This window comes from Microvirga sp. (genome assembly GCF_014699075.1).
Taxonomy (GTDB): Bacteria; Pseudomonadota; Alphaproteobacteria; order Rhizobiales; family Beijerinckiaceae; genus Microvirga.
In genome coordinates this window covers 1-57,671 of sequence record NZ_JACXAB010000025.1, presented here as the reverse complement: position 1 = coordinate 57,671, position 57,671 = coordinate 1, and the positions used below count along the sequence as shown (strand labels likewise).

Below are 57,671 nucleotides of genomic sequence, written 5' to 3'. Positions count from 1 at the left end.
CAGCGGCCGCCGTCGATGAAGATGTTCTACCCGAACCCCTTCTTTAGGTCAACACCTTTTTCGATTAAATTTTCGAAATCGGCATCAGCCCGCGCCATCAAGCAATATACAGACAAGCTTCATCGTTCGCAGAGATTATATTAACCTCTGCGTTTACTTGCTCCGGATCAATGACAGCGATCCGAAAGCTATTCTTTTCCGTCAGAGGAGCCATCGAGACTCGCCATATATTGGCGCTCATGGCTCTTGTCGCAGATCAGGGTCTTCTAAGAACTCTGATCGAGACCCGAACAAGCGTCGTGATCCAGAGATCGCGGCAGCGTCGGGGCTATTAAGATTGAAGCTCGTCGGAACTGAATTCCGGCGGGGCTGCGGATATGTCGATTCCCGGTTGGTTTGTCAACACCGGCAACGACACATCAGAGATACTTTCCGCACTCTCTCGACGATCAAGGTAAACGGAAGCGCTCGCCCGCAGGCTCCTGTCGTGATGGGAGGGGAATTGGAGCGGGCGATGGGAATCGAACCCACGACATTCAGCTTGGGAAGCTGACGTTCTACCTCTGAACTACGCCCGCGTGTCTCTATTCATACCCGGCCTTGCGGCGATCCCGCAAGGGGGCGGCTTGAGGGATCACCGGAAGTGCTTCGACAGCTTCAGCCCTTGGGCCTGGTAGTTCGAGCCGGCACCCGCGCCGTAGAGCACCTTCGGGCGCTCGGCCATACGCTCGTACACGAGGCGTCCGACGATCTGCCCGTCTTCCAGGATGAACGGCACGTCACGGGAGCGAACCTCGAGCACCGCACGAGCCCCCTCCCCTCCTGCCCCCGCATGACCGAAACCCGGATCGAAGAATCCGGCATAATGGACCCGGAACTCGCCCACGAGAGGATCGAACGGCACCATCTCGGCGGCGTAATCCGGCGGTACATGCACCGCTTCCTTGGAGGCGAGTATGTAGAACTGGCCCGGGTCCAGGATCAGGGTCCGGGAGGCATCCGCATAGAGCGGCTCCCAGAAATCGGTGACGCGGCAGGAGCCCGGTTTGTCGACGTCGACGAGGCCGGTATGGCGCTTGGCACGATAACCGATCAGGTTGTCAGGACCGAAACCGGCGAGATCCACACTGACGGCGACGCCATCCTGGATCGACGGTTCGGCGGAGGTCACCACCCGCTCACGCTCGTGAAGCGCCAGGAGTTCCGCATCGCTCAGGCGCACATCGCCCTTGCGCAGGCGCAACTGGGACAGGCGCGTGCCCGTCCGGACCAGCACCGGGAAGGTGCGCGGCGAGATCTCGGCATAAAGGCGGCCACGATAGCCCGCACCGATCGTGTCGAATTCCTGGCTCTGGTCGGTGATGACGCGGGTGAACACGTCGATGCGGCCCGTGGAGCTCTTGGGGTTCGCCGCCGCTGAGAGATCCTGCGGCAAAGCGAGTTCCTCCTGCAGCTCCGCGATATAGACGCTGCCGGTCTCCAGGATGGCGCCCCGGCTCAGGTCGATTTCGTGGAAGCTCAGCTGGTCGAGGCGATCCTGGACCGTATGGTTCCTCCCCGGCAGGAAGCTGGCCCGCACCCGGTAGGCTCGACGGCCCAGCCGGAGGTCCAGGCTCGCCGGCTGCACCTGATCGGACGCGAAGGGCGTCTCCGGCTTGATGGCTCCCGCTTCCGCAAGGCGCATGATGGCATCAGCCGATTGGATTCCGTCCTTCAACGCTACCATGTCCGTCATCCGAGAGCCCCGCCCCCATAAAAGTGTTGAGCCTGTCAGTATCCTCTAAGCCTTGTTACGGAATTCTCAATCGCTTTCGTTAAGCCTCGTCGCGGAACGCGTGCCAGGCTAGCGTGATGCGGGCCAGCGCGCTCATCATGGTCAACCCGGCGAACGCGTAGGCCAGGACCGCAAAATGTCCGGGGAGCAGGATCATGGCGACGAAAAACAGGATCGTTTCCGTGCCCTCCATGAAGCCGGCCGTGAAATAGATCGACTTGATGCCCCTGACGTCGCTGCTCATCCCCCGCTTGGCGGCGACGGCCGCGAAGGCAAGGAAGCTTGCTCCATTGACATAGAAGGCGAACAGGAGAACCGCTGCCGGCAAGGCGAAGGCGCCGGGATCACGCAGGGCGAAAGCCAACGGAATGGCCCCGTAGATGGTAAAATCAAGAACGATATCCAGAAAACCACCCCGATCCGTCCGTCGGGTCGAGCGGGCGATCGCACCGTCAAGCCCGTCGAGAAGCCTGTTGAGGCCGAACAGGACGAGCGCCACAATATCAAGCTCGAAGATGATCATGAGGGCTGCGGCCAATCCCAGCCCCAGCCCTGCCAGCGTCACGGCATCGGCGGAGATGCCTGCCCCTGCGAGGCCCTGCCCCAGCCGGTCAATCGACGGATCAATCCTGCGCCGCACCCATCCGTCGAGCATAGCCGGTTCTCCTCTGCGTCGATTGACGACGTATGAGGACGGCCTTACCACGGGCGGGTCCAACTCCTCTACTGGGTGAAGGCAGACGCATGTACAAGGCTGTGACCCGCGGCATCTCTGTGACGGTGATGCCCCGCTACATGCCCGAAGAATCCTCCCCCGATGACGGCCGCTACTTTTTTGCCTATACGGTGGAGATCATCAACACGAGTCTGGAGCGGGTTCAGCTGCGGGCCCGCCACTGGCGGATCACAGACGAGCACGGCCATGTGCAGGAGGTGCGTGGCGCGGGCGTGGTCGGCGAGGAGCCTGTGCTCGGGCCGGGCGAGAGCTTCAGCTACACGAGCGGCTGCCCCTTGACGACCCCAGGCGGAACCATGCAGGGCACCTACCTGATGGAGACCGCGAGCGGCGAAACTTTTGATGCTGAAATCCCCGCCTTCTCACTCGATATCCCGCGCGCGAAACGCGTGCTGCACTGAGGTTCCCGATGTCACCTAAAGGCCAGCGGCTCACGCCGCTCGAAATGCTGGCGAAACTCGTGTCCTTCGACACGGTGAGCTCGAAGTCGAACCTGCCGCTCGTCGACTTCGTGGAAAGCTACCTCCAGAGCTGGAACGTGCCGTATGTGCGCGTGCCGAACGAGACCGGCGACAAGGCAGCCCTCTATGCGACGGTCGGACCTCAGGATCGCGGCGGGATCGTGCTCTCCGGCCACACGGACGTGGTGCCGGTGACTGGGCAGGCCTGGACGTCGGATCCCTTCACCCTTCGGGTGGAGAACGGGCGGGCCTATGGGCGTGGAGCCGTGGACATGAAGGCCTTCGATGCGCTCGCCCTGGCGCTGATCCCGGAGTTCAAGGCCGCGAACCTCACGACGCCTATTCACATCTTGCTCTCCTATGATGAGGAGACGACCTGCCTCGGCGTGGTCGACGTGATCCGACGCCTCGGCCACGATCTGCCGATGCCGAAAGCTGCAATCGTGGGCGAGCCGACGATGATGGAGGTGGTGGACGCGCACAAAAGCGTCGTGACCTTCAGCACCACGGTGCATGGTTTCGAAGCCCATTCATCCAAACCTTATCTTGGCGCGAGTGCCGTGATGACGGCGGCAGAACTGATCGCGGAATTGAACCGGATCGGCGACGAGATGATGGAACGCGGCGACACGAGCGGACGCTTTGATCCGCCTTACACGACCGTGCATGTGGGCACGATTTCGGGCGGCACGGCACGCAACATCCTCTCTAAGTCGTGCAGTTTCCATTGGGAGTTCCGCGGCCTGCCGAACCTCGATCCGCAGGAGATCCCAACCCGCTTGGAGGCGTTTGTGCAGGAGGTCGCGCTCAAGCGCCTCAACCGCTTTGGTGATTTCGGACGGATCGAAACGAAGCTTGAGGTGGCTGTGCCAGGCCTTGCGCCGGAGCCGGGATCATTTGCGGAAACTTTCACTCTGCGGCTTGCTGGCAAGAACCAGACGCAGACCGTGCCCTTCGGCACGGAGGCGGGCCATTATCAGGCGGCCGGCATCCCGACCGTGGTCTGCGGACCGGGCTCCATCGATCAGGCGCATCAGCCGGATGAATACATCACCTTGGACCAGCTCGAGGCAGGGGCGGCCTTCATGCGCCGACTCGCTGCGACATGTGCGAGTTCTTAAGACCGTTCACAACACTTTGCCCTCATCCTGAGGAGCGGCCGTGAGGCCGCGTCTCGAAGGATCATCCAGTGCTCTCTGGAGCCTCCTTCGAGACGGTCACTATGTGACCTCCTCAGGATGAGGTGAGTGTGTGTTGAGAAGAGGTTATTGGGATGCCTCTGCCTTCGCGATCTCGGCCTCGACCTCCACCGGATCCAGATCATAGAAGCGCGAGCAGAACTCGCAGGTGATGCCGATGCGGCCGTTCTCGCCCACCATGTCGCGGCGGTCTTCCGGCGGGAAGCGGCGCATCATGCCCATGATGCGCTCATGCGAGCACGTGCATTCCTCATGCACGTGCTGGCCCTCGAAGACACGCACGCCACGCTCATGGAACAGGCGGTAGAGAAGCGTCTCGCTGGACACGGTGGGATCGACCAATTCGTGATCCTCGACGGTGCCGACCAGCGACTTGGCCTCGAGCCAGGCATCGTCCTCGGACGGCCCAGTGAGATCGTTCGACGGGTGGCCCTCAGGGATATCACCCGGGTTGAGATCCGCCTGCCGCAGGCGCTCGGGAGACGAGGGCAGGAACTGAATCATCAGACCGCCGGCACGGTAGGTGTGGCGACCGTTCTCGAATTGCTCGGCCACGGCGAGGCGCACCTGCGTCGGGATTTGCTCCGACTGGCGGAAATACTGGTGCGCCGCTTCCTCGAAGCCCTGACCGTCCAGCGCGACGACACCCTGGTAGCGGCTGCGCTCGGAACCCTGGTCGATGGTCATGGCAAGATAGCCGGAGCCGAGAAGCTCGCCTGTTCCCACTGAGGCGGAGTCGAGAGCCTCAAGCTTGTCCTTGTCGAAGCGGGCCGTGGCGCGTAGGCGGTCCGGCGCGTTGAAGTCCACCACCACCATGTCGATGATGCCGTCGGTTTTCGTCTGCAGCTGGAAGCGTCCCTCGAGCTTGAGGGATGCGCCGAGCATGACGGTCAGTGCCGCTGCCTCGCCGATGACGCGGGCAACCCGGTCGGGATAGCCGTGGCGGGCCAGGATGGTGTCGATGGAAGAACCGAGGCGCACCACGCGTCCGCGCACGTCGAGGGGCTCGACCGCGAAGGGGAGGACAATGTCGTCGGTTCCTTCAAACGAGGCTGAACTCATGCGCTTGCTGCTCCGAGGCACCAGGCCAGGATGCCCTTTTGTGCGTGAAGCCGGTTCTCGGCCTCGTCGAAAACCACGGATTGCGGACCGTCCATCACCTCGTCCGTCACCTCCTCGCCGCGATGGGCGGGAAGGCAGTGCATGAAGATGGCCTCCTTGTCGGCCACGCCCATGAGCCTGCCGTTGACCTGATAAGGCTTGAGCAGGTTCTGGCGGCGGAACTCGTCGTCGTCGCCCATGGACACCCAGCAATCGGTGATGACCGCGTGGGCGCCCTCGGCGGCCTCGAAGGCATCGGTGGTCACGCTGATCTTGGCCCCTTCCTGTTTCGCCCAGGACAAAAGCTCCGGGCGAGGGGCAAGTTCCGGCGGGGACGCGATCTTCAGTGTGAAATCGAGACGCGCGGCCGCGTGGACCCAGGAGGCGAGAACGTTGTTGGCGTCGCCCGTCCAAGCGACCGTCTTGCCGTCGATGGAGCCGCGATGCTCCTCGAAGGTCATGATGTCGGCCATGATCTGGCACGGATGGGTCACCTTGGTGAGACCATTGATGACCGGGATCGAGGCGTACTGGGCGAGCTCCGTCACCATGGCATGATCGAGGGTGCGGATCATGATGGCGTCCACATAGCGGGACAGGACCCGCGCCGTGTCGGCGATGCTCTCGCCGCGGCCCAGCTGCATTTCCTTGCCGGTGAGCATCAGCGTCTCGCCGCCGAGCTCGCGCATGCCCACGTCGAAAGAGACGCGGGTGCGGGTGGAGGGCTTGTCGAAAACCATGGCCAGGACCTTGCCCTCGAGCGGGCGGTCCTTGGCCTTCTCGCCACGGCGGCGCTTGGACTTGATGTCCGAGCCGATCTTCAACAGGCTCCGGATCTCCGTTCCGGAGAAATCACTCAGATCGAGGAAATGGCGGGTTGTCATTGGGCGACTCCCGGCTGAGAGGCGGCTTGCTGCGCAGTTTCAATGGCCGTGCAGGTGGCATCCAGGCGATCGATGGCCTCTCCGAGATCGGCCTCCGAAATGATCAGCGGCGGCAGAAGGCGGACAACGTTGTCGCCGGCGCCGATGACGATCAGCTTCTGATCGCGGGCGGCGCTCACGAAGGCGGTGTTGGGAACAACGGTCCGCAGACCCATGATGAGCCCCTGCCCTCTCACCTCGGCGATCACGCCCGGATGGCGGTCCTTCAGTTCCGCGAGGCGCTGTTTGAGCAGCAGGCCTTTGCGTTCGACGCTCTCCAGAAAGCCGGGCTCCAGGATCACGTCGAGCACCGCATTGCCGACCGCCATGGCAAGCGGATTGCCGCCGAAGGTGGTGCCGTGGGTGCCCAGCGTCATGCCCTTGGCGGCTTCTGCCGTGGCAAGGCAGGCGCCGAGAGGGAAGCCGCCGCCGATGCCCTTGGCCACCGACATGATGTCGGGCATCACGCCGCTCCACTCATAGGCGAAGAGCTTGCCCGTGCGGCCGACCCCGGTCTGGATCTCGTCGAAGATCAGGAGCAGCCCATGGCTGTCGCACAGGGCCCGCAGCTCGCGAAGGAAAGCGTTCGAAACGGACCGGACACCGCCCTCGCCTTGGATCGGCTCGATCATCAGGGCCGCAGTCTGCGGACCGATCACAGCCTTCAAGGCTTCGATATCCTCAGGCGGAACCTGATCGAAACCCTGGACCTTGGGGCCAAAGCCTTCCAGGTACTTTTCCTGCCCGCCGGCCGCGATGGTGCCCAGCGTCCGGCCGTGGAAGGCGCCCTCGAAGGTGACGATATGGAAGCGCTCGGGGTTGCCGTTCGCATAATGATAGCGGCGCGCCATCTTGATGGCGGCTTCGTTCGCCTCGGCGCCGGAATTGGCGAAGAACACGAAATCCGCGAAGGTGTTGTCGACCAAGCGCTTGGCCAGTCGCTCCCCTTCGGGAATCTGGAACAGGTTCGAGGTATGCCAGACTTTGGAGGCCTGCTCGGTCAGGGCCTGGACGAGGTGCGGGTGGGCATGGCCCAGGGCATTGACTGCGATGCCGGCACCCAGGTCGAGATATCGCTCGCCATCTCGGCCGTAGAGCCAGGGGCCCTCTCCCTTCTCGAACGAAAGCTCGGCACGGGCAAAAGTCGGCAGCAATGGCGATATCACAGGTTGTCTCCGCCTCCAAGGACCCAAGGTCGCACCCGGGTCCGAAAAAGAAAGCGCCGCCCCAGCAGGGGCGGCACGGCTGGGGATTCTAACGAGGTGCGAGACCCTGTCAATTCAAGAGAAATGAACTGACTCATCACAAGGAACTTTTCCCAAAGGTGAGTTCCTTGGGGAAAACGGCAGGGGTTGTTCGGGGACTCTTGCGCCCGAGTCCACCCATCCTGTAACTTCGGGTCAGTCGAGTACGGCATTCGTGCGGCGGCATTCACCCTCAGGAGCGACCCTCGCAACGCGGTCGGACATAAAAACCCTGTCCGCGAAGCATCCGGGATTCTGAGTGTTTGAAGGCCGCCTCCGGTGGAGGCAGATTGAAAATGATAGATGCGGGCGCAACTTGGACGGACGAGCGGGTCGAGCTTCTCAAGAAGCTCTGGACCGATGGTTTGAGCGCGAGCCAGATCGCCGCCGAGCTTGGCAACGTGACCCGTAACGCGGTTATCGGCAAGGTTCACCGCCTCGGCCTGTCCGGCCGGGCCAAGGATGCCAAGCCGGCCGGCTCCGCCGCCGCGGCCCGCCCCCGCAAGGCGACCCGCGCGCCGAGCGCCCCGGCTCCCCTGCCGCCTCAGCCGCACACCAACAATGTGGTCATCGCCCCGATCGCCCTCCAGCCCGTGACCCAGGAGCCGAGCGTCTACGTCGAAGACGACCTTGCCGTTCCGGTCTCCGAGCGCGTGACCATCATGGACCTGCGCGAGTCCATGTGCCGCTGGCCCATGGGCGACCCGACCAAGCCCGAGTTCCGCTTCTGCGGCGCCCGCTCCATCACAGGCCTGCCCTATTGCACCCACCACGCCCGCGTCGCCTACCAGCCGGTGGCCGACCGCAAGCGCGACCGGAAGTTCGCCCGGGCTTGAGCCTCATCGTCTTTAAAAGAAAAGGCCGCGCTGATCGTTTCAGCGCGGCCTTTTCTTTCATCGGATCTCCTCAGGCCTCCAGCGCCTGCTCCTCGCGAGCAAAGGTCTCGTCGAAGGAATAGCCGGCGCCCCGCACCGTACGGATGGGGTCAGGCTTGCGCGGCAGGTTGATCGCCTTGCGCAGGCGGCCCACGTGCACATCCACGGTGCGCTCGTCGATATAGACGTCGTGGCCCCAGACGGCATTGAGCAGGTGCTCGCGGGAAAAGACGCGACCAGGGCTCTGCATCAGGAATTCGAGCAGGCGGAACTCCGTAGGCCCCAGGTGCAGTTCCTGGCCGGCGCGGCGAACCCGGTGGGTTTCGCGGTCGAGCTCGATGTCGCCGGCTCGCAGAAGCGTTGCGATATAGGCGGGCTTCGTCCGGCGCAGGAGCGCACGCACCCGCGCCAGCAGCTCAGGCACGGAGAAGGGCTTGACGATGTAATCGTCAGCGCCGGTGGACAGGCCGCGAATCCGATCGCCCTCCTCGCCCCGAGCCGTGAGCATGATCACCGGCAGGCGCTCGGTTTCCGACCGCGCGCGAATGCGACGGCAGAGCTCGATGCCGGACAGGCCGGGCAGCATCCAGTCGAGCAGCACGATGTCAGGTATCTGCTCGCGCAGGCGGATCTCCGCCTCGTCGCCGCGGGACACGCTGTCCACGTCATAGCCCTCGGCCTCGAGGTTGTAACGCAGGAGGAGCATCAAAGGCTCCTCATCCTCCACGATCAGAACGCGAGGCCCCATGATCAGGCTCCCGCCTCGACCGTAGTGTCGATGGAGCGGTCGTTCTTCGGCCGGTCGATGGCCAGCGTCTCGGCCGTGACGAGGTAGTGAACCGTCTCGGCGATGTTGGTGGTGTGGTCGCCGATCCGCTCGATGTTCTTGGCGCAGAAGAGAAGGTGCGTGCAGAACGAGATGTTGCGCGGATCTTCCATCATGTAGGTGAGGAGTTCCCGGAACAGGGAGGTGTAGAGCGCATCGATGGCGCCATCGCGTTTCCACACATCGAGTGCCTTCGCCGTGTCCTTCTGCGCATAGGCGTCGAGCACGTCCTTGAGCTGCCCCATCACCAGATCGTTCATATGCCGGAGACCCACCACGATCTTGTGCGGCTGGAAGTCGTCGCCGATCGCAAGCGCCCGCTTGGCGATGTTCTTGGCGAGATCGCCGATGCGCTCCACGTCGCCGGCGATGCGGATGGCCGAGATGGTCTCGCGCAGGTCGACCGCCAGGGGTTGACGGCGGGCGATGGTGAGAATGGCGTTCTCCTCGACCTCACGATGGAGAACATCGAGGCGCGGGTCGGACGCAATCACCGTCTGGGCCAGAGGCTTGTCATGGCGGGCCAGGGCGGAAACGGAGTCGACCAGCATCTTCTCTGCGATGCCGCCCATCTCGGCGATGCGCTGCCGGAGCCCCTGGAGATCGGCGTCGTAGGAGCGGACGATATGCTCTGACATGGAGGTTCTCCTTGAGCCGCTTCGATCAGCCGAAGCGGCCCGTGATGTAGTCCTGAGTCTGTTTCTTGGCCGGGTTCATGAACATCTTGGTGGTCGGGCCGAACTCCACGAGTTCTCCCAGATACATGAAGGCCGTGAACTGCGAGATGCGGGCCGCCTGCTGCATGTTGTGCGTGACGATCACGATGGTGAACTCGGAGCGGAGCTGCTCGATGAGCTCCTCGATCTTGCCCGTGGAGATCGGATCGAGTGCCGAGGTCGGCTCGTCAAGGAGGATCACCTCGGGCTTCTGCGCGATGGTGCGCGCGATGCACAGGCGCTGCTGCTGGCCGCCCGACAGGCTCATGCCCGACTGACGGAGCTTGTCCTTTGCCTCGTCCCATAGAGCCGCCTTGCGCAGGGCCTCCTCAACGCGGCCGTCAAGTTCGGATTTCGGCAGCCTCTCGTAGAGTTTGATGCCGAACGCGATATTGTCGTAGATCGACATCGGGAACGGTGTCGGCTTCTGGAACACCATGCCAACGCGGGCCCGGAGCTCGTTCACGTCGATGGAGGGCGACAGGATGTTCTGGCCGTCGAGCAGGATCTCGCCATCGGCGCGCTGCTCAGGATACAGGCTGTAAATGCGGTTGAAAGTGCGCAGCAGGGTCGACTTCCCGCAGCCGGACGGACCGATGAGTGCCGTTACCTGCCTGTCGTAGAAATCGAGGTTGATGTCCTTGAGGCCGCGGAAATCACCGTAGTAGAAATTCAAATCTCGCACGGCGATGCGCACAGGCGCTTCGGCATTTCCGGCGGCGGCTTTTCCGACCGCGCTGCTCGTGTTGAGGGCAATCGTGCTCATCGGACTTTATCCTTCCTCAGGAGCAGGCGCGCCACAACCGACAGCGCCAGGATCGACATGGTGATGATAAGGGCGCCGGCCCATGCCAGTTCGCGCCAGTTCTCGTAAGGCGAGAGGGCGAACTGGTAGATCATGACCGGCAGGTTGGCGACGCCACCCATCAGGTTGGGGTTGAACCAGAAATTGTTGTTGAGGGCCGTGAACAGCAACGGGGCGGTTTCGCCGGCGATGCGGGCAGTGGCCAGCAGCACGCCGGTCACCATGCCGGCGCGCGCCGCCTTCCAGCTGATCTTGATGATCACGGTGGACATGGGGGCACCGAGCGCAGCACCCGCCTCACGCAGCGAACCCGGCACGAGGCGCAGCATGTCCTCTGTGGTGCGCACGATCACGGGCACCGCGATGATCGCGAGCGCAACGCCACCAGCCCAACCGGAATAGCCCCCCATGGGCTGCACCATGAGCATGTAGACGAAGAGGCCGATCAGAATGCTGGGCGCGGCGAGCAGGATGTCGTTCACGAAGCGAATGACCTCAGCCAGCTTCGAGCTTTTGCCGTACTCGGCAAGATAGGTGCCAGCCAGCACACCGACGGGCGTTGCTACGACGATGCCGAGAACGGTCATGATCAGGCTGCCCACGATGGCATTGGCGATACCGCCACCCTGGGTGCCGGGTCCCGGCGTCGTTTCGGTGAAGACCGCGGGCGACAGGCCGCCGATGCCCTCGACAAGCAGCATCAGAAGGATCCAGCCGAGGACGAAAGCGCCCAGGACCGTAAACAACGTGCAGATGATCTTGAGGGCGCGGTCGGCCACATGGCGGCTGCGGCGCACCCGTCCCCAGGGGGCAGGAGCAATCGTCGTCCCAACCGAGGTCTGGTGCTGCAGAGCGGTGTCCATCATCGTCTCCTCAACCCACCTTCACCCGTGACACGAGAATCCGGGCGAGCACGAGCACGGTGAACGTGACCAGGAACAGGATGCAGCCCAGCCCCATGAGCGCGTTGAGCTGCAGGCCGATGGCCTCGTTGAATTCGTTGGCAATGCGGGATGCGATGGTGGAGCCCGGATCGAAGAGCGAGCCCGACAGGCGGTTCGCGTTGCCGACCACGAAGGTCACGGCCATGGTCTCGCCGAGTGCGCGGCCCAGGCCGAGCATAACCGCGCCGATGATGCTGACCCCCGCCTGCGGCAGAAGCACGTTGCGCACGACCTCCCAGGTGGTGCAGCCGATGCCGTAGGCACTCTCACGCAGCACGGACGGGATCTGATCGAGAATGTCGCGTGCGATGGAGGCGATGAACGGAATGATCATGATCGCCAGGATGATGCCGGCCGTCAGGATGCCGACGCCGGAGGGCGTGCGGGCATACAGGATGGTGCCGATCATGGGCATTCCCTCGACGATGTTGGAGACGGGGATCTGCACGTAGTTCGCGAACAGAGGCGCGAAAACGAAGAGGCCCCACATGCCGTAGATGATGCTGGGAACGGCTGCCAGAAGCTCGATGGTGGTCGCCACGGGCCGCTTGAGCCAAGGCGGGCAGAGCTGCGTCAGGAAGATCGCGATGCCCAGCGAAAGAGGCACGCCGATCACGAGGGCGATCAGCGCCGTCGTCAGGGTGCCGACAATGGCAACCCATGCGCCGTACTGGTCTTCGTTGACGTTCCAGACGGTTGACGTGATGAAGCCGAAGCCGAACTCACGGAAGGCAGGCATCCCGCCGTAGATCATCGATCCGATGATGCCCAGCAGCACGATCAGCACCAGAAGGGCCGATGCGAGGCTGGCGAGGCGGAAGAGCCGGTCGAAACTTGGTGGAGGGGATCGACGAGCGGGAGCATCCGCGCTCGTAACGAGACGTTCTTGCGAGAGAGCTACCATTCGCCGATCCGCTGTGTTGTTTGATCGAGGTCAGATTACTGCGTGAAGACAGGCTGACCCGAAGCGTTCTTGATCTCGCTCTTCCACGTCGCGCGCACCTGATCCTTCAGCTGGGCGGGAAGCGGCACATAATCGAGCTCAACAGCCATCTTGTCGCCGTTCTTGAACGACCAGTCGAAGAACTTCAAGGCCTCGGCCACCTGCTCGGGCTTTTCCGGATTCTTAGGCACGAGGATGAAGGTCGGAGCCGTGATCGGCCAAGCCTCGTCGCCGGCTTGGTTCGTCAGCGAGATGCCGTAACCGGGAGCCGACTTCCAATCGGCATTGGCAGCGGCAGCCTGGAACGTCTTGGCTTCCGGCGAGACGAACTTGCCGTTCTTGTTTTGAAGTTGAGCGAACGGGATGCTGTTCTGCTTGGCGTAAGCGTATTCCACATAGCCGATCGAATTCGGCACCTGCTTCACGAGAGCGGCGACGCCCTCATTGCCCTTGCCGCCCTGACCCACAGGCCACTGCACCGACGCACCAACGCCCGGTCCGCTCTTCCAGGTCTCGGAGACTTGGGACAGGTAGGTGGTGAACACGCTGGTGGTGCCGGATCCGTCGGAGCGGTAGACCGGGGTGATCGCGGCGTTCGGCAGCGTCACGCCCTGGTTCGCCTGCGCGATCTTGGCATCGTTCCACTTGGAGATCTTGCCGTTGAAGATGTCGGCGAGAACCTCGCCCGTCAGCTTCAGCTGGCCGGCGGCAACGCCCTGAACGTTATAGACGGCGACCACGCCGCCCATGACGGCCGGAAACTGGACGAAGCCGTCCTTCTGGAGTTCTTCGCCCTTCAGGGGAGCATCGGTCGCGCCGAAATCGACTGTCTTGGCCCGGATCTGGCGAATGCCCCCGCTGGAGCCGATCGACTGATAGTTCAGCCGGTTGCTCGTCTCCTTGTTATAGGCCTCGGCCCATTTGGCGTAGATCGGGAACGGGAACGTCGCGCCTGCGCCGGTGATGTCAGCGGCAGAGGCCGTGGTCGTAAAGCCGGCGACGGCAAGGCCAGCCGCAATGGCGAAGGACATGATCTTCAAGGGTCAATCTCCTGTTCATGCAGTGTGACAGGCGGCTTGAAAGCTCTGGACCGTGTCACGCGATGGGACAGCTAGGCCCGACGGATGTCTCCTCTACGACAGTTGGATGACAATTACATGACAGCCCGTCAGGATCCCCTGGGGCGTCTCATTTTCTGGCCTGGGGACAATTGCCCCGTCAGGAGCGGGCCTCGGGCAGCGTCACCGTGAACCGGGCGCCCTGCCCTGGCTCGCTCGCGATGTCGAAATGCCCCCTGTGGCGGTTGACGATGTGCTTGACGATGGCAAGCCCCAGGCCCGTTCCGCCCTTATCGCGGCTCTGGACCACATCGGCCCGATAGAACCGCTCGGTCAGGCGTGGCAGGTGCTCCGGCGCAATGCCAGGGCCGTAATCCTGGACGGTGAAGGTGACATGCGGACCCTGCTCGCCATGGGAGGGGCCAATACTGGCGACCTCCACATCCACCTTGCCGCCGCTCTCGCCATATTTCACCCCATTCTCGATCAGGTTCTCGGCCACGCGCAGAAGCTCGTCGCGGTCGCCGCGCACGAGGATCGGCTGGCTGGGCAGCGCGGCCTGGATGACGACGCCTCTCTCCCGGGCCATGGGCGACAGGGTTTCGACCATCTGGGCTACGATGGCGGCGAGATCGACATTCTGGGTCGGCGAGAGATGGGCCCGCATCTCGATCCGCGACAGGGACAGGAGATCGTCGATCAGGCGCTTCATGCGCTCGGCCTGCCCCTTCATGATGTCGAGGAAGCGCTCCCGGGCCTTCACGTCGTCGCGGGCCGGGCCCTGCAGGGTTTCGATGAAGCCGAGCACCGAGGCCAGCGGAGTGCGCAGCTCATGGCTCGCATTAGCTACGAAATCGGCCCGCATGGCCTCCAGGCGGCGGGCCGAGGTGAGGTCGCGAAAGAACAGGACGACCCCGGACTGGATCCCGGCGCCGGGTGCATCGGCCTGAAGCGGACCGATATGGACCTCGAAAGTGCGCTCGGTGGGAACCCGTTCCGAATATTCCACCTTGAGGGGCTCGCCTCTCTCCAGAACCCTCTGTATGCCGTCCAGCACATCGGGGCTGCGGAGCGCGAAGGACAAAGGGTGCCCGGTCTTCAATCCGCTCAGGAGCCCATAAGCGGCCTTGTTGCCCTCGATGACGACGGCGCGCTGATCCACCAGGATGACCGGATCGGGGATCTGGGCTAGAACCGCCTCGGCGACACTTGATTGCTGGGGCTTGCTGGGCTGCGACCGAACCCCGACCCCGAGACTGCGCTTCGGGCTGGCAACCAGAAATCCGGCGATGATGGCAATGGCAGCCCAGAGCAGAAGCCAGGCATCTCCGCTGCCCCGCACCAGCGCGACGACCACCATGACGAAGCACGTGACAACCGCGGCCCGCAGGGCCGCATCACGCAGGAGCGCAGCGCCCTGGAGCTTAGGTTCCGGCGTCGGATCGTCGGGATCGCTCATCGAACGGAGGGTCTCGGAGGGGTTACACGCCTTCTTTAAGGCAGGTGCCAGCAGGTGTCATCTCCCGCCAAGCTCGGCTCCTGCGGCGACATCATCGTCGTCGGGCTTGAACGAGAGCCGCGCCGCCCGGATCCGGTTGCGGATCTCGTAGCCGCCGAGAAGCGCGAGAGCGATCACGAAGGGAATGAGGTAATAGCACAGGCGGTAGAGGAGCAGCGCTCCGAGAACCGGCTCCCTCGGGTAGCTCGAGAGGGCGAGAAGAATGGTCGCTTCGAAAACGCCGAGACCACCCGGTGCATGGCTCGCCACTCCCAGCATCACGGCGACGATGTAGACTGCCACGAAGGTCTCGAAATTGAGCCCATGCCCGTCCGGCAGGAGGACGAACAGAACGCCCGCGCCGGCGCAGACATCGCCGGCGCCGATCAGGATCTGCGCTAGGGACAGGCGAAAGCCCGGCAGCTCCAGCTTCCAGCCCTGGATCTTCACGGAGCGGCGCTTGAGCGAGACCCAGACCATGTAGACGACGACGAAGACGGCAGCGCCCAATCCTACGAGCTGGTTCATCCAGATATGGGTGTAGACGAGGCTTGCCAGTTCATCGGCCTTGCTGATCAGGCTCCAGGCGAGAACAAGGGCCATGCCGAGCCAGAAGGTCACCCCGGCGATCACGGTGAGGCTTGCCACCCGTCCCGGCTTCACGCCCTTGGGCGAGTAGATCCAGTAGCGGACCGTTCCGGCCGTGAGCAGCGGGAACCCCAGGGTGAAGCTCACCGCGTAACTCGTGAAGGAGGCCAAGGCCGTGGTGCGGTAGGGAATCTGCAGCTTGAGCTGGCGTAACGCGATGGCGTCGTAGCAGGTCAGCAGGCCATAGCTGATGGCGGTGAAGAGCACCGCGAGCCCGATCTGACGCAGGCTGGCCGTCGTGAACGCGGATTTCAGCTCGTTGATGTCGATGTCGGATACGATATGCCAGAGAACGATAAGCGAAGCACCGAACAGGAGAATGCTCGCAGCCATCCCGATCCACGCAAACCGGCGGGAGCGGCGCTCCTTCGGCTGAAGGGCCTCGGCAGATGACATCTCCGGTGGAGACACCGGCTTGGGGCTCATATCATTCATGAAAAACTGTCAATCAGCCTCAGCGTAGGAAGGGTCGCATCGGGTGCGTGGGCTGTCCTGCATCTAGGCGCTGACGGAGGGAACCGCCAGACACGAGGCGGCTTTTTAATGGTTTCACACAATTGGCGCTACTCTTTGTGCCGAGAAAATGCACATGGGATCGGATGTGGGTTGTCAGCCTCGAAAAAGGCCTACAACAATGCTTGCTTAAGCGAAGCCGGTTTGTGAGTGACTTTGGCCAAAAGGGTGGCCCGGGAGTTCTGCGTGGATTTCAAGGATACAGAAACCCAATATGCCATTCTGGCGGAGTCTCTGCCCCAACTCGTCTGGTCATCCCGGCCGGATGGATATGTGGACTATGTCAATCGGCGCTGGCGTGAATATACGGGCCGATCGGGCGAGCTGATCATAGGCGACGGCTGGCAGGAATCCATCCATCCGGATGATCTGGTCCAAACCCAGGACCATTGGAAACGCTCCCTCGAATCCGGACAAGCCTATGAGTGGGAGCACCGGATCAGGAACGCCGCAGGAGACCACGAATGGTTCTTGAGCCGGGCGATTCCGATCCAGGACCTCACCGGCCAGATTACCCGCTGGTTCGGCACAAGCACCAATATCCATGAGCAGAAGAAGAACGAGGAAGCCATCCGGATGCTCGAGAGCCAGTATCGCCTGGCTCTCGAAGCGGCCCATCTCGGAACCTGGCAGATCGATCTCGACAATCGCCAGATCACCTGGGACGAGGAAAGCTGCACCCTCTACCACATCCCTCACAACGGATTGTATAGCCTTTCTCTCGATGAAGCCTTGAACATGATCCATCCTGAGGATCGGGAGGACGCGAAGGCGCGGATTGCCGCCGCCGCCGCTCCGGATTCGGATGGCAAGTACGACAACCACTATCGGGCGCAGCTTCCCGACGGGAGCCTGCGCTGGTTCCGTTCCCATGGCCAGGCCCTTCACGTGCATGACGGCGGCACCCGTCGCGCCGTCAGCCTTTACGGTGTGATCAGCGACATCACGGAGCGCCAAGCCCTCGAAGAGGCCCAGAAGCTTCTAACCAGGGAACTCAATCACCGCGTGAAGAACCTGTTCGCCATCGCAAACGGCATGGTCTCGATGACGGCCCGCACGGCCAAAGACCCCAAGGATATGGCAACCGCTCTGAGAGGTCGGCTCAGCGCCCTGTCGCGGGCCCACGAGCTGGTCCAGCCAGCCTCTATAGCGGAGCCGGGCTCCGGCACCGATGTCGAGCTCTCCCGCTTGATCGAGGCTGTCCTCGAACCCTACAGGCAGTCTGGCCAGAACAAGATCGTGATCGAGGGTCCCGGTGTTGCCGTGGGCTCGAATACGACGACGAGCCTTGCCCTGGTCCTGCATGAGCTTGCCACCAACGCGGCCAAATATGGATGTCTCTCCTGTGCGGAGGGCGACCTCACCATCCGCTGGACGCTCGAGGGCGAGGACGTGGACCTTCTCTGGACCGAATACGGCGGACCATCCATCGAGTCCGCGCCAAGTTTTGAAGGGTTCGGCACGCAGCTGTCCCAGCGAAGCATCGCCGGACAGCTCGGGGGGACCCTTGAGCGGGAGTGGCGGCCGGAGGGCTTGCGTGTTCACATGGTCATCCCCCTCAACCGGCTGAGCGCCTGACCGATCATGCCTTTCTACCGTCGCGTCCTGGTCCTGGGCGGAGCGCGCTCCGGCAAGAGCCGCACCGCCCTGCAGCTTGCCGAACAAGCCTCATCACAGCGGATCTATGTCGCGACCGCGCAAGCCTTCGACGATGAGATGCGCGAACGCATCGCCCTGCACCGTCTGGAGCGCGACCATTCCTGGCAGACGGTGGATGCCCCCTTGGAGCTGTCGCAGGCTATCCAGGCTCAGACAGGCCCTGACAAGGCCGTGCTCGTCGATTGCCTGACCCTCTGGCTTTCCAACATCATGCTCGCCGAGCGCGACCCGTCTCATGAGGCTGATCGGCTGAGCGGCGTGGTCCGGGAGGCCCAAGGCCCTCTCATCCTGGTATCGAACGAAGTGGGTCAGGGCATCGTGCCATCGACCCCTCTCGGGCGCTCCTTCCGCGACGAGCAGGGGCGCCTGAACCAGCGGATTGCGGAAGCATGCGATGCGGTCGTCTTCGTGGCCGCGGGCTGCCCGATCGTCCTGAAGCCGGCCCCGCCTTTGGATCTGCGACTGGCTTGAACAGGGCAGCTTGGACTTCGCCTCACCCCTGAGGGCCTCGATCATGGCCGGCATCGAGGTACCTCCGCAGATCGTAAGACAGCCCGGAAGGGTCGGGCGCCGCTATCCCTGCGAGCGCCTGTTTGCTGAACGCTGCACTCACGCGACCAAAGCTGACTGCCCTGTCCCATGACAACCTGAGCAATTTCCTAGGTGCGGCGGAATGACCCGCAAATCATAGTTAATCTTTGCCTTAAGCGCGTCTTCACGCCGTTATTCTTGAGAAATCAGGAGTTCTTTGAAGATTATCCCCTTTGTCCGGATAGTTGCAAACAGTCAGGTCTGGGAACAAAGTCCAATTCCACCGTTAAGCTGACCCATTCTGGACATATCTGGCACGCACATACTCATCTCACTTGAACGAAGAACAACCGCAAACCTGTCACAACAGTGAAGCGGCGCATTTTTTAGGGGGCTTCTTCATATGCAGATTGCTCTGACGGCGTCTCGCGACGCATGCCAGCAGAAGGCTATTTGCCTCGATTTCGAGCAGCACAGCGGCTTCCGGGGTGCTTGGACGGCTCAGAAGCGGCCTACCCTTCAGGGAGGTCAGACCCTGCTCAACCTGACCAAGATGCTCGGCCTCGGGGCCTGCATGACACTGGCTCTCGGCACCGCCGCCATGCCCCAATCCGCCTCGGCCGCGGAGCAGAAGTCAGCTCTTCCGGCGGCTTTCGATGCCGGCGAGAATGCCATCAAGATTCCGGCTCAGCGCGGGGAGACGTTTGTCATATCGGCAGATAATCCCGCTCAGGCGGACCCATTGGAAGCTATCGTCACGGTGCCGCCCGCTGATGCCAACCAGGCCGACCTGCAGAGGCAGATCATCCTGACCATCCCGTTGACCAATCCGACAACCCGGGCCGGCAGCGAGGATGACAAGCCCGTCTCGCGGGAACTCACGGATTACATGGAATTCGAGGACATGCGCGTGCCGGTGTGGATCGTGGACACGATCCTGCGCGCGTCCCGGATGACCGGTGCCGACCCCGTCTACATGATGGCTCTTGCGGACAAGGAATCGAGCTTCCTGCCCGGCAACAAAGCCTCGACCTCCTCGGCCGTAGGCCTGTTCCAGTTCATCACGAGCACATGGCTCGAAGTCGTGCGCTCCTTCGGGCCTGCTCATGGCCTGGATGCGGAAGCGCAGGCGATCGAGCGGATCGACGGCAAGCTCGCCGTAGCGGACGACACCATGCGCGAGCACATTCTCGGGCTGCGCCGCAATCCTTACATCTCGTCCCTCATGGCGGCCGAGATGATGAAGCGCGACAAGGCGAAGATCGAAACAAGGCTTGGCCGCAAGCTCAACCGTTCCGAATTCTACATGTCCCACTTCTTCGGCGTGGACAGTGCCAGCAAGTTCATCGCCCTGGTGGACGACACGCCCAAGAAGAGCGCGCCCGCCGCCTTCCCGGCCGCGGCGAAGTCGAACAAGTCGCTGTTCTTCACCAAGGACGGCAAGAAGACCCGCCAGCTCAGCGTGGCCGAAGTCTATGGCAAGATCGACGACATGATCGACAAGCGTCTCAACCGCTACGGCGACGTCTCGACCCGCGTGGCCGGAGACCTTCCCTTCTGATCAGGCGCCTCGGCCTCTCCCTCCGGATCGGAGGGGTGAGGCTGAGATTCTGCCGTTCCCGGGTCTGCCCGAGGCGTCAGGCCGGCCGAAGCGGAGCTGGTGGGCGCGATGTCGACAAAGCCGCCTTTGGCAGGCGGTCGCTGCACCCGAATGATCCGCATCACGATGAAGGCGGCAAGGCCCAGTGAAGCCAAGGCCGCGTAGATGAAAAGCCCCTGAGGTCCAAGGACCTCCATGGCCAATGCCCCGAGTAGTGGACCGACGGTGACCCCGGTCGCCCAGGAGAACAGCAGTGTGCCGATGGTGGATACGATCTGCCCCGGATCGACGATATCGCAGGCATGAGCGACGCAGACCGAATAAATGCACAGGGCCAATCCGCCCCAGGCCGCAAACGACCACAGGATCAGCAGATTCGCATTCTGCGTGCTGGCCCAGAGGATCAGGAGCGAGACCAAGCTCGTCCCTAAGGCCAGGCCCGCGATCACGTAGCGTCGATCAGCCTGGTCGGACAACCATCCGAGCGGCCATTGCATCGCGAGACTTCCCGCCTGCAAGGCGAAGAGAAGCGCCGCAGCCTGATCCTGGCCCAACCCGATGCTGACGCCGAACACCGGTGTGATCGCGATGACCGGCCCATTGACGAGGCCGACCACGAAAGCTCCGACCACCGCTGACGGAGCCGTGGCAAACAATTTCCTGACCTCGATGCGCACGCCCTGCGGTGCGCTGGGCTCACTCGTGGTGGTGGCCGCAATGGGGAGCAGCGAGAGCGTGATCAGCGCGCTCACCGCCATGAACAACCCATCCGTGCGGATGTCGCCGAAACTGATCCCGAGAGGGGACAGCATCAGGGCGACCTTGGTGCAGATCATGTAGATGGATAAGATCCGCCCGCGATGGCTCGACGTCGCCCGGGCGCTGATCCACCCGTCAGTGACGGTGAAGATGCAGGCGAGCGTAACGCCCGTCAGTCCGCGCAGCAGCATCCAAGCCAGGGTCGAATGAGCCTGCGTCATCGCCAGGATCAGCACGGACACCACCGCCGCCAGGCTGGCGAAGGCCCTGATGTAGCCGACATGGCGGATGAAGCTCGGCGCAAGGAAGCAGCCCGTCGAGAAGCCCACGCCATAGGCTGCGGCCACGACACCGATGGAAGCCACGGAAATGCCCTCCGCCTGCATGCGCAGCGGCATCAGGGCCTGCAGAAGACCGTTCCCGGCCTGCAAGAGGGTCGTGGCGGCCGTGATGGTCCAGATCAGAGCAAGGGAGGAGTTCACAATCGAATCGACAATGGGAGGCGGCAGGCGCGAAGGTCACCAAGATAGAGAGCAGGTGACGCCCAAGATCAAGAGTCGATCCGGTTCTTGATTGATGGTCTCTGGTCAGCCAGCCGGTCCGGCCAAGGGACCGGACAAGCTTGCTGTTGCGTGCGCGAGCCTACCGGCTCGCGCGGTCCTTCTGGAAGCTGGCGAATAGATAAAATCCGTTGAAACGCACGCCTTCCATGGCGGCCTTCCGATCGAAGCCCAAGGGGGCATCCTGACTTTGCACCCGCCCTTCGAACCGCCAGTTGGGCTCCACGACAAAGGGAGGAACGGTACGCTCCTCCGGGACAGCACAGACGAGGCCGTCCAGTTTCGTACTCTGGAACAGATTATATGCGTACATGTTCTGCTCCTTTTCTTCTCACGACGAATCACATCCTGCCCGCCAACAGTGACAGGAGTGTGATATTGCAGCGCAGCATCAGCAGAATTTCTTCTTTTTCGGTGCCGAATGGAAGTGGCGCAAAGGGATGATCCTTTGTTAGGCTCACCCAACTGACGGAATGAGCCTCACAAACAGGGAGCGTGCCGCATGACCAATCAGAGCAGCCTTCGCCGAAGCTTCATAGGTCTCAGTCTCCTGGCCAGCCTGCCCTTCGCGCCGCTGGCATTGGCTCAAGCGGTCGCGCCTTCTCCTGAGGCTCCCACCGGTCGCACGGCCAAGTCGGTCAGCACTGCGACGAAGGATATGGTCGCCGCGGCCAATCCCCTGGCAGCGCAGGCCGGCCGCGAGATCCTGGCAGCGGGCGGCAGCGCGGTCGATGCCGCCATCGCGGTTCAGCTGGTTCTCAATCTCGTCGAACCGCAGAGTTCCGGCATCGGCGGCGGCGCCTTCATGGTGTTCTGGGACGGCCGCACCATGGCAACTCTTGATGGTCGCGAAACGGCGCCCGTGGCGGCCAAGCCCGAGCGCTTTCTCGGCCCCGACGGCAAGCCGATGAAGTTCTACGATGCCGTGGTGGGTGGCCGCTCCGTCGGCGTGCCGGGAACGCTGCGCCTGCTCGAAATGGCTCATAAGAACTGGGGCAAGCTGAGCTGGCAGCAGGTGATCGAGCCGGCGGCGCGCTTGGCCGAGGAAGGGTTTGCCATCTCGCCGCGTCTCAACGGCCTGCTGACCCAGGAAAAATACCTCCAGAACGATCCGGTGGCACGCGCCTATTTCTATGAACCCGACGGCAAGCCCAAGGCGGTCGGAACCGTGCTGAAGAACCCGGCCTTTGCCAAGACTCTGCGCACCGTCGCCGAGAAGGGAGCGGAGGCCTTCTACACCGGCGAGATCGCCCAGGACATCGTGGCGACCGTGACGGGACATCCGACCAATCCCGGCGATATGACCCTCGACGACCTCAAGGGCTACAAGGTGCAGGAGCGTGAAGCCCTGTGCGGCAGCTATCGCGTCTACAGGATCTGCGGCATGGGCCCGCCGAGTTCCGGCCAAGTCGCCGTGCAGCAGATCATGGGCGTCCTTGAAACCCAGGACATGGCTGCCGTGAAGCCAGGGCCTGATGCGGTGCATTGGTTTGCGGAAGCCGGCCGCTTGGCTTATGCGGACCGCGCTCTCTTCCTGGCCGATCCGGCCTTCGTGAACGTTCCCGTCAAGGGATTGACCGATGCCGGCTACATCAAAAGCCGTGCCGCCCTCGTTGACCCAAACAAGTCCATGAGCAAGGCCAAGCCCGGCGACCCGCCGTTCCAGAAGACCTTCCTCTGGGGACCGTCTGAGGGTATCGAATACGGCACGAGCCACATCTCCATCGTCGACCGCAACGGCAATGCCGTGTCCATGACCACCACCATCGAGGATGGGTTCGGGGCACGGATCATGACGAAGAGCGGGTTCCTGCTCAACAACGAGCTGACGGACTTCTCGTTTGCCACAACGGAGGAGGGCAAGCCGATCGCCAACCGCGTCGAGGCCGGCAAGCGCCCGCGCTCGTCCATGGCGCCGACCATGGTGCTCGACGGAAGCGGCAAGCTCTATGCGGTGGTGGGCTCGCCGGGCGGAAGCCTCATTCCCAACTACGTGGCCAAGACGCTTGTCGGCATCCTGGATTGGAAGCTCGATCCCCAGGTCGCCGCCGATCTGCCCAACATGGGCAGCCGCAACGGACCGACGGAGCTCGAGGCCGGCACCGAGGCGGAAGCCTGGAAGGCGGCGCTCGAGGCCAAGGGCCACGAGGTCAAGCTGATCGACCAGAACTCCGGCATCCATGCCATCGTTGTCACCCCGGCGGGGCTCGTCGGCGGTGCGGACAGTCGCCGCGAAGGTGTTGCCATCGGCAACTGACATGTGCTTGGCAGCGTGTGTCATCACGCTGCTTCCACATCGAAGAGGGTTCGAGTTTCATGCGTATCATCGTCATCGGCAAGGAAGGTCAGGTCGCCCGCTCTCTGGCGGAGCGGGCGCGGGCTCACGGGGCGCAGGCGGTGCTCGTGGGTCGTCCCAAGCTCGACCTTGCCGATCCATCGGGCATCGAGGATGCGCTGGTTGAGACCGGGGGCGACGTCATCGTGAATGCGGCGGCCTACACCGCCGTCGACCAGGCCGAGTCCGCCCCGGAACTGGCCGAGGCCATCAACGGGATCGGCGCCGGTGTCGTGGCCGGCGCAGCGGCGGCGATGAACGTGCCCCTGATCCACATCTCCACGGATTACGTGTTCGACGGCACCGCCGATCATCCGTATCGCGAGGATGACCCTGTCTCTCCTCTAGGCGTCTATGGCGCCTCGAAGCTTTTGGGCGAGGAGGCTGTGGCGGCCGAGGCCGAGAACTACGCGATCCTGCGCACCGCCTGGGTCTACAGCCCCTTCGGCAAGAACTTCGTGAAGACGATGCTGCGCCTCGCCGGCGACCGCGACGAAGTCGGTGTGGTGGCCGACCAGCACGGGTCGCCCACCAGTGCCCTAGACATCGCCGACGGCATCATCGCGGTCGCCCGCAACCTGCTGGAGAAGCCTGAGGACAAGAACCTGCGCGGTGTGTTTCACATGGCAGGCGCAGGCTTCGCCAGCTGGGCGGAGTTTGCCACGGAAATCTTCACCCTGTCGGCTCATCTCGAAGGGCCTTCAGCGAAGGTCAGGCCGATTGCGACATCGGACTATCCTACTCCTGCCAAACGGCCGGCCAACTCCCGGCTCGACTGCACCAGGCTCAAAGAGGTGCATGGCGTGGTGCTGCCGCATTGGCGCTCGTCGCTTGAGCCTTGCGTGAAGCGCCTCATCGAGGAGACCCGCAAAGAATTTCTCCGCGGCAATGTCAGCTGATCGAGCGGCGTCAGACACTTTCCGTCAAAAGAAGACGGTTGTTCTTTATAAAGAACAACAGTAGGATCGCTTGATGACCACGCCCAAAGAGCCCTCCTATCGCCTGGAAACCCGCCTCGTCCACGAAGGCAATCAGCGTACGCCGTTCGGAGAGACATCGGAGGCGTTGTTCCTCACGCAGGGCTTCGTCTACCAGAGCGCAGAGAGCGCCGAGCGGCGCTTCCTCAACGAGGAGCCCGGCTACAGCTACAGCCGCTACTCGAACCCGACCATCGACGCCTTCGAGCAGCGCATTGCCGGTCTCGAAGGCGCCGAAGCGGCCCGCGCGACGGCAAGCGGCATGGCGGCTGTCACGGCCGCCATGGTCGGGCAGGTGCAGGCCGGCGACCATGTGGTGGCGGCGCGCGCGCTGTTCGGTTCGTGCCGCTGGGTGGTGGAGGATTTCCTGCCCCGGTTCGGCGTCGGCTGCACTCTGGTCGATGGTGCGAGCTTAAGCCAGTGGCGGGACGCCGTAAGGCCCGAGACCAAGGCTTTCCTGCTGGAGACGCCGACCAATCCGAGCCTGGAGATCATCGACATCGCGGCCGTTGCCGAGATCGCCCATGCGGCCGGCGCGACGCTCACCGTCGACAATGTGTTCGCGACGCCGCTTTTCCAGAAGCCGCTCGCGCTCGGCGCCGACTGTGTCGTGTACTCGGCCACCAAGCACATCGATGGCCAGGGCCGATGTCTGGGTGGGGTGATCCTCGGCTCCACCGCGTTCATCGAGACCAAGGTGCAGCAGTTCCTGCGCATGACGGGACCGTCGATCTCGCCCTTCAACGCCTGGGTTCTTCTGAAAGGCCTCGAGACGCTTCCCCTGCGCGTCGAAAGGCAGACGGCCACCGCCGGCTCTCTTGCGGATGCGCTCCACGATCATCCGAAGCTGCGGCGCCTCACCTACCCAGGCCGCCCGGACCATCCTCAGGCTGACCTGATCCGGCGCCAGATGAGCGGCGCTTCGACCATGATTGCGCTCGACGTCAAAGGCGGCAAGGACGGCGCGTTCCGGTTCCTGAATGCCCTCAGGCTGATCAGGATCTCCAACAACCTGGGCGACGCCAAGAGCCTCGTCACCCATCCGGCCACCACAACCCATCAGCGCTTCACGCTCGAGCAGCGTGCCGAGATGGGCATCACGGATGGACTGGTTCGCCTGTCGGTGGGACTGGAGCACAAGGACGACCTGCTTGAGGATCTCGCCCGCGCCCTCGACCACGCCTGACCATCACAAGCGCGTGATGCCGATCCGAAGCCTTCTCGGGACAACCGGCTCACGTGAGCGTTGCCCGCTCGGCATCGAGCCGATCCAGCGATGGAGCGGCGGCTCTCCTAAGGTCTTTGTAGAAGAAGATGAGTGCTGAACATCGGCTGGTGAAGTCAAACTCATCTAGGCCAGAGGTCTATACCGCATGCCCGCCCGGACCCCTTGAAGTCATAGGGGAAATGACACACCATCCTCTGCGGAAGAACGCGTTCCAGCATAAGAAAACGCGGTCCCTCACAATGATAACGTTGAAGGGAGGAAGCAGTGAAAAAAGACAAAACACCAGCGTCTCAGACTCCGAGTGCATCCAAGCAGTCTCGCCGTCGGTTCCTGCAAGTCGCCGGCCTGGGAGCTGCAGCAACGGTCGCAGCCCCTCAGGTCTCCAGAGCCCAGACGGCTACCTGGAAATTCCAATCCACCTGGCCGAACCGTGACATCTTCCACGAGTTCTGCAACGACTACGCCAAGCGCATCAACGATATGTCCGGCGGGCGTCTGAAGATCGACGTTCTCGCCTCCGGCGCGGTGGTTCCGGCCTTCCAGCTGCAGGATGCAGTGCACGCCGGCATTCTCGACGGCGGTCATGGCGTGGCAGCCTATTGGTACGGCAAGAACAAAGCCTTCGCCCTGTTCGGCACCGGCCCGTCCTTCGGCTGGAACGCCAATTCCTTCCTGGGCTGGATGAATTATGGCGGCGGCTACGACCTCTACAACGAGCTGCAGCAGCAGATCCTCAAGCTCAACATAGTCGGGTTCCTGTCAGGCCCCATGCCGGCCCAGCCGCTGGGCTGGTTCAAGAGCGAGGTCACCTCGGCCGATGCGTTCAAGGGCCTGAAGTACCGCACCGTGGGATTGGCCGCGGACCTCAACCGCCAGCTCGGCGCAGCCGTCACCATCCTGGCCGGCGGCGAGATCGTGCCGGCGCTGGAGCGCGGCGTCATTGACGGCGCCGAGTTCAACAACCCGTCCTCCGACCTCGTGCTCGGTTTCCCGGACGTGTCGAAGAACCTGATGCTCCAGAGCTACCACCAGTCCGGTGAGACCTTCGAGCTCATCTTCAACAAGGCCAAGTACGATGCGCTCCCGGCGGAGCTGAAAGCCGTCCTCAAATATGCGGCGGAATCCGCCTCGGCCGACATGTCGTGGAAGGCTCTCGACCGCTATTCCAAGGATCTGGAGGCCATTCGCGGCCGCGGCGTCCAGGTGAAGAAGACCCCTGACTCGGTGCTGAAGGTTCAGCTCGAAGCCTGGAACAAGGTCATCGAGGAATTCTCGAAGGATCCGTTCTTCAAGAAGGTGATCGACAGCCAGAAGGCCTGGGTGCAGCGCACTTATGCCTATGAGCGCCTGAACGAGCCCTCACGCGACATGGCCTACGACCACTTCTTCAAGACCACCTGAGGAACGGCCGACTGGCCCATTTTGAACTTAGACGTTTTTGAACGACGAGGGCGGCACGCATGATGCCGCCCTCGTAATGTCCCGCAGGCTTCTGGAAAGGCCTTGCCCATGCGCTTCGTCTATTTCATCGACCGCATCAACACCTTCATCGGCAAGGCCGTCGCCTGGGCGATTCTCGCCCTCACCTTCGCGGTCTGCTACGAGGTGTTCGCGCGCTACGTGCTGCGGGCCCCGACGGAATGGGCCTTTGATGCGAGCTACATGCTCTATGGCCTGCTCTTCATGATCGCGGGCCCCTACACCCTTGCGCGCAACAACCATGTGAGAGGCGACTTCCTCTACCGCAACTGGCATCCGCGCCGTCAGGCCGGCATGGATCTCGCGCTCTATTTCCTGTTCTTCTTCCCCGGCATCCTCGCCCTCGTTTATGCCGGCATTCCGTTCTCCCAGATGTCATGGATGATGAACGAGCATTCCATGAACTCACCGAACGGGCCGCCGATCTATCCCTTCAAGGCGCTCATCCCTCTCGCGGGCATTCTCATGGCCTTCCAGGGCATCGTCGAGGTGATCCGCTGCATTCAATGCCTGCGTGATGGCGAGTGGCCGCAGCGCCTGCATGACGTCGAAGAAACCGAGAAGCTCATTCTCGAACAGGCCGAACAACAAGGCCTTACAAAGGGTAACATCTGATGCTCGCATCCTGGGGGCTGGGAAATCCCGAACTGGGCGTGGTGATGCTCGGCCTGTTCGTGGTCTTCATCATGTTCGGGTTTCCCATCGCATTCACGCTGATGGCGCTCGGTTTCGGCTTCGGCTACTTCGCCATGGGCGACATCGTGTTCGCGCTCGTGGTGCAACGCGCCTACTCGGTGATGACGAACGACACGCTCGTCGCCATCCCGCTCTTCGTCTTCATGGGCTACATCATCGAGCGGGCGAATATCCTCGACCGGCTGTTCCACTCGATCCAGATCGCGGTCGGGGGCCTTCCCGGCTCGCTTGCCATCGCAACGCTGGTCACCTGCGCGTTGTTCGCCACGGCGACCGGCATTGTGGGCGCTGTCGTCACGCTGATGGGTCTTCTCGCCTTCCCGGCCATGCTGCGGGCCGGATACGACGTACGGCTTGCCTCGGGAGTGGTCTGCGCCGGCGGATGTCTCGGCATTCTGATTCCGCCCAGCGTGATGCTGATCCTCTATGGCGCCACCGCCGGCGTGTCCGTGCCGAAGCTCTATGCGGGCGCCCTCTTCCCGGGCCTGATGCTCGCTGGATTGTACATACTCTATGTGCTGATCCGCTGCATGATCAATCCGAGCCTCGCGCCCAAGCTTCCCATTGAAGAGCGCAGGGTTCCTCTTGCGAAAGTCATCTGGTCCCTGGCCACGTCGTTCTTCCCGCTCGCGCTGCTCATCCTGTCCGTGCTCGGCGCGATCTTCTTCGGCATCGCGACGCCAACGGAAGCTGCAGCCGTCGGGGCGCTGGGCAGCCTGCTCTTGGCGGCCGCTTATCGCTCCTTGTCGTTCGGCAAGCTGAAGGAATCGGTGATCCTCACGGCCCGCACCTCGGCCATGGTGTGCTGGCTCTTCGTCGGCTCCTTCATCTTCTCGTCGATCTTCGCCTTCCTTGGCGGGCACCAGCCGATCGAGAACTTCGTCACAGGCCTGAACCTCTCCCCGTTCTGGTTCCTGATCCTCACCCAGGTGATCATCTTCGTGCTGGGATGGCCGCTGGAATGGACCGAGATCGTTGTGATCTTCGTGCCGATCTTCCTGCCGCTCCTCGACAATTTCGGCATCGACCCGATCTTCTTCGGCATTCTGATCGCTCTCAACATTCAGACATCGTTCCTATCGCCTCCGGTTGCCATGGCGCCGTTCTATCTGAAGGGCATCGCGCCGCCGCATGTGAGCATCAACGACATCTTCGCAGGCGTCATGCCGTTCCTGTTTCTGGTCGTCGTCGCTATGGCAATGTTCTACATCTTCCCGGAGCTAGGCCTGTGGCTGCCGCGCTATCTTTACGGCTGAGGTTTGGGACTGCTGGATAGAAAGTTTCCAAACAAGCCCGGAACCCTGAAAGCGCCCTCACGTTGGCCTCCTGTTCGTGCCTGAAGGAGGCCATCATGAAGTGCCAGTTCTGCCAGCAAGATGTGACCGACCCCTGCCACAACACGCAGGAAATGCAGCAGCGCGCCGCAAGCCATGTGGACCGCTGCGAGCATGCCCTCCAGGATCAGCAGGGCACAGGCTCCGGCGCCCATCGTCGCGATATCCAGAGCGGCGGCTGATCTGATGCCCGGCAAGGGCGAGGATCGCGAAGGCTTGGCCGAGCAGAGCGTGAACACCAGCATCGTGCATTCGGACCAGAGCAGCCCGGATCACGCCGCGCAGGATGATCGCTCCGCCGGCAGCCGGCGCCTGACCGAGAACGATCAGCGGAAAGGTCTTGAGAGAACTGAGCCCGATACACCGCAGAACACGTGACCGCACCAAGCCATAGGAGAATGCCTCGGCCCGCAAAGCGCGCATGAGATAATCCTGGAAGAAGGCCATCAAGCGCAAGAAGGCCTCGGCCTTACACAAGGACCACATGACCCAGCGAAGCTGAGGCTGCATCACTTTCCGGCGGCCCGCCTAGCGGGCCATTTTCATTGATAGGGAGGGCAGCACGGGCATGCCATGCTCCCGACGAAGCAATATGACCATGCTTGAAGCATTATGGGGAGCGTTGGCTCCCCATAATGCTTTCCATCTCAATGAAGCGGTTGGATCCCTGCCAGTTACAGCACGAACCAGCTCTTCTGCATGTCCAGGGCGCCCTTCACCTTGATCACGCCTTCCGCCGTCTTGTCGCTGTCGGTGTTGATGTAGACGTAGGTGTCCTTGCCGGCCTTCTCGTAGCGCACCTGGCCGGCCTTGGTGAAGGCGTCCTTGCCGATGAAGGAGAAGGCTTGATCGCCCTTCTTCTTCATGTCGGAATCGATCAGCTTCAGGTCGATCTTGTCCCCGCCCCGGCCGGAGAAGTCCGTGATGGTGTCGGCCGTGGCCTTGCTCGCTCCCGTATCCTTGTTGGCGAATGCGAACACGTCCTTGCCGGAGCCGCCGCTCAGCAGATCCTTGCCGGCACCGCCGAGAATCCGGTCATTGCCGATGCCACCATCGACCTTATCGTTGCCGGCCCCGGCATTGAGGACGTTGTTACCGCCGCCACCGGCGAGAGTATCGGTGCTGGCACCACCTGAGAGCGTATCGCCTGCCGTAGAGCCGACGGTGTTTTCGTTCAGGACGTCGTTGAGAACCACGGTGAGGTCGAAGGTGAGGCTCTTTTGCAATCTCTCATCGATGGCCTGAACCTTGATCACGTGGGTTCTGGCCGTTTCGTAATCGAGGAGAATGCCGTTCTTGACCTCCACAGTCCTGCCATCCGCCCCCAGTTGGAAGCGCCCGCCGGCATCGTTGAGCAGCACGTACTTGGTATAGGCGCTGGTGGCATCCGGGTTGGCCACGGACAGAACGCCGACATCGTCGCCCGTCTTGCTGTTCTCGGCCACTATGCCGTTGCTCAAGTCAATTCCGGAGCCGTAGTTGAGCACCTGGGCAAGGTTCAGGGTGGTGCCGCCGAAGTTGAAGGACTCGGCCTCAAGCACAGTGTCGATGCCATCGCCGCTGGCCCGCTGATCCACAATGGTGACTTCACCGGTTTCATTATCAAAATCGACATGGTAGTCCGAGCGCCTGCCACCATAAACGACGGTGTCGTTACCAAGGCCACCTTCTATGCGATCATTTCCGGCCCGACCCATGATGATGTCGTTGCCGCCATCGCCTCTGAGGCGATTGTCCAGTGAATTGCCGGAGATGATATCGGCGTGGTCGGAGCCGCGGATACGCTTGATGTTGATGAGCGTGTCGACGCCACCGGTGGCATCCAGCACGGCAGCTTCGGATCCGGTGCCGAGATCGATGGTCAGACCCGTCGTTCGCCCGGCGGCTCTCGCCTCTGAGCGGTAATCGACTTCGGTGTTGCCGGAGCCGCCCTCAAACGTATCGTTGCCGCCATGGCCGATGAAGCGATGGTTGCCGATTCCGCCTTTGAAGGTGTCGCCGAACCGGGAGCCGTGAACAGCATTGATGTTCGTGAAGGTGTCTTGGCCTCCGTTGCCGTCATCCGTCACCACACCGGCCAGCGCCTGATCGTCGGAGAAATCGACCACAATGCGCGCGGAGGTCGTGTTGCGATAGTTGATTTCGTTGAAGGCGTCTGGGTTGTTGTTCTCGGCTCCTCCGTCGATGGTGTCGTTACCGCCGCCACCTTCGATGACGTCATCTCCAACGCCTCCATTGATCGAGTCGTTACCGGCACCGTCCTGAATGATATCGTTCCCCGCTCCGCCGGTGATCGTATCGTTGCCATCCCCGCCTTCGAGGCGGTCATGGCCATCACGACCGTCGAGGATGTAATCGCCCTTGTCGCCGCGGAGGCGGTTGTCGAGCCCGTTGCCACGGAGGGTATCGGCGTTCTCCGTTCCGCGGACGCGTTCGATCAGGGTTAGGGTATCTGTGTCGCCGCTGAGATCGGTCACCGTGACGGTGTCCTCCGATCCGAGATCGACTGTGACTCCTGCGGTTATCTCGATTTCATCTGCCTGCTCAAGGCCCCTTTCCTCCGCCCGGTAATCGACCTCATTGACGCCCTTGGTGCCGTCGAAAAGGTCATTCCCTTCATAACCGACGAAGCGCTGGACGCCATAGGTGTTGCCGCCATAGAATTTGTCGGCTTCGCGGGTGCCCAGAACCGCTTGGATCGCATAGAAGGTATCGGTGGTGAAGAGAGTTTCACCCTCCCTCTTCTGAACGGTTCCCGATCCTCCGTTGTCGCCGAACCGGACCTCGATGTCCACGAATCCGCGGTCGAAATAGCGGACCTCGTTCCAGTTAAAATCCGGGTTGTCGCCGGCGGTCAGGCTGCCACCGAAGATCGTGTCGTTGCCCTTGCTGCCAAGGAAATAATCTTCGTCAGTCAGGGGGCCGGTGCCGCCGATCAGGAGGTCGTTGCCCTCGCCGCCGTCGAGGGTATCATTGCCGATGCCGCCATCAAGGGTGTCGTTGCCGCTGTCTCCGTTGAGAACGTCATGGCCGTTGGCGCCATCGAGTCTGTCATTGCCATCGCCGCCGAAGTGAACATTCTCCCCGTTGTGGCCGGCAATGTGATCGTTGCCGTGACCGCCAAAGGCCAAGACCACCTTGTTGACAATCCCCGTCGAGACATTGGCCTCGTTAATCAGGATGAAGTCATCGCCGAAGGTTCCGTTGACCTTGTAACCACCTGTGTCCGGATCCCCGAAGGCGTGAATGCCGAAAGCCGTTCCGATGAATTTGCCAGGCGTTTGGAAGTCACCGTCAACCGAGACATGAATGGCTTCGATGTTGGTCAGCCTGTCAATCCCGTAACCGATTGCGGTCGCGTCGACCGTCCAGGAGCCATCCGCATTTTTCGCCGCGGTGACAAGCGTGTGAACGACCTCTCCATCGTCCAACGTGAATACGATGCTGGTTTCGGTCTCTTGTATGCCCAGAGTCCCGACTGTACTCTCCGACAGGATGTAGTTCATCGAGCCGCCCCAACCGGCGCCACCATTGATCGTATCGTTGCCGGCATCGGACGTGATGTAGTTGACGCCTCCGCCCGCATTGATGACGTCGTCGCCAAAGCCGGCATTCAGCCCATCGTCGCCGTTGTGCCCGGTGATCGTATCATTGCCGCCGCCTGCGAAGATATAAACGGCGTCCGTTCCCTTGAGGCCCGCGATCAGGTTCGCGTTGATGACGTCATCCCGGCCTCCGCCATCGATGTTGTAGCCATCCTCGTTCTGATAGACCGAAACGCCGATTTGAAGCTTGAAGCTGTCACTCGATGAGTAGAATAGGATCTCATCGATGTTGGAGACGGTATCGGTGCCGAGCGGCGAGCCCTCACGCAGATCCTCGATGGTAAATTGCGTCGGAGACGTTAGGGTAATTTTGAAGATTTCTTGACTGATGCCGCCATTCGTCAGCTTGATCCGGACCTCTGTATCCGACACATACTCAAGGCCGAGCGTGCCTGTCATTTCGCCGAGGTTGTAAGCCGCCCGGTCGTTGGTGTTGCTGACTCCGCCCGTGCCGGCCCCGCCGTAGATCGTATCGTTGCCGGCGCCGCCATTCAGGGTGTCCTTGCCGTCGCCACCATCCAGGGTGTCGTCGCCGCCCTGGCCATCGATCGCATCGTTGCCGGCATCACCGCGCAGGCGATTGACCCCCCGGAGCCTTTTATGGTGTCGTTGTTTCGGCTGCCCCGGATGAACTCGATGTTGAACAGCTTGTCAGTATCGCCATTCACGCCCTGCACGAGAACGGAGCCGTCTTGCTGGACGTTCGACAGATCGACCCTTATGCCGGCAGCGCCGTCGACTTGGCGTGTATCGCTTCTGTAATCAACCTCATCGTCGCCTGCGGCACCATCGAAGGTGTCATTGCCCCCAAAACCGCGGAAGCGCTGGAAGCCCTCGGCGCCCTTGAACGAGTCGCCGAAGCTCGTTCCATAGACAGCTTCGATGCCGGTAAAGGAGTCGATTTCCCCAGCTTCGCCGAAAACAACCCCGGACCCTTTGACGTCGAAGGTTGCGACAATACCCTTCGTGCGGATCTCAGGACCGTTGTAGGCGATCATATCCAAGTCGCCTCCGTTGACCGTACCGCCGCCATCGATCGTGTCGCTGCCCAGGCCGGCCCAGAACTCGTTGTCGTGCGCGTCGCCGGTCAGCTTGTCGTTGAAAGCGGTTGCATAGATGCCGGCGATGCCGTTGAGAATGTCGGTCTCAACCGTGTTGCCGCTCCCGATCGTAACCTTGCCGGCCGCATCTGTTGCACTGCCATTGTCGAGATCCACGACGATGGCCTGCGTGCGATGCGAGTAATCAACGTAATCGTAGGTGCTGAAATTGATGTAGTCGCTGTAGCCGTTGATGGTGTCGTCGCCCATGCCGCCGACGAACCTGTCATCGCGGGCGCCTCCGTTCAGAATGGAATTCCCCGTGAGAAGCAGGGAGAACACATCGTTCGGGGTGGCGGTGTTGACCAGCCAGGCCTGCTCGAAATCGGAGAGCGCTACGTTGTCGATGCCGACGAACTCGGCAAGGACGGTCGTTCCATTGGCATCGTACAATGTGACGGTCTGAATCTCCTTGATGGTGCCTGATCCGCCGTTCGTTCCGGTCACGGTAACGGTGCGCGGCTGGCCATCAACGGTGAAGGTGTAGGATTTTGCTGTCGCCGTTGCCGACCCCTGCGTGACGCCGGCGGCAGGAAATATGTTGATTGGCGCAAGACCAAGCGCCGTTAAAATATTAAATGTAGCCATGGATGCCCCCTCTTTATTGCAAGCTCATCCTTCAAGTCATGTCAGCAGCAAAGAACGCTGTCGCAGAATTGACTGAAATGCTTTGTTACAGGGAGACTATTCAGAATTTCTTGGTTTGGGCAAGTGCCACAGAGTTTTGCCGCCGCCTGCGCCGAGGCGTAAACTTGGACGCCGTAAGGCTAATTAAAGGAAATACTTGATGTATACACTTTTTAGAACTTCATAGAAACATACTGCGCCGTAGTATAGTTCAGCAACTGTAAATGCCCTGACAGTCAACAATGCATCCTGAGCACAGTCGTTATGTTATTAAGTTAATGTAAATTCTGTATTCTCTATTGTGATTTCTCGCACATCATTCAATGTAATCTCGGCTGTAATCAGAAAACATCAATCAGCCAGGGAATATTTCTCGGAGGACCTGAATCATGCACGCTTCTTCACTCAGCTTCAGGCTGGCCGTTCTGTTCGTCATCGCCGGCATGGCCATGGGAATCGGAATGGCGATGACACAAAACCACGCCTTGATGCCGGCCCATGCCCACCTCAATCTGCTGGGATGGGTCTCCCTGTTCCTCTTCGGCATCTACTACGAGCGCCGCCCTACCCTCGACACCAGCAGGCTGGCGATGATCCAGGTCGTGCTGTGGTCGCTCGGCACCGTCGCGCTCACGGTCGCGGTCTCAGCCATCCATCTCGGCTATCATGCAGCCGAACCGATTGCCGCTCTCGCGTCGCTCGTCGTGCTGGCAGCCATGATCCTGTTCGCTTACTTCGTCTTCCGCCCGGAGCGGGATGTTGCCCCAGGTCCGGCAGTTCATCTGAGCCCGGCCGAATGAGATGAGATTTCGTCGGAATGCGACACGCTCTTTCGTCGCCGACCGATCGGAAAAAGAGAAGCCCCGCCGAAGCGGGGCTTTTTCTTGAAGCCTTTGGTGCTCCCTCGGGGAATAATATAATAAAAGCAATTAGTCGTGCTCTAATGGGACAAGAAAAATCTGCATACTATTGCAAGGATTTACAGCACAAATTGTCCCAGCCATTTACGATGGTGCCCACCGCCATGATTAGCTCGACCTCGCCCTCAAGAACGATAAGGACGAGTATATCGTGGAGCCGTTTGATCTAGTCCACACGGGGATTGAAGGGAGGGTGCCTGCCCTCCCTACGCTTCGCTCCATCACCTTGGCACACACCCTCGATCAGAGGATTAAGTCATTCCGAAACTCATAATCGGTTGCGTGAAGGCTGCTGATGCTCGTTAGCTGAAAGGTTGCTGTGTAAGTCCCGTCAGTGACGGTCCAAATATCACCCGTATTCTTGAGAGAACCGTTTGTGAAGCCCTGAAAGATGAGGCGATCTCCAGCGTTTGCTCCATTACCAATGAAGTCGGTGACAATATCACCGCTGATCTCGCCTTTCTTGAACACGAAGGTATCGAATTCGGTGCCGCCCGTCAGCGTGTCCTTGCCTGCGGCCCCATCAAGAACATCGGCACCGATGCCACCCTTGAGGATGTTGGCGGCGCTGTTGCCGACCAGCCTATTACCAAGATCATTTCCGGTGCCGTTGATGGCACTTATGCCCTGTAGGGTAAGGTTCTCCACATTGGCAGAAAGCGTATAGCTGACGGTACTGCGGATCTGATCGATACCAGCATTGGCGGCCTCGATGACCACATCACTTGTGGTATTCACTCCATAGATGTCGTCGCCACCCCTACCCTCAAGACGATCGTTCCCCAACATTCCATCGAGAAGATTGTTCAGATCGTTCCCGGTCAGGGTGTTGTTGCTGGAGTTACCGATCCCATTGATAGCCCCTCCCGTCAGGAACAGGTTCTCAACTTGATCAGACAAAGTGTAGCTGACACTGCTGTGGACCGTGTCGACTCCGCCAAGACCACTGTTGGACTTCTCAACGATGATGTCACTCGCATTGTCGACGAAATACGTGTCGTTGCCGTCTCCGCCGTCCATGCTGTCTGCCCCCTCCTTCCCATCGAGGCTGTCGTTTCCACCGGCGCTCTTGAGCACATTCACGAGGGCGTTGCCGTTGAGAATGTTGGCAAGTTCGTTGCCGTAGCCGTTGATGGCGCGGCTACCCGTGAGGGTGAGGTTCTCAACATTGGCGGTGAGCGTATAGGTGATCGAGGAGAGAACATGATCGGCAGAGCCTTCTCCGGATCTCTCCGTGATCACATCACCGGAATGATTGACCGTGTAAGTGTCGCTACCCCCAGCCCCGCGCATGTCGTCCGCGCCGGTACTGCCAGTGATCGTGTTGTTGCCTGCATCGCCCATCCAAACGTTGCTGTAGCCTGGAACCGAGATCGCCCCTGTATCCATACCAGTGACGGTGTTGTTCGAAAGCACCGTTCTGGTGAGACCTCCATCGTCATTGGTGGGCTCCTCCCGAATGCCGTAACGGGCGTTGATGGCACCATTAGAGAGGATCGTGTTGTTCAGGATCTGTGTATCAGTGGAGTAATAGGTGCGTTGGCTGTAATCATCATCGAAGCGCAGGCGAATGTTGATCTCGTCATAGATATTATCGGCTTCCTGCGAGTTGTTGTAGATCTGGCTGTTCTGAACCACGGTATGGGTCGATCCCTCGATCCTTACGCCTTGTCGCTGATTCCCATGGATATCGACATCATCAATGGTGACGTGATCGGACAGCTTGACCAGCACACCTTCCTTGCCGTTGTGATGATAGGAGCCGCCAATGATCTTGACGTCGGTGACCCAAGGAATCTCCGTTGAGTTCGCGGGAGGAATGTTTCCGCGCTGGATGGTGATACCAGCTCCACCAGCCCAGGTGCCGTTGTACATGTAACGAAAGCCGTTGTTGTAGGCTTCATTGTTCTGAAGGACGAGACCCTTGGTCTCATTCTGGATGTTGAATCCGTGGCGGTCGTTCTCGTAGGCTTTGTTGTTCTCATAAACTCCGCCGACCACAGCGTCGGCCACGAAGCCGTCGAGGCCGTTGTGGTGAGAAACGGAGTTCTTGATCGTCATATTGTAGGTCAACTCATGTGGGTTGAACCCATAGGCTGTGCAGTTCTGGATTTCCACATTATCGAGGGTGATGTTTGTCTGCTTGCGACCGGAGCCGTCCTCCTTGATCCCACAGATGAACCCGGCCTGATGGCTGCCTTGGATTTGGTTGCCGCGATTGCCGTCGATGACAAGATTGGAAACTGTGACGTTTTTGACGTCCGTCAGAGCCGTTCGCACAATGCCATTGATTCTGCCGTCGAAGTGGTCTTCAAGCTTGATCGTGGTTCCACGCGTACCGGAACCTGTTAGCTCGACCCCGGATAGAAGCTCAACCGGACCGACCGAGGCATTGCTCTTGTCCCCTGTGACGACCCAAGTGCCTTCAGCAAGTTGCACCTTCACCTGAGTTGTCGAACCCGACGCTATGTACGCGTTGTGAGCCTGCTGAATAGCGAGCTTGATTTTTGCGACATTCTCAGCGGCGTTGGATGAAGGATTTCCAACCAAGATGGTCTGAACTGCCATATCAGGTACCTCTCGAAGAGCTACCCGAGTAGCAAAGAAGTGCACCCTGATCGAATGCGCATTCGGAGTATCACAACTTAGTATATGTTACGTGCTGTTACGCATAATCTTGCAGCGACAAAGAAACACCTCACTTTTGTTGATGACAAACATTCCTGAGATGGGCTTAAATGTATAAGATCGTCTTTGGCTTGCATGAAGCACCATTGATCTACTGCCCCGATTTGAGCAAGCTATACGCTTCTCCGGAAGTAGGGCGACTTGTTACATTTCATTCTCCTTGGCTTTAAGGCATCTAGAAATCTTCAAAACGGTTGCGCGGCTACACCTGGTAGTGGCCTGTATCTGCGACCATGACGAACCAGCTTTCAGCATCGCTGAGATGCCTGCATTGCGGACCGTATCCTCCGTGCGCCCCTTGTAGAGACCTCCGGCCTTCCGCTCTGGCTTGAGCTTGACGCCGACGGCGATCCTGGTAGTCCCTGCGGGCCACGGCAGCCGACATTTCCAGCATCATCCCGTCGACGGCGTCGAACATGCGGATTGTGGAATCACCCGATTTGGGGCTCGCCATCATCCACGATGGGGGCAAGTTCAGCGCCACAACGCGAACTTTTCTGGCGGTCAGTTCCACCTTCAGCTTTTGCCGGTCAGAGACGGTGAGACGGGAGAAGCGATCAACCTGCTCGATCAGGAGGATGTCGCCCGGATGCGCATCTGACAGGAGTCGGCACAACTCGGGACGGGTCAGCTTCGCACCACTCTCATTCTCGACATAGAAGGCTGCAATGCGAAGCCCGTGTTCGGCGGCGAACGTTTATGTCGAAGCTGATCGAGGAGGAACTCTGAACATCCACTGTCCCAATTTTCATTATGGAATTCCGAGTCTGTGACAATCAGGCGCAAAAGCCTAATCAGATCAAAGACCATCCAATAAGGGATGGCGCTCCCTAGGGGACTCGAACCCCTGTTTTCGCCGTGAGAGGGCGACGTCCTAGACCGCTAGACGAAGGGAGCTAGCAAGGTGGAGGCCGCTCGTATAACCACCCTTCTGATTTGCTTCAAGCCCTTTTGCTGAAAAAAGCAAAGGCCAGCCGGAAATGAGGATGCGGTGGACGCGACGCAGCACGAATGGATGTTGGAGGATGGGCTGGCGCCCGAGCGGCTCGATCGCGTGCTGGCGCGGCTCCAGGGAGACCTGTCGCGCAGCCGCCTCCAGGCGCTGATCCGTGATGGTCAGGTAACCGTCGACGGCGCGCCGGCGCTGGACCCCAACCGCAAGGTGGCAGGCGGTGCCCGCATCGGTTTGAGCGTGCCGCCGCCGGTGCCGGCAGAGCCCGCCGGCGAGGCGATGGCGCTCAAGATCGTCTATGAGGATGACGACCTGATCGTCATCGACAAGCCGCCTGGCCTCGTGGTCCACCCGGCGGCGGGGCACGAGTCCGGCACCCTGGTGAACGCGCTCATCGCCCATTGCGGCGAGAGCCTGTCGGGCATCGGTGGCGTGAAGCGACCGGGGATCGTGCACCGGCTCGACAAGGATACGTCGGGCCTGCTGGTGGTGGCCAAGAACGATGTTGCCCATCAGGCACTCTCGGCGCAGTTCGCCGATCATGGCCGCACGGGCCCCTTGGAGCGGGCCTATCTGGCCATCGTCTGGGGCGTGCCCGAGCGCCGGCGCGGAACCGTGGAGGCGGCGCTAGCCCGCTCCACCCACAACCGCGAGAAGATCGTGGTGGTGGGCGAGGAGCGCGGCCGCTACGCCATCACTCATTACGAACTCGTGGAAAGCCTATCGCCTGCACAGCCTCTGGCGAGCCTTGTCCGTTGCGAACTGGAAACCGGACGCACGCACCAGATCCGGGTTCACATGGCCCACCTTGGGCACCCGCTCTTAGGCGACGCAACCTACGGCTCCGGCTTCAAGACGAAGGCGAACCGCCTCTCGGAGCGCTCGCGGGAGGCGCTCACCGCCCTGCGCCGGCAGGCGCTCCACGCCACGATCCTCGGCTTCGAGCACCCGCGCAGCGGCGAGTTCCTGCAATTCGAAAGTCCGATGCCGGCCGACATGGACGCCCTGCTCCAGGCGCTGCGGGGGGAAATTTAGCGTCAATGGGTCGCAAAATTCAGCCACGCTGGCACCCTTGCGAGTCTGGAGCGTTCACCACGTCTTGAAGCCTGACGCCTCTATTCGGACGAGATCGAACCGATTATATGAAGAGGTTGGGCGGCCAGCCATGGGAGGGGGCCGCCGCAGGCTTGCCTCGCGGTGAGGGAGCCAAAGGAGGAGACACGATGGCTACAGCGCTTCCGGTGCTTGCCAATGAAGGAGGCCTTTCGCGCTATCTCGACGAGATCCGTCGCTTCCCCATGCTCGAGCCGCATGAGGAATACATGCTCGCCAAAAGCTGGCGAGAGCATGGAGATCGCGAAGCCGCCCACAAGCTCGTTACATCCCACCTGCGCCTGGTCGCCAAGATCGCCATGGGCTACCGTGGCTATGGCCTGCCGATCGGCGAGGTGGTCTCGGAGGGCAATGTCGGCCTGATGCAGGCCGTCAAGCGCTTCGAGCCCGACAAGGGCTTCCGCCTCGCCACTTATGCCATGTGGTGGATCAAGGCGGCGATTCAAGAATACATCCTGCGGTCCTGGTCCCTCGTGAAGATGGGCACCACGGCGAACCAGAAGAAGCTGTTCTTCAATCTGCGCAAGGCCAAGGGCCGCATTTCCGCCTTCGAGGAAGGCGACCTGCACCCCGACAACGTCAAGCAGATCGCCACCCAGCTCGGCGTGACCGAGCAGGACGTGGTGGACATGAACCGCCGGCTCGGCGGCGACTCGTCCCTCAACGCCCCCCTGCGGGATGAGGGCGAAGGCGGCGGCGAATGGCAGGACTGGCTCGTCGACCAAGGCCAGAGCCAGGAGCAGGTGCTCGTCGAGGAGGAGGAAGGCCAGAACCGGCTGAAGGCCCTGCGCAACGCGCTCTCCGTCCTCAACCCGCGCGAGCGCCGCATCTTCGAGGCGCGGCGCCTCTCGGACGACCCGATCACCCTGGAGGAGCTCTCCACGGAGTTCGGCGTGTCCCGTGAGCGCGTGCGTCAGATCGAGGTGCGTGCCTTCGAGAAGATCCAGGATGCGGTCAAGAAGAACCTGACCCAGATCGAGACCTCGTCGGCCGACGCCTAGAGCATTTTTCGGCGAAGTGGCTCCGGTTCGCCGTTGGAAAATGCGGCAAGCCAAAGAAGAGAGATGATTCCACGCAAGTGGAAACAGCTCTAGGCGTGCATAAGGCAAGTTCAATAAAAAAGCCGCGCTTCATGCGCGGCTTTTTGCTGAGTGCCGTTCAACCCGGCCTACTGCCATTGGCTGAAGGCGTCGTTGATCACCTGTTCGCCGGAGCCGCCCTTTTCGAAGCTCAGGATGGCCCGCTGGCCGGAGGCCATCCGCACCGGCAGGTCTATCCAGTTGCGGCGCACGAACAATTGCGTGTTGCGCGCCACATCTGCCTGAAGGTTGGAGAGGCCGATCAGGAAGAGGTTCTCGCGCACGGGCACCGGCAGGCCGGCGACTGGGGTGCCGCGGGCAGCCTCCTCGCTCTTGAACTGCAGGAGGCCCACGTCGCGGATCACCCGGTTGGTATCGCCCGCGCGGGTCGTGAAGGTGAGCTCGACCGTGTGGGAAGCCGGCAGCGTCGTGTCGAGATTACGCCGCAGCACCATCCTCATGGTGAGCCCTGCATCCGCGATATCGATATTGGCGATCACGGCCCGCTCCAGCGGCTGGCCCTGGCCCGGATTGACGTCCTCCAGGCGCCACGTCACGCGCCCGACCTGTGCCTTGGGGGCCGAGGGGTTGGCGGGATCCTCTTCGTAGAACACCGCGCGCTGTGCGACGCCCGCCTCCTGGCGCGGCGCCGGGTTGGGCGTGGCGGCCGGGGGCGTTGCCTGCCCTCCCCCCACGCGCTCATTGATCTTTGAATCGGCCGGCGGCGTCGCCGGGGCCTCCGCGACCGGGGTCTCGGGGGCGAGGTTCTCGGGCCTGTCGCGCCACAGGAACGCGAAGGCCGCAATCGCCGCAATCACGAGCGCCAGGACGGAGCCGAACACGATGGTGCGCCCGCGTCCCTTGTTCTGCATGGCCGGATGAGGCCGGCTGTCGATCTTGGGCCGGGCCACCGCAGGCTCGGCATAAGACTCTTCGACCTCGTCATCTTGAGCCGGCTGAGGGGCTGGCGCCCGCAACCCATGGACCGACGTTGCGCCACGCGCAGCTTCAGGCCCTGGCCGGACCGGCTGCTCGTCGATCGGCGCGGTGGAAAGGTGATCGGCATCGAGCCCGGCCGGCGGCGCATAATCCGCCTCGACCCGGTGGATGGCCTCGTCCAGGGAGCGGCTCTCGTTCTGGATCTCCGACTCGGACAGGGGAGGATTGAGCGAGCGCAGCTGCGCGATCAGCGCCGTGCGGGCACGCTCGTAGACAGCGTGCCGCTGGTCGGGGTTCTGCTCGGGCAGGCCTTCGACGGCTCGGGCGATGAGGGGGTAATAATCTGCCATTTCTCTTCGGAATGACCCGCCGAGGCTTCGCCGTCAACCCTCAAAGGGGTTCTTCATGAGGATTGTGTCGTCACGCTCCGGCGAGGTGGAGAGCACGGCGACCGGCGCGCCGATCAGCTCCTCGACCCGGCGGACATACTTGATGGCCTGCGCCGGCAGGTCCGCCCAGGAGCGGGCGCCCGCGGTGGAACCGCTCCAGCCCTCGAACTCCTCGTAGATCGGCTCCACGCGGGCCTGTGCCCCCTGGCTTGCCGGGAAGTAGTCGATGGTCTGGCCGTCGAGCTTGTAGCCGACGCCGATCTTGATGGTCTCGAAGCCGTCGAGGATATCGAGCTTGGTGAGCGCGATGCCGTCGATGCCTGAGGTGCGCACGGTCTGGCGCACGAGCGTCGCGTCGAACCAGCCGCAGCGGCGCTTGCGCCCCGTGACCACGCCGAACTCCTTGCCCTTCTGGCCGATCAGCTCGCCGGTCTCGTCGAAGAGTTCGGTCGGGAAAGGCCCCTCGCCTACGCGGGTCGTGTAGGCCTTGGCGATGCCGAGCACGTAGCCGACAGCCCCGGGGCCGAGGCCCGAGCCGGTCGCCGCCTGTCCGGCCACCGTGTTGGACGAGGTGACGAAGGGATAGGTGCCGTGGTCCACGTCGAGCAGTGCGCCTTGCGCGCCCTCGAACAGTATGCGCTTGCCGGCCCGGCGCTCATCGTCGAGGAGGCGCCACACGGCATCCATGTAGGGCAGCACCTTGGGCGCCACGGAGGCCAGTTCCTCGTAGATCTCCCCAGGCTTGAACTCGTCGAGCCCGAAGCCGCGGCGCAGGGCATTGTGATGCGTCAGCAACCGGTCGATCTTCTCCGGCAGGGTGCTCAGGTCGGCCAGATCCATGAGGCGGATGGCGCGGCGCCCTGCCTTATCCTCGTAGGCCGGCCCGATGCCGCGCTTGGTGGTGCCGATCTTGGTGCCGGCGCTGCCGCTTTCGCGCAGCGCATCGAGTTCGCGGTGGATCGAGAGAATCAGCGTGGCGTTCTCGGCCACACGCAGGTTCTCGCGGCTGATCGAGACGCCTTGCTCGGCCAGACGCTCCACCTCACCGGCCAGAGCATGCGGATCGAGCACGACGCCGTTGCCGATGACCGACAGCTTGTTCGGACGCACGACGCCGGAGGGCAGGAGCGAGAGCTTGTAGACCTTGTCGCCGATCACGAGGGTATGGCCGGCATTGTGACCGCCCTGGAACCGCACGACCACATCCGCCTGTTCGGACAGCCAGTCGACGATCTTGCCCTTGCCCTCGTCGCCCCACTGGGCGCCCACGACAACCACGTTCGCCATCGCTCAAACCCTCACATGAAAAAGCCCCGGCGCAAGGCCAGGGCTGGGTAAAAACCTTGCAAACCCTCATGGTGGATCATGCGCCTCAGGTCAAGGCGGAATGAGCCCTGCATCCCCGCATCATAAGCACCGGAAAGGCGGGAATGTGGTTTGGCATTCCTGACCGCGAAACCAGATTGACTTGAGAAAGAGCCAGCACCTTCGGGCCCGAGGCCGGGTGGCCTCAAGCCGTCAGGTCAATCGAGGGTGGCGTTCAGGGCAGCCCGGCTCGATGATGTGTGGTGAAAGTGAGAGCCAAGCTGCTCGTCACGCGCGGTTTGTTTCAGCGGACCTGGAGGCATGCCAGATCGGCCACCTGCGATCACAGGCTTGCGAGGCCTGCGGCAGGACCGCTCCTCGCCCCACTCTTACGACGCCTCGCGAGCGCGCCCCTCATCGGGCGAGGATGTCCCTAGCTATAGCCAAGGTTAGGAGAATTGTCAAGAACAAAATGAGAACAAACCTGCAATCTCCCGGCTTCACCAGGAGCGTCATCCCGGACGAAGCGCAGCGCAGATCCGGGATCGCAAGACGAGAGTGGCGCAGGATCATCTCTCCCAGGGGGAGAGGTCGGACCGGAGGTCCGGGTGAGGGGTTAGTGTCCTCTCCGGATGAGGCTGTAACCCCTCACCCTAACCCTCTCCCTCAGGGAGAGGGAGATCCGCGTCCCATCCTGCACGCGATCCCGGATCGGCTTTCCCCGTCCGGGATGACGAGGGTGGGGATGACGAAGGCAGCGAAGCCCAGGTGCCATTCCCGGCTGGAGCGCAGCGGAGGGGAAGGGAATCCTTAACGCAGTGAGTGGATCCCCTTCCCTCGCTCCGCTCGCCGCGGATGACACCCTCCCGTCATTACTGACCATGAAGCGGAGGGGCAGGCCTCGTGCAGTGACGCCCCCTCTCCCGTGTGGGAGAGGGGCAGGAGTGAGGGTGTGGCGCTCGACCAGCCCAGTACCGCCACCTCCGCTGCAACACGAAGATCGCAGCACCTCCTCCGGCACCGGCCTGCCCTCACCCCGACCCTCTCCCACACGGGAGAGGGAGTGCTGCCGTCTCACGCCCGCCCGCGAGCGCTCTTTTCCGTTCGCACCCGGTGCTCGATGAAGTTGCGGATCTCGCGGGTGCGGCGGTGGGGTTCGAGAACCTCCGCGTCTATGCCGTGGCGCCAGGCGAGATCGAACCGCGCCGGATCCCTGTCTAGCGCCGCCAGATCCTCCGCATAGGCAAGAGCCTCCTCAGGCGTGCGGCAGAAGCCCTCCCGCACGAGAATGTCGGTGCGGCGGCTCAGGATCGCCGCAAGCTCGCCGAGCGAGAACTCCGGGTGGTACTGCACGCCCCAGAACGTGCCGCCGTGACGACGGATCTCGGCAGCTTGAACCGGCGAGATTGCATTGCTCGCCAGCACGGTGCAGTCCGCCGGCACGGCGCTGACCATGTCGAGATGGATCGCGGGCGCGTCGTAAGCGGCCGGGCGGCTATCGAGCAGCGGATGGCCCCTGCCCGCCTCCGTTGCGGTAATCTTACGGGCGACGCCGACCTCGCGGCCGAGCGGGTTCTTTTGCACATCGCCATCTGCCGCCACAGTTGCCACCTGCAGGCCCCAGCAGGAGCCGAAGGCCGGCGTGCGGGAGGCGAAAGTCGCCCGCATCAGGTCGATCTGACGGATAATCTCAGGCGTGCGGTCGTAGATGTTGAGATGGGAGCCGGTGAGCACGATGCCGTCATAGGAGCCGAGCCCCGCCGCATCCGGCAGGTTCGCGCCCTCATCTGTCGGGAAGGCGATATCGCAGACGGCGTCCTGGGCAATCCCCTGGATCACCTCCGCGTAGGACTCGGAGAGCGTGAGTCCATAGGCTTCCTTGTGGGCCTCCCTTGCGCCCCGCGTATTGCCCTCAACCACCAGAAACCGTAAGGCCATGCGTGTCACCCGCTTGCTGTCGCGCCGGTTTAGCCGAACGGCGCACAGCGGCAAGCGTTATGAGGTCCCACCCCATATGAAAATCCTGCACGCGCTTTGGAAGGGAACATGGGGGCAGGCCTATGTGCTCCTGACCCTCACCACGCTGATGTGGGGCGGCAATGCCATTGCCGGGCGGTTGGCTGTGGGCGAGGTGTCGCCCATGATGCTCACCTGCCTGCGCTGGGTCATTGTCGTGATCGTGCTGATGCCGCTCGTCGGCCGCCAGGTGATTGCGGAATGGCCGAAGATCAGGGAGCGCTGGGCTTTCACGATCCTCATGGGAGCCTTCGGCTTCACCGGCTTCAACGCATTGTTCTATGCCGCAGCCCATCATACGACCGCCGTGAACCTCACGATCTTTCAGGGCTCGATTCCGGTTCTCGTGCTTCTGGGCACGGTGCTGTTCTTCCACGCCCGTGTGATCCCGCTGCAGATCATCGGCATGATCGTGACGATCCTCGGGGTCATCCTGGTTTCGGTGAAGGCGGATTTCGAGATTCTCCGGACGCTTGCGCTCAACATCGGCGACGTCTGGACCCTGATTGCCTGCGTGTTCTATGCAGGCTATACGCTCGGCCTGCGCCATCGCCCGGCCATCGCGAGCCTGACCTTCTTCGCCGCCCTGGCTGTCGTGGCCTTCACGACATCGCTGCCTCTTCTGTGGATCGAAGCCGCGCAGGGAAACCTGCAATTCCCCACCGCGAAGGGATGGCTGATCCTGCTCTATGTAGGCCTGCTGCCGTCCCTGCTCTCGCAGGTGTTCTTCATGCGCGGCGTGGAGCTCATCGGCCCGGCAAGGGCCGGCCTCTTCGTCAATCTCGTGCCGGTCTTCGGCGCCCTGCTCGCCGTGGTGCTGCTGGGCGAGCCCTTCGCGTTCTATCACGCAGGAGGCCTCGTGCTGGTGCTCGGCGGCATCTGGCTCGCGGAGAGGAAGCGGTAGCCTCTCACTGTCATTCCGGGCTCGCCTTCGGCGCCCCGGAATGACAGTGAGAGGCTCTGCTAATCCGCAAACACCACCGTCTTGCGCCCGTTGAGCAGAATGCGGTCTTCCAGGTGATAGCGCACGGCGCGGGCCAGCACGCGGCGTTCGATGTCGCGGCCCTTGCGCACCAGGTCATCCGCCGTGTCGCGGTGCGTGATGGACTCCACGTCCTGCGCGATGATCGGACCCTCATCGAGATCGGAGGTCACATAATGGGCCGTCGCGCCGATCAGCTTCACGCCGCGCGCATGCGCCTGATGATAAGGTTTGGCGCCCTTGAAGCTCGGCAGGAACGAGTGGTGAATGTTGATGCAGCGGCCGGAGAGCTTCGCCGCGAGCCCATCCGAGAGAACCTGCATGTAGCGCGCGAGCACCACGAGATCCGCCTTCGAGTCGCGGATGATCTCCCAGACCCGCGCTTCCTGCTCGAGCTTCGTGTCCTTCGTGACGGGAAGGTAGTGGAACGGCACGCTGCCCAGATCCACATGGCTATAGGTGTCGACCGGATGATTGGCGATGACGCCCACAGGCTCGAAATCGAGCTCGTCGATGCGCCAGCGGTACAGCAGATCCGCGAGACAATGGTCGAATTTCGAGACCAGCAGCATGACGCGCTGCTTACGAGTCGGATCGCTCATCGCCCACGTCATGCCGAAGCGCTCGGCCAGGGCCACGAAGCCTGCTCTCAGCGCCTCGATATCGCTCTCACCCTCAACGGGGTTGAACACGACACGCATGAAGAAACGGTCCGTCTGCGTGTCGTCATATTGCTGCGCGTCGAGAATATTGAGGCCCGCATCCGACAGATGTCCCGCGACCGCCGCCACGATACCGGGACGGTTCGCGCAAGCGAGCGTCAGGATGAAGCGTTGCGAGACATTCATCGCCATGATGCGTCCTCTTGCTCTTTGAGGTTTAGAACCGCACGGCGCGGGCGCGCTTGACCTGCGGGATGTCCTCGATCCGGCGCAGGAGCTCGTCGGAGACCGGCTCGTCCACCGAGACGAAGCAGATAGCGTCCCCGCCGGGCTTGTCGCGGCCGAGCGCGAAGGTTGCGACGTTCACGCCGGATTCGCCGAGCAGGGTGCCGAAGCGGCCGATGAAGCCGGGCTTGTCGTCGTTGCGCACATAGATCATGTGCGGGGCGAACTCGGCGTCGACCGCGATGTCGCGAATGTCGACCACGCGCGGCTTGCCGTCCTGGAACACGGTGCCGCCGGCGTGGCGGGCCATGTCCTCAGCGTCGACCACGATGCGGATGAAGCTCTCGTAATCGCGCGCCGCATTCTCGCGCTTGACCTCCTCCACCATGATGCCGCGATCGCGCGCGACGAGCGGCGCCGACACCATGTTGATGTCCTGCAGGAAGGGGCGCAGCACGCCGGTCACGGCAGCCGAGGTAAGCGCACGGGTGTTCATCTCGGCGACATTGCCCTCGTACTCGATGCGGATTCCCTTGATCGGCGCTTCCGTGAGCTGGCCGAGGAACGAGCCGAGCTTTTCGGCGAGCGCCACGAAGGGCTTGAGGCGCGGGGCCTCCTCTGCCGTGATCGATGGGAAGTTCACGGCGTTCTGGATCGCGCCCTGCAGCAGGTAATCCGACATCTGCTCGGCCACCTGCAAAGCCACGTTCTCCTGCGCCTCCGTGGTGGCCGCACCCAGATGCGGCGTGCAGACCACGTTGGGATGGCCGAAGAGCGGGTTCGAGGTCGCAGGCTCCTCCACGAACACGTCGAAGGCCGCGCCCGCCACATGGCCGGAATCGAGGGCTGCGCGAAGCGCGCCTTCATCGACGAGACCGCCACGGGCGCAGTTGACGATGCGCACGCCCTTCTTGGTCTTGGCGATGTTCTCGGCCGAGAGCACGTTCTTCGTCTTCTCGGTCATCGGCACGTGCAGGGTGATGATGTCGGCGCGGCGCAGCAGGTCGTCGAGTTCCACCTTCTCGACGCCGAGCTCAACGGCGCGCTCCGGCGACAGGAAGGGATCGTAGGCGATCACCTTCATGCGCAGCCCAATGGCGCGGTCGGCCACGATGGACCCGATATTGCCGCAGCCGATAACGCCGAGCACCTTGCCCGTGAGCTCGACGCCCATGAAGCGGTTCTTCTCCCACTTGCCCGCTTGCGTCGACGCATCCGCCTGCGGGATCTGGCGCGCGAGCGCGAACATCATGGCGATTGCATGCTCGGCCGTGGTGATGGAATTGCCGAAGGGCGTGTTCATGACGATCACGCCGCGCGCCGTAGCGGCCGGGATTTCGACATTGTCGACGCCGATGCCGGCGCGGCCGATGACCTTCAGGTTCTTGGCCTGTTCGAGGATCTTCGCCGTGACCTTGGTGGCGGATCGAATGGCAAGGCCGTCGTAGTTGCCGATGATGGCAGCGAGCTTGTCCTTGTCCTTGCCGAGATCGGGCTGGAAATCGACCTCGATGCCGCGATCCTTGAAGATCTGCACCGCGGCGGGCGAGAGAGCGTCGGAAATGAGTACGCGCGGAGCGGGCATGGTGCACCTGTGCCTGTAGCGTCATCCCGGCCAAGCGGAGCGCGAGCCGGGATCGTGATGGGAGTCTGGCTGGTGAAAGCGATCCCGGATCGCGGCCTTGCCGCGTCCGGGATGACACGTGAAATCAAGCCGCTTTCGCGAGCTTCGCCTTTTCCTGCGCGAAGGCCCAGTCGAGCCAGGGCGTCAGGGCTTCGAGGTCGGATTGCTCCACCGTCGCGCCGCACCAGATGCGCAGGCCCGGAGGGGCATCGCGATAGGCGCCGATGTCGAGGGCCACATTCTCCTTCTCAAGTGCGGAGACGATGCCCTTGGCCACCTGCGTCACGGCCTCGGGACCTTTCGCAACGATGTCTGGATCGGCGATCACGAGGCACACGCTAGTGTTGGAGGCGGTGGCCGGATCTTTGGCGAGGTTGGCGATCCAAGGCGTGCGCGCCACCCAGTCGGAAATCACCTTGGCGTTGCCGTCGGCCTTGGCGACGAGCGCGTTCAAGCTGCCGATGGACTTCGCCCATTCGAGCGCGTCGATATAATCCTCGACGGCGAGCATGGACGGGGTGTTGATGGTCTCGCCCTCGAAGATGCCCTCGATCAGCTTGCCGCCCTTGGTCATGCGGAAGATTTTCGGCAGCGGCCAGGCGGGCTTGTAGGTCTCCAACCGCTCGACGGCGCGGGGCGAGAGGATGAGCATGCCGTGGGCAGCTTCGCCGCCCAAAACCTTCTGCCAGGAGAAGGTGACTACGTCGAGCTTCGAAAAATCGAGCTTCTGCGCGAACGCCGCCGAGGTGGCGTCGCAGATGGTCAGGCCCTCGCGGTCGGCCGCGATCCAGTCGGCGCTCTGTACGCGCACGCCCGAGGTGGTGCCGTTCCAGGTGAAGACCACGTCGCGATTCTTGGTGTCGACCTGCGCCAGGTCGGGCAGCTCGCCGTAGGGCGCGCTGATCACGCGGGCATCGGAGAGCTTGAGCTGCTTGACCACGTCCGTGACCCAGCCCTCGCCAAAACTTTCCCAGGCCAGCATGTCGACGGGTCTGGCGCCGAGCATCGACCACAGCACCATCTCGACGGCGCCGGTGTCGGAGGCGGGCACGATGCCGATGCGGTAATCCGCCGGCACGTCCAGCACCTCGCGGGTGAGGTCGATGGCGAGCTTCAGGCGCGCCTTGCCGAGCTTGGCGCGGTGCGAGCGGCCAAGGCTGTCGACTTTAAGGTTTTGGAGAGACCATCCGGGGCGCTTGGCGCAGGGGCCGGATGAAAAGAAGGGCGCGCGCGGACGCGCGGCGGGCAGGCTTGTCATGTGATCCATCCTCTCAGATGGGCGCCTCTCGGTGGGGAGAGGTGTCCCGCCGACCGGTATGACGGACGTGAGAGCCATGGTCAAGGCGAATGCAGCCTGATCTGTCGTTGCGGCAGCGGCCCAGATTACGAAATCGTAATACAAAATATCGTGTTCAGAGGGATCCGATCCGGGTAATTGGCATATACTGTGCTAGGACAATGTCCGATCTTCCGAACGACAAAGACTGATGGGTTAAGGAGTGAGCATGCGTGTGTCCGGTCAACTCGCTGTCATAGCCATGCTGGGGGCGGCAGGCTTTGGCGGCTGGTACGCCTATAAGGGCGGCCACTTGGCCAATCTGCCCGTGATCGGCGCGTATGTGAGCCAACCGGCCGGCCAGCAGGCCGGCGCTCCGAGAGGGCCAGGCGGTCGCGGCGGTCCCGCCGGCCCGGCAACGGTCGAGGTGGATGCGGTCAAGACCGGACGCATCGTGGAAATCCGTGAGGCGGTGGGCACCGTGCGTGCCTATGAATCGATCATGGTGACCGCCAAGGTGGCAGGCATCATCGGCGAGATCGGCTTCGAGGAAGGCCAGAAGGTCAAGGCCGGCGACACGCTGGTCCAGTTCGATGCCGCCGAGCGCCGCGCCGCCATCGAGCAGGCCGCCGCCGAGGCCAGCCGCGCCTCGGCGCTTCGGAACGAGATCGCCATCAAGCTCGATCGCGCCCAGTCCCTGCGCCGCACCGGCGCCGGCACCGAGGCCCAGGTGGACGACCTGACGGCGCAGATGAAGTCGCTCGAAGGCTCCATCGCCTCCGCCCAGGCCCAGCGCAAGGCCGCCGAGGCGCGGCTCGAGGAACTGACGATACGTGCGCCCTTTGCCGGCCGCGTCGGCACCCGCTCCGTCTCGCTCGGCGCCTACGTGGCCCCGGGCACCCGGATCACGTCCCTGGACGACCTGTCGAAGGTGCGCCTCGACTTCGCCGTGCCGGAGAACCTTCTGGGGCGCCTCAAGCCGGGCCAGACGGTCAACGCCATGTCTGCGGCCTATCGCGGCCGAACCTTCAAGGGCACGGTCGCGACCATCGATCCCCGGGTCGACCAGACCACCCGCACGGCGCGCCTGACGGCCGAATTCGACAACCAGGATGAGGCCCTGAAGCCCGGCATGTTCCTGTCCGTGTCCCTGGAAGTATCCACGAAGGACGACGCCGTCGTGGTGCCGGAAGAGGCCGTCGTCAGCGAAGGCCTTCGTCACGTCGTTTACCCGGTCAAGGACAACAAGGTCGAGCGTCGCGTCATCACCATCGGCCAGCGCCAGGGCGGCAAGGTGGAGGTGATGGACGGGCTCAAGGCTGGCGAGACAATCGTCGTGCTGGGTGTTCAGCGCGTGCGGCCCGGCGCCGAAGTCATCGCCCGCCCGGTGGGCTCCGGCGCGCCTGCCGCGCCTGTTCCGGCTGCCAACCGCGAGCAGCCCTCCCGCTCGTCGCTGAACGTGCCGCAGGCCATCGGCAGCGCGCAGGCGGCCGAGCGGAAGTAACATGCACTCGGTGTCATTCCCGGCCGGAGCGCAGCGGAGGGGAAGGGAATCCATAGCTCCGCGCTTGATCGTGGATCCCCTTCCCTCGCTGACGCTCGCCGGGGATGACACTGAGCTTCGACTTCTCAAAAGACTTGACCCTAACGGGATCGAATAAAGCCATGCAGGTTTCAGACCTCTTCATCCGCCGTCCCGTTTTCGCCGTCGTGGTCAGCCTGCTGCTGATCGTGGGTGGCCTGGCCGCGCTCATGAACCTGCCGGTTCGCGAATATCCGCAGGTCGACCGCCCTGTCGTGTCGGTGTCCACCGTCTATCGCGGTGCTTCGAACGAGGTGATCGAGAGCCGGGTGACGGAGATCATCGAGGGCGCGATCGCCGGCATCGAGGGCATCCGCCAGATCACGTCGCAGAGCCAGAACGACCGCTCCTCGGTGTCCATCGAGTTCGAGGTGTCCCGCGAACCGGAAGCCGCCACATCGGACGTGCGCGATGCGGTATCCCGCGTGACCGGGCGCCTGCCGGACGGCGCCGACACACCGGTGGTGCGAAAGGTCGACGCGAACGCCTCGGCCATTCTGTGGGTCGGCGTCACCTCCACGACCCTCGATGCCCTCGAGCTCAGCGACTTCCTCAAGCGCGTCTATGTGGATCGCCTGTCGACCGTTCCGGGCGTCGCCAATGTGAACTTGAGCGGCGAGCGGCGCTTTGCCATGCGGGTCTGGGTCGACAGGCCGGCGCTGGCTGCACGCGGCCTGACGGTGCAGGATCTGGAGACGGCCATCAAGCGCCAGAACGTGGAGCTTCCCGGCGGCCGGATCGAGTCCTCGCAGCGTGAGTTCACCGTCAAGACGGATTCCCGCCTCGCGACTCCTGAGGAATTCTCCCAGGTGATCGTCACCAACAAGAACGGCTATCTGGTCCGGCTCGGCGAGGTCGCTCAGGTCGAAGTCGGCGCGGAGGACACGCGCTTCGAGTTCTACCAGTCGGGCGAGACCGCCATCGGCATGGGCGTCGTGCGCCAATCGACCGCCAACACGCTCTCCGTCGTCGAGGGCGTGCGCAAGGAATTGGAGGAACTCAAGTCGTCGCTTCCGCCCGGCACCGTTGCCGAAGTCGCTTATGACGAAAGCCAGTTCATCCGCGCCTCCATCGACGGCGTGCTGAAAACCCTTCTGGAGGGCGTGGCGCTGGTGATCCTCGTGATCCTGGTCTTCCTGCGCGACTGGCGCTCGACCATCGTGGCCATGGTGGCGATCCCGGTCTCCATTACCGCAGCCTTCATGGTGATGGCCTTCTTCGGCGCCTCCATCAATGTGCTGACCCTGCTCGCCATCGTGCTCGCCATCGGCATCGTGGTGGATGACGCCATCGTGGAGATCGAGAACGTGCACCGGCGCATCGAGGAAGGGCAGCCGCCGCTGCTCGCCTCCTTCGACGGCGCGCGCGAGATCGGCTTCGCGGTGATCGCGACGACCGCCACCCTGATGGCGGTGTTCGTGCCGCTTGCGTTCATGACGGGCAACACCGGCAAGCTCTTCCGCGAATTCGGCATCACGCTTGCGGCCGCCATCTTCTTCTCGGGGGTCGTGGCCAGAACCCTCACGCCGATGATGTGCTCCAAGCTGATGGTTCCGGCGCATGGCCGCATCCAGCGCATGACCGAGCCGGTCTTCGAGAAGATGAACAATGGCTACCGTTGGCTGCTCTCCCGCGCGCTGCGAATTCCCGTTGTCATTCTCTTCGTTGGATTCCTGGTGTCGCTCTCGGCCTACGGCCTGTTCCAGTCCCTGCCGAAGGAATTCGCCCCGCAGGAGGATCGCGGCGCCATCATCGTCAGGCTCCAGGCCCCGGAAGGCGCAAGCCTCGACTATACTCGCGACCGGGTGAAAGAAGTCGAGAAGGCCATCCTGCCCCTGCAGGAGCAAGGCGTCATCGGCTCCATGCTGAGCCAGGTCGCGCCGGGCTTCGCCCGCCCCTCCCCGGTCAATGAAGGCATCGTGATCGTGCGCCTCGTCCCCTGGGAGGAACGCACCAAGACTCAGCAGGACATCGTGCGTGAACTGACGCCGAAGGTGTCGAACTTCCCCGGCGCGCGCGTGTCCGTGGTCAACCCGCCGGCCTTCGGCGGCGCCGGCGGCTTCGGCCAGCCGATCCAGTTCGTGCTCGGCGGTCCCGATTACGAGACGATCCGGGGCTGGCGCGACATCGTCATGCAGAAGGCTCAGGAGACGGGCAAGTTCGTCAACATGGATTCCAACTACCGCGAGTCGCAGCCCGACATCCGCGTGCAGATCGACCGGCAGCGCGCCGCCGATCTCGGCGTCTCGGTGGAGGATATCGGCCGCACGCTCCAGCTGATGTTCGGCGAGACCGAAGTCTCGACCTTCGTCAGCCGCGGTGACGAGTATCCGGTGATCATGCGGGCCCGTGCGCAAGACCGCGCAACGCCGAACGATCTCACCAACACGTTCATCCGGGCCGCCAACAGCGAGCTGGTTCCTCTGTCGTCCTTCGTGACCCTTACGGAATCGGCGGCTCCCCAGGCCCTGAACCGGTTCGACCGCCTGCGCTCGATCACGATCCAATCCTCGCTGACGCCGGGCGTGTCCATCGGCGAAGGCCTGGAGATCCTCCAGCAGATCGTGCGCGACAACCTCCCGGCGGAGGTGCGCATCGGCTATACGGGCCAGTCCAGGGACTTCCTCGACTCCACCGGGGCGATCTATGTGACCTTCGCCATGGCGCTGCTCGTGGTGTTCCTGGTGCTGGCAGCGCAGTTCGAGAGCTGGATCAACCCGTTCATCATCATGCTCACCGTTCCGCTCGCGGTGACGGGCGGGTTGCTGGCGCTGTTCGTCACGGGACAGACGCTCAACATCTACAGCCAGATCGGCATGATCCTGCTCATCGGCCTCATGACGAAGAACGGCATCCTGATCGTCGAATTCTCGAACCAGCTGCGCGAACGCGGATACTCGGTCAGGGATGCGGTTCTCGAAGCGTCGGTCCTGCGCCTGCGGCCGATTCTGATGACGTCGATCGCCATGATCGGCGGCGCCATTCCGCTCGCCTGGTCGACGGGCGCCGGCGCGGAGGCGCGCAATGCCATCGGTACGGTGATCGTGGGCGGCGTGACGGTCTCGACGATCCTGACCATGCTGGTGGTGCCCTCGATCTATCTGCTCATCGGCGGCTTCACCAAGCCTTCGACGTATGTGGGCGAGATGATCGATCGCTTGCGCGCGCAGACGGGATTGCGGGCCCATGGCGAGGATCTGCCGTCGCGGACGAAGGAGGTCCCTCCGGCCCACCCGGCGGAGTGACTAAGGCTTAAACCAGCAGAGCGCTCCCTCTCCCGTATGGGAGAGGGGCAGGGGTGGGGGTATGACGGTCAACAGCCCGGCAATGCCATCGCCGCTGCGGTAAGGATCGCTTGGCACCATATTCGGCACCGACCTGCCCTCACCCCCCCGGGAGAGGGAGTTGCGCTAAACAAAAGGCCCCGGCGAGGTGATCGCCGGGGCCTTTTGTTTGAAGCTTCGAAGGAAGTGTCTTTCTAAGCAGCGACCTTGGAGGCCGCTTGAGTCACAGCAGCCACCACATCGTCCACCACGCGGTTGACGACATCCTCGTTGTCGCCCTCGCCCATCACGCGGATGACAGGCTCGGTGCCGGAGGGGCGGATCACGAGGCGGCCTGCTTGCCCAAGGGTCTCGCGTCCTGCCTCGATGGCCTTGATGACCGACGCGTCCTGGAGCGGCTTGCCGGCCTTGAAGCGCACGTTCTTGAGCACCTGCGGCAGGGGCTCGAAGCAATGGCAGACCTCGGAGACCGGCTTGCCGAGGCTTTTCACCACCGCGAGCAGCTGCAGGGCCGCGATGAGGCCGTCGCCTGTGGTGGTATAGTCGGACATGATGATGTGGCCGGACTGCTCGCCGCCGAGGTTGAAGCCGTGGGCCCGCATGTGCTCGAGCACATAGCGATCACCCACCGCCGTGCGCACGAGGCCGAGGCCCATGCCGCTTAAGAAACGCTCCAGGCCGAGATTCGACATGATGGTCGCGACGATGCCAGGCTGCGACAGGCGACCGTCGTCCTTCCACGAGCGGGCGACCACGGCCATGAGCTGGTCGCCGTCAACCTTCTGGCCCTTCTCGTCGACGATCAGCACCCGGTCCGCATCGCCGTCCAGGGCGATGCCGATATCGGCCCGCAGTTCGCGCACCTTCTGGATCAGGGCATCGGGGGCGGTGGAGCCCACATCGTGATTGATGTTGAAGCCGTTGGGCTCCACGCCAATCGACATCACCTCGGCGCCCAGCTCCCACAGGGCTTCCGGAGCCACCTTGTAGCCGGCGCCGTTGGCGCAATCGATCACGACCCGCATGCCTTCCAGATCGGTCTGGCGCGGCAGGGTGCGCTTGGCGAACTCGATATAGCGGGCCTGAACGCTCTCGATGCGCTTGGCGCGGCCGAGCGTGGCGGAGCCGGAGAGGCGGCGGGTCAGATCGGAATCGATCAGAGCCTCGATCTGAAGCTCCATGTCGTCGCTGAGCTTGAACCCGTCCGGGCCGAACAGCTTGATGCCGTTATCCTCGTAAGGATTGTGCGAGGCCGAGATCATCACGCCGAGGTCGCAGCGCATGGAGCGGGTCAGCATGGCGACCGCAGGGGTCGGGATTGGGCCAAGCAGGAGGACATCCATGCCCACCGAGGTGAAGCCCGCCTGAAGGGCCGACTCGATCATGTAGCCGGACAGCCGCGTATCCTTGCCGATCACGACCCGGTGGCGGTAATCGCCGCGCTGCTGGAACATGAGGCCTGCGGCCTGCCCGACCCTCAGAGCGAGGTCCGGCGTGATGATGCCGTTGGCGCGGCCCCGAATGCCGTCAGTTCCGAAGTATTTCCGCACGTGCCTTGTCTCCGCATTCGTCGGCGCCGATCCGCGCTTTGGCTTTTTCAAAGCAACCTCCCCCACTCCGGTCAAGGCATGGAGGCCAATCTGCGCATCACAAGTGATAAGCGATTGTTACAAACCTTACGCCTTGCTCATGTGTAGTATTAGTACTTCGAGGTAAACAAAAAAGAACGCCCGCTGGGAGAGCGGGCGTTCCTGGACTTCACAGATACTGGCGTTTTTAAGCCTGCGGCTGGGGCTCCATGCCCCCGTCGGTTTCCCGCGGACGGCCCGGGCGGGTGGTCGGAACGGCCGAACCGCGGGTCGGGGTGACCGTGTCGCCGGA

General features: G+C 62.5%; 46 protein-coding genes and 2 tRNA genes. 20 read left to right on the top strand and 28 right to left on the bottom strand.

The features are described 5' to 3' along the window. Window positions 1-503: 503 nt before the first annotated feature. The 3 genes from IC232_RS22555 to IC232_RS22545 form a co-directional block, all read right to left on the bottom strand. A tRNA-Gly gene (locus IC232_RS22555) sits at window positions 504-578 on the bottom strand. A gap of 56 nt (window positions 579-634) precedes the next feature. Further along, window positions 635-1,726: a 2'-deoxycytidine 5'-triphosphate deaminase gene (locus IC232_RS22550; protein ID WP_190847201.1), complete on the bottom strand. Its 1,092-nt coding sequence runs from the start codon at window positions 1,724-1,726 to the stop codon at window positions 635-637. Window positions 1,727-1,814: 88 nt separating this feature from the next. Continuing rightward, window positions 1,815-2,429 carry a CDP-alcohol phosphatidyltransferase family protein gene (locus IC232_RS22545; protein ID WP_190847200.1) on the bottom strand — a complete coding sequence of 205 codons (615 nt, stop codon included), beginning with the start codon at window positions 2,427-2,429 and terminating at the stop codon, window positions 1,815-1,817. An 89-nt stretch (window positions 2,430-2,518) separates the two neighbouring features. Between IC232_RS22545 and apaG the strand changes: the two genes are divergently transcribed. Together apaG and argE are read left to right on the top strand one after the other, a co-directional pair. Continuing rightward, window positions 2,519-2,911, top strand: a complete 393-nt coding sequence (gene apaG / locus IC232_RS22540; protein ID WP_190847199.1) for a Co2+/Mg2+ efflux protein ApaG — start codon at window positions 2,519-2,521, stop codon at window positions 2,909-2,911. A gap of 8 nt (window positions 2,912-2,919) precedes the next feature. Further along, window positions 2,920-4,092, top strand: coding sequence for an acetylornithine deacetylase (gene argE / locus IC232_RS22535; protein WP_190847198.1), 1,173 nt, complete (start codon window positions 2,920-2,922; stop codon window positions 4,090-4,092). A gap of 144 nt (window positions 4,093-4,236) precedes the next feature. Here the strand turns inward: argE and IC232_RS22530 are convergent, their stop codons facing one another. From IC232_RS22530 to IC232_RS22520, 3 genes are read right to left on the bottom strand one after another with little or no spacing between them, the layout of a single operon-like run. Beyond that, on the bottom strand, window positions 4,237-5,232 hold the full coding sequence (locus IC232_RS22530; protein ID WP_190847197.1) for an Hsp33 family molecular chaperone: 996 nt from the start codon (window positions 5,230-5,232) through the stop codon (window positions 4,237-4,239). Continuing rightward, the gene (argF, locus tag IC232_RS22525; protein ID WP_190847196.1) at window positions 5,229-6,155 is read right to left on the bottom strand and encodes an ornithine carbamoyltransferase; all 927 of its coding nucleotides are present in this window, start codon (window positions 6,153-6,155) and stop codon (window positions 5,229-5,231) included. Before argF ends, IC232_RS22530 begins: the two co-directional genes overlap by 4 nt. Then, complete coding sequence (locus tag IC232_RS22520; RefSeq protein ID WP_190847195.1) at window positions 6,152-7,360, bottom strand: aspartate aminotransferase family protein; 1,209 nt, start codon at window positions 7,358-7,360, stop codon at window positions 6,152-6,154. The genes argF and IC232_RS22520 overlap by 4 nt, the downstream gene beginning before the upstream one ends. A gap of 374 nt (window positions 7,361-7,734) precedes the next feature. Here IC232_RS22520 and IC232_RS22515 point away from each other — a divergent pair, with 374 nt between their 5' ends. Beyond that, on the top strand, window positions 7,735-8,274 hold the full coding sequence (locus IC232_RS22515) for a GcrA family cell cycle regulator (protein WP_190847194.1): 540 nt from the start codon (window positions 7,735-7,737) through the stop codon (window positions 8,272-8,274). Between the two features lie 70 nt (window positions 8,275-8,344). Here the strand turns inward: IC232_RS22515 and phoB are convergent, their stop codons facing one another. The 8 genes from phoB to IC232_RS22475 all read right to left on the bottom strand — a co-directional run bounded on the left by phoB (window position 8,345) and on the right by IC232_RS22475 (window position 16,186). Next, window positions 8,345-9,061 (bottom strand): phosphate regulon transcriptional regulator PhoB, encoded by a 717-nt coding sequence (gene phoB / locus IC232_RS22510; RefSeq protein WP_190847193.1) that lies wholly within the window; start codon window positions 9,059-9,061, stop codon window positions 8,345-8,347. Between the two features lie 2 nt (window positions 9,062-9,063). Continuing rightward, complete coding sequence (phoU, locus tag IC232_RS22505; RefSeq protein ID WP_190847192.1) at window positions 9,064-9,777, bottom strand: phosphate signaling complex protein PhoU; 714 nt, start codon at window positions 9,775-9,777, stop codon at window positions 9,064-9,066. Window positions 9,778-9,802: 25 nt separating this feature from the next. Beyond that, on the bottom strand, window positions 9,803-10,621 hold the full coding sequence (gene pstB / locus IC232_RS22500; RefSeq protein ID WP_190847191.1) for a phosphate ABC transporter ATP-binding protein PstB: 819 nt from the start codon (window positions 10,619-10,621) through the stop codon (window positions 9,803-9,805). After that, window positions 10,618-11,523 carry a phosphate ABC transporter permease PstA gene (gene pstA, locus IC232_RS22495; RefSeq protein WP_246812339.1) on the bottom strand — a complete coding sequence of 302 codons (906 nt, stop codon included), beginning with the start codon at window positions 11,521-11,523 and terminating at the stop codon, window positions 10,618-10,620. The genes pstB and pstA overlap by 4 nt, the downstream gene beginning before the upstream one ends. A gap of 10 nt (window positions 11,524-11,533) precedes the next feature. Further along, window positions 11,534-12,508 carry a phosphate ABC transporter permease subunit PstC gene (gene pstC / locus IC232_RS22490; RefSeq protein WP_190847190.1) on the bottom strand — a complete coding sequence of 325 codons (975 nt, stop codon included), beginning with the start codon at window positions 12,506-12,508 and terminating at the stop codon, window positions 11,534-11,536. 35 nt (window positions 12,509-12,543) lie between these two features. Then, complete coding sequence (gene pstS, locus IC232_RS22485; RefSeq protein WP_190847189.1) at window positions 12,544-13,587, bottom strand: phosphate ABC transporter substrate-binding protein PstS; 1,044 nt, start codon at window positions 13,585-13,587, stop codon at window positions 12,544-12,546. A 178-nt stretch (window positions 13,588-13,765) separates the two neighbouring features. After that, the gene (locus IC232_RS22480; protein ID WP_190847188.1) at window positions 13,766-15,064 is read right to left on the bottom strand and encodes an ATP-binding protein; all 1,299 of its coding nucleotides are present in this window, start codon (window positions 15,062-15,064) and stop codon (window positions 13,766-13,768) included. A gap of 57 nt (window positions 15,065-15,121) precedes the next feature. Next, the gene (locus tag IC232_RS22475; protein WP_190847187.1) at window positions 15,122-16,186 is read right to left on the bottom strand and encodes a lysylphosphatidylglycerol synthase domain-containing protein; all 1,065 of its coding nucleotides are present in this window, start codon (window positions 16,184-16,186) and stop codon (window positions 15,122-15,124) included. A gap of 264 nt (window positions 16,187-16,450) precedes the next feature. Here IC232_RS22475 and IC232_RS22470 point away from each other — a divergent pair, with 264 nt between their 5' ends. The 3 genes from IC232_RS22470 to IC232_RS22460 all read left to right on the top strand — a co-directional run bounded on the left by IC232_RS22470 (window position 16,451) and on the right by IC232_RS22460 (window position 20,015). Continuing rightward, the gene (locus tag IC232_RS22470; protein WP_190847186.1) at window positions 16,451-17,842 is read left to right on the top strand and encodes a PAS domain-containing protein; all 1,392 of its coding nucleotides are present in this window, start codon (window positions 16,451-16,453) and stop codon (window positions 17,840-17,842) included. 6 nt (window positions 17,843-17,848) lie between these two features. After that, window positions 17,849-18,394 (top strand): bifunctional adenosylcobinamide kinase/adenosylcobinamide-phosphate guanylyltransferase, encoded by a 546-nt coding sequence (gene cobU / locus IC232_RS22465; protein ID WP_190847185.1) that lies wholly within the window; start codon window positions 17,849-17,851, stop codon window positions 18,392-18,394. Window positions 18,395-18,857: 463 nt separating this feature from the next. Next, window positions 18,858-20,015, top strand: coding sequence for a transglycosylase SLT domain-containing protein (locus IC232_RS22460; RefSeq protein WP_190847184.1), 1,158 nt, complete (start codon window positions 18,858-18,860; stop codon window positions 20,013-20,015). Here the strand turns inward: IC232_RS22460 and IC232_RS33120 are convergent. Beyond that, window positions 19,970-21,295 (bottom strand): MFS transporter, encoded by a 1,326-nt coding sequence (locus IC232_RS33120; RefSeq protein WP_190847183.1) that lies wholly within the window; start codon window positions 21,293-21,295, stop codon window positions 19,970-19,972. The genes IC232_RS22460 and IC232_RS33120 overlap by 46 nt on opposite strands. A gap of 160 nt (window positions 21,296-21,455) precedes the next feature. Further along, a complete protein-coding gene (locus tag IC232_RS22450; protein WP_190847182.1) occupies window positions 21,456-21,686 on the bottom strand; it encodes a hypothetical protein in 231 nt (76 codons plus the stop codon). A gap of 189 nt (window positions 21,687-21,875) precedes the next feature. Between IC232_RS22450 and ggt the strand changes: the two genes are divergently transcribed. The 8 genes from ggt (at window position 21,876) to IC232_RS22410 (ending at window position 29,800) form a co-directional block, all read left to right on the top strand. Beyond that, window positions 21,876-23,630 (top strand): gamma-glutamyltransferase, encoded by a 1,755-nt coding sequence (gene ggt / locus IC232_RS22445; protein WP_190847181.1) that lies wholly within the window; start codon window positions 21,876-21,878, stop codon window positions 23,628-23,630. Window positions 23,631-23,689: 59 nt separating this feature from the next. Beyond that, on the top strand, window positions 23,690-24,607 hold the full coding sequence (gene rfbD / locus IC232_RS22440) for a dTDP-4-dehydrorhamnose reductase (RefSeq protein ID WP_190847180.1): 918 nt from the start codon (window positions 23,690-23,692) through the stop codon (window positions 24,605-24,607). Between the two features lie 73 nt (window positions 24,608-24,680). Beyond that, the gene (locus IC232_RS22435) at window positions 24,681-25,871 is read left to right on the top strand and encodes an O-succinylhomoserine sulfhydrylase (RefSeq protein ID WP_190847179.1); all 1,191 of its coding nucleotides are present in this window, start codon (window positions 24,681-24,683) and stop codon (window positions 25,869-25,871) included. Window positions 25,872-26,177: 306 nt separating this feature from the next. Further along, a complete protein-coding gene (locus IC232_RS22430; RefSeq protein WP_190847178.1) occupies window positions 26,178-27,314 on the top strand; it encodes a TRAP transporter substrate-binding protein in 1,137 nt (378 codons plus the stop codon). A gap of 108 nt (window positions 27,315-27,422) precedes the next feature. Then, window positions 27,423-28,007, top strand: coding sequence for a TRAP transporter small permease subunit (locus IC232_RS22425; protein ID WP_190847177.1), 585 nt, complete (start codon window positions 27,423-27,425; stop codon window positions 28,005-28,007). Continuing rightward, entirely contained in the window at window positions 28,007-29,344 is a 1,338-nt protein-coding gene (locus IC232_RS22420) for a TRAP transporter large permease subunit (RefSeq protein WP_190847176.1), read from the top strand. The genes IC232_RS22425 and IC232_RS22420 overlap by 1 nt, the downstream gene beginning before the upstream one ends. 95 nt (window positions 29,345-29,439) lie before the next feature. Further along, window positions 29,440-29,604, top strand: coding sequence for a hypothetical protein (locus tag IC232_RS22415; protein ID WP_190847175.1), 165 nt, complete (start codon window positions 29,440-29,442; stop codon window positions 29,602-29,604). 4 nt (window positions 29,605-29,608) lie between these two features. Further along, the gene (locus tag IC232_RS22410) at window positions 29,609-29,800 is read left to right on the top strand and encodes a hypothetical protein (RefSeq protein WP_190847174.1); all 192 of its coding nucleotides are present in this window, start codon (window positions 29,609-29,611) and stop codon (window positions 29,798-29,800) included. Between the two features lie 296 nt (window positions 29,801-30,096). Here the strand turns inward: IC232_RS22410 and IC232_RS22405 are convergent, their stop codons facing one another. Further along, complete coding sequence (locus tag IC232_RS22405; RefSeq protein ID WP_409564954.1) at window positions 30,097-33,576, bottom strand: hypothetical protein; 3,480 nt, start codon at window positions 33,574-33,576, stop codon at window positions 30,097-30,099. Next, on the bottom strand, window positions 33,519-34,715 hold the full coding sequence (locus IC232_RS22400; protein WP_190847172.1) for a hypothetical protein: 1,197 nt from the start codon (window positions 34,713-34,715) through the stop codon (window positions 33,519-33,521). The genes IC232_RS22405 and IC232_RS22400 overlap by 58 nt, the downstream gene beginning before the upstream one ends. Window positions 34,716-35,143: 428 nt before the next feature. Here IC232_RS22400 and IC232_RS22395 point away from each other — a divergent pair, with 428 nt between their 5' ends. Further along, window positions 35,144-35,554, top strand: coding sequence for a hypothetical protein (locus IC232_RS22395; protein WP_190847171.1), 411 nt, complete (start codon window positions 35,144-35,146; stop codon window positions 35,552-35,554). A gap of 363 nt (window positions 35,555-35,917) precedes the next feature. Here IC232_RS22395 and IC232_RS22390 read toward each other — a convergent pair whose 3' ends face one another. The 3 genes from IC232_RS22390 to IC232_RS22380 all read right to left on the bottom strand — a co-directional run bounded on the left by IC232_RS22390 (window position 35,918) and on the right by IC232_RS22380 (window position 39,259). Beyond that, window positions 35,918-38,242 (bottom strand): right-handed parallel beta-helix repeat-containing protein, encoded by a 2,325-nt coding sequence (locus IC232_RS22390; RefSeq protein WP_190847170.1) that lies wholly within the window; start codon window positions 38,240-38,242, stop codon window positions 35,918-35,920. A gap of 322 nt (window positions 38,243-38,564) precedes the next feature. Next, window positions 38,565-39,032, bottom strand: coding sequence for a recombinase family protein (locus IC232_RS22385; RefSeq protein WP_312895221.1), 468 nt, complete (start codon window positions 39,030-39,032; stop codon window positions 38,565-38,567). Window positions 39,033-39,183: 151 nt separating this feature from the next. Further along, a tRNA-Glu gene (locus tag IC232_RS22380) sits at window positions 39,184-39,259 on the bottom strand. Window positions 39,260-39,377: 118 nt separating this feature from the next. Between IC232_RS22380 and IC232_RS22375 the strand changes: the two genes are divergently transcribed. Next, window positions 39,378-40,349, top strand: a complete 972-nt coding sequence (locus tag IC232_RS22375; RefSeq protein WP_190847203.1) for an RluA family pseudouridine synthase — start codon at window positions 39,378-39,380, stop codon at window positions 40,347-40,349. 188 nt (window positions 40,350-40,537) lie between these two features. Then, window positions 40,538-41,428: an RNA polymerase sigma factor RpoH gene (gene rpoH, locus IC232_RS22370; protein ID WP_190847169.1), complete on the top strand. Its 891-nt coding sequence runs from the start codon at window positions 40,538-40,540 to the stop codon at window positions 41,426-41,428. 167 nt (window positions 41,429-41,595) lie between these two features. Here the strand turns inward: rpoH and IC232_RS22365 are convergent, their stop codons facing one another. The 3 genes from IC232_RS22365 to IC232_RS22355 all read right to left on the bottom strand — a co-directional run bounded on the left by IC232_RS22365 (window position 41,596) and on the right by IC232_RS22355 (window position 46,077). Beyond that, entirely contained in the window at window positions 41,596-42,795 is a 1,200-nt protein-coding gene (locus tag IC232_RS22365) for a histidine kinase (protein ID WP_190847168.1), read from the bottom strand. Window positions 42,796-42,828: 33 nt separating this feature from the next. Next, a complete protein-coding gene (locus IC232_RS22360) occupies window positions 42,829-44,121 on the bottom strand; it encodes an adenylosuccinate synthase (protein WP_190847167.1) in 1,293 nt (430 codons plus the stop codon). A 1,092-nt stretch (window positions 44,122-45,213) separates the two neighbouring features. Continuing rightward, entirely contained in the window at window positions 45,214-46,077 is an 864-nt protein-coding gene (locus IC232_RS22355) for a type 1 glutamine amidotransferase (RefSeq protein WP_190847166.1), read from the bottom strand. Here IC232_RS22355 and IC232_RS22350 point away from each other — a divergent pair. Beyond that, a complete protein-coding gene (locus IC232_RS22350; protein WP_312895220.1) occupies window positions 46,076-47,059 on the top strand; it encodes a DMT family transporter in 984 nt (327 codons plus the stop codon). The two genes, IC232_RS22355 and IC232_RS22350, sit on opposite strands and share 2 nt — an antisense overlap. Window positions 47,060-47,118: 59 nt before the next feature. Here IC232_RS22350 and purU read toward each other — a convergent pair whose 3' ends face one another. The 3 genes from purU to IC232_RS22335 form a co-directional block, all read right to left on the bottom strand. Further along, a complete protein-coding gene (purU, locus tag IC232_RS22345) occupies window positions 47,119-47,991 on the bottom strand; it encodes a formyltetrahydrofolate deformylase (RefSeq protein WP_190847165.1) in 873 nt (290 codons plus the stop codon). A gap of 25 nt (window positions 47,992-48,016) precedes the next feature. After that, a complete protein-coding gene (gene serA, locus IC232_RS22340) occupies window positions 48,017-49,609 on the bottom strand; it encodes a phosphoglycerate dehydrogenase (protein ID WP_190847164.1) in 1,593 nt (530 codons plus the stop codon). A 124-nt stretch (window positions 49,610-49,733) separates the two neighbouring features. Further along, entirely contained in the window at window positions 49,734-50,906 is a 1,173-nt protein-coding gene (locus IC232_RS22335) for a phosphoserine transaminase (RefSeq protein ID WP_190847163.1), read from the bottom strand. A 247-nt stretch (window positions 50,907-51,153) separates the two neighbouring features. Here IC232_RS22335 and IC232_RS22330 point away from each other — a divergent pair, with 247 nt between their 5' ends. Both IC232_RS22330 and IC232_RS22325 read left to right on the top strand, forming a co-directional pair. Then, window positions 51,154-52,428 (top strand): efflux RND transporter periplasmic adaptor subunit, encoded by a 1,275-nt coding sequence (locus IC232_RS22330; protein WP_190847162.1) that lies wholly within the window; start codon window positions 51,154-51,156, stop codon window positions 52,426-52,428. A gap of 161 nt (window positions 52,429-52,589) precedes the next feature. Beyond that, window positions 52,590-55,751, top strand: a complete 3,162-nt coding sequence (locus tag IC232_RS22325; protein WP_190847161.1) for an efflux RND transporter permease subunit — start codon at window positions 52,590-52,592, stop codon at window positions 55,749-55,751. Window positions 55,752-55,984: 233 nt separating this feature from the next. Here IC232_RS22325 and glmM read toward each other — a convergent pair whose 3' ends face one another. Continuing rightward, complete coding sequence (glmM, locus tag IC232_RS22320; RefSeq protein WP_190847160.1) at window positions 55,985-57,340, bottom strand: phosphoglucosamine mutase; 1,356 nt, start codon at window positions 57,338-57,340, stop codon at window positions 55,985-55,987. Window positions 57,341-57,671: the final 331 nt, after the last annotated feature.

Coding starts and splice junctions, on each gene's coding strand:
- IC232_RS22550 (WP_190847201.1), bottom strand. CDS start 1,726: ATGGTAGCGTTGAAGGACGGAATCCAATCGGCTGATGCCATCATGCGC.
- IC232_RS22545 (WP_190847200.1), bottom strand. CDS start 2,429: ATGCTCGACGGATGGGTGCGGCGCAGGATTGATCCGTCGATTGACCGG.
- apaG (WP_190847199.1), top strand. CDS start 2,519: ATGTACAAGGCTGTGACCCGCGGCATCTCTGTGACGGTGATGCCCCGC.
- argE (WP_190847198.1), top strand. CDS start 2,920: ATGTCACCTAAAGGCCAGCGGCTCACGCCGCTCGAAATGCTGGCGAAA.
- IC232_RS22530 (WP_190847197.1), bottom strand. CDS start 5,232: ATGAGTTCAGCCTCGTTTGAAGGAACCGACGACATTGTCCTCCCCTTC.
- argF (WP_190847196.1), bottom strand. CDS start 6,155: ATGACAACCCGCCATTTCCTCGATCTGAGTGATTTCTCCGGAACGGAG.
- IC232_RS22515 (WP_190847194.1), top strand. CDS start 7,735: ATGATAGATGCGGGCGCAACTTGGACGGACGAGCGGGTCGAGCTTCTC.
- phoB (WP_190847193.1), bottom strand. CDS start 9,061: ATGGGGCCTCGCGTTCTGATCGTGGAGGATGAGGAGCCTTTGATGCTC.
- phoU (WP_190847192.1), bottom strand. CDS start 9,777: ATGTCAGAGCATATCGTCCGCTCCTACGACGCCGATCTCCAGGGGCTC.
- pstB (WP_190847191.1), bottom strand. CDS start 10,621: ATGAGCACGATTGCCCTCAACACGAGCAGCGCGGTCGGAAAAGCCGCC.
- pstA (WP_246812339.1), bottom strand. CDS start 11,523: ATGGACACCGCTCTGCAGCACCAGACCTCGGTTGGGACGACGATTGCT.
- pstC (WP_190847190.1), bottom strand. CDS start 12,508: ATGGTAGCTCTCTCGCAAGAACGTCTCGTTACGAGCGCGGATGCTCCC.
- IC232_RS22480 (WP_190847188.1), bottom strand. CDS start 15,064: ATGAGCGATCCCGACGATCCGACGCCGGAACCTAAGCTCCAGGGCGCT.
- IC232_RS22475 (WP_190847187.1), bottom strand. CDS start 16,186: ATGAATGATATGAGCCCCAAGCCGGTGTCTCCACCGGAGATGTCATCT.
- cobU (WP_190847185.1), top strand. CDS start 17,849: ATGCCTTTCTACCGTCGCGTCCTGGTCCTGGGCGGAGCGCGCTCCGGC.
- IC232_RS22460 (WP_190847184.1), top strand. CDS start 18,858: ATGCAGATTGCTCTGACGGCGTCTCGCGACGCATGCCAGCAGAAGGCT.
- IC232_RS22450 (WP_190847182.1), bottom strand. CDS start 21,686: ATGTACGCATATAATCTGTTCCAGAGTACGAAACTGGACGGCCTCGTC.
- ggt (WP_190847181.1), top strand. CDS start 21,876: ATGACCAATCAGAGCAGCCTTCGCCGAAGCTTCATAGGTCTCAGTCTC.
- rfbD (WP_190847180.1), top strand. CDS start 23,690: ATGCGTATCATCGTCATCGGCAAGGAAGGTCAGGTCGCCCGCTCTCTG.
- IC232_RS22435 (WP_190847179.1), top strand. CDS start 24,681: ATGACCACGCCCAAAGAGCCCTCCTATCGCCTGGAAACCCGCCTCGTC.
- IC232_RS22425 (WP_190847177.1), top strand. CDS start 27,423: ATGCGCTTCGTCTATTTCATCGACCGCATCAACACCTTCATCGGCAAG.
- IC232_RS22420 (WP_190847176.1), top strand. CDS start 28,007: ATGCTCGCATCCTGGGGGCTGGGAAATCCCGAACTGGGCGTGGTGATG.
- IC232_RS22415 (WP_190847175.1), top strand. CDS start 29,440: ATGAAGTGCCAGTTCTGCCAGCAAGATGTGACCGACCCCTGCCACAAC.
- IC232_RS22410 (WP_190847174.1), top strand. CDS start 29,609: ATGCCCGGCAAGGGCGAGGATCGCGAAGGCTTGGCCGAGCAGAGCGTG.
- IC232_RS22400 (WP_190847172.1), bottom strand. CDS start 34,715: ATGGCTACATTTAATATTTTAACGGCGCTTGGTCTTGCGCCAATCAAC.
- IC232_RS22395 (WP_190847171.1), top strand. CDS start 35,144: ATGCACGCTTCTTCACTCAGCTTCAGGCTGGCCGTTCTGTTCGTCATC.
- IC232_RS22390 (WP_190847170.1), bottom strand. CDS start 38,242: ATGGCAGTTCAGACCATCTTGGTTGGAAATCCTTCATCCAACGCCGCT.
- IC232_RS22375 (WP_190847203.1), top strand. CDS start 39,378: ATGTTGGAGGATGGGCTGGCGCCCGAGCGGCTCGATCGCGTGCTGGCG.
- rpoH (WP_190847169.1), top strand. CDS start 40,538: ATGGCTACAGCGCTTCCGGTGCTTGCCAATGAAGGAGGCCTTTCGCGC.
- IC232_RS22365 (WP_190847168.1), bottom strand. CDS start 42,795: ATGGCAGATTATTACCCCCTCATCGCCCGAGCCGTCGAAGGCCTGCCC.
- IC232_RS22360 (WP_190847167.1), bottom strand. CDS start 44,121: ATGGCGAACGTGGTTGTCGTGGGCGCCCAGTGGGGCGACGAGGGCAAG.
- IC232_RS22350 (WP_312895220.1), top strand. CDS start 46,076: ATGCGTGTCACCCGCTTGCTGTCGCGCCGGTTTAGCCGAACGGCGCAC.
- IC232_RS22355 (WP_190847166.1), bottom strand. CDS start 46,077: ATGGCCTTACGGTTTCTGGTGGTTGAGGGCAATACGCGGGGCGCAAGG.
- purU (WP_190847165.1), bottom strand. CDS start 47,991: ATGGCGATGAATGTCTCGCAACGCTTCATCCTGACGCTCGCTTGCGCG.
- serA (WP_190847164.1), bottom strand. CDS start 49,609: ATGCCCGCTCCGCGCGTACTCATTTCCGACGCTCTCTCGCCCGCCGCG.
- IC232_RS22335 (WP_190847163.1), bottom strand. CDS start 50,906: ATGACAAGCCTGCCCGCCGCGCGTCCGCGCGCGCCCTTCTTTTCATCC.
- IC232_RS22330 (WP_190847162.1), top strand. CDS start 51,154: ATGCGTGTGTCCGGTCAACTCGCTGTCATAGCCATGCTGGGGGCGGCA.
- IC232_RS22325 (WP_190847161.1), top strand. CDS start 52,590: ATGCAGGTTTCAGACCTCTTCATCCGCCGTCCCGTTTTCGCCGTCGTG.